Source organism: Hahella sp. CCB-MM4, assembly GCF_002260525.1.
Taxonomy (GTDB): domain Bacteria; phylum Pseudomonadota; class Gammaproteobacteria; order Pseudomonadales; family Oleiphilaceae; genus Hahella.
Genome location: NZ_MRYI01000003.1, coordinates 288,357 through 346,027, shown reverse-complemented (window position 1 = coordinate 346,027; position 57,671 = coordinate 288,357). Strand labels below are relative to the sequence as shown.

Sequence of the window (57,671 nt, the reverse complement as noted above, 5' to 3'; positions counted from 1 at the left end):
TCACCTGTAGCATAGAATCCGAACCGGGCATTGCTGGCTGAGCCATACTGAATGGCGACCACTGATCGAGGGTCGTCGGGAAAGTTGCCCTCACTGTCTGGTAACTCATCAATTGTTTTGACTTCAAGTTCAGCAATGTTCAGGTCAAGGTTGACGGCTGTAATCGATACATCATATACCCGGGTATCGGTGGCATTGATTTCGAAGACTCTTGGGCTGAGAAAAATTTTGCTGGCGATTGTGCTGGTGATGTCTTCAGACTGTGATTTGCCAAATGTTTCTGCTTGCTCCGAAGCCGGCATTTCCTTGACACCGCCATTCAGGCAGGCTGCCTGTCCCAGCTTTTCACAGATGTAGTTTATGAAGAGGTTTTCCTGGTTGTCGGGGAGGTCTTCACTGCCGAAGTTCCCGACATCCTGGTCAAATATAATGGGGGAGCTGAAACTGTAAGCCTTTGCAGCGGCCCGCACATCACCCGAAATATAAATGAGGGCAATGTCATCTGAATCTTTGTCTTCAGGGGGATCGGTAATAGCAAACAGAAGGCGTGTCATGTTGACAATGTTCTGCTCTTTGGATGCCGCTTCCACCAGCTCGGTGTGATCGGTCATACCCCTGACCTGGCTGCCTTCATCTATCTGATCTACCACATCCTGATCGAAGTCGATCACGGTGAGGTAGGGTTTGGTTGGAATATCCTGGGCAAAGACAATGTCGCCCAAATAGAAGGAGATGGTTTCGCCCTCGAGGTAATGGAAGCGGCCCAACTCATCTGTGACGCCGGACTGACTGGCCGTACGATAGGGGAGTCCTGCAATTCCATCAAAGGTCAGATAACCGGTTTTGGTTCCATTTGATCCGCCACTGTCCTCACTGCCTCCGCAACCAACCAGGAAGAGTGCCAGAATCACTGCAAGCGTTTGTTTCATACAGGAATACAGTCCTTTACGTAAAGATGCATTTTTTATACTGAAATTAACCGGATTATATCGACTCGCAGGTTCATAAAAAGGAAACCGATCCCAGTTTCTGAAAAACGGACTATCGGTCCTGTGCTGCGAAGGAATAACCCGGGTTGGGGATTGAAATTCGGGGTGGTAGCCTCAATTTTAGAAGAGCTGAGCTCACAACTAATGGATAATCATGTCTACTGCACTGGCAATAGAGTCGTTGCGCAAGGTATATGGCAACGGTTTTGAAGCATTAAAAGGTATCAATCTGGACGTGGAGGAAGGTGATTTCTTTGCCTTGCTCGGGCCCAACGGTGCTGGCAAGTCGACCACCTTGGGTATCGTTTCTTCACTGGTGAATAAAACCTCCGGCAAGGTGCGTGTATTTGGTCACGACATCGACACCGATCTGGTCAAGGCTAAGTTGAATCTAGGGGTGGTTCCTCAGGAGTTTAACTTTAACCAGTTCGAAAAGGTGTTTGACATCGTTGTCACCCAGGCCGGGTACTATGGTATTCCCGCCAAGGTCGCCCGGAGCAATGCTGAAAAGTACCTCACGGAATTGGGGTTGTGGGAGAAGCACGACCAGCCCGCCCGAATGCTCTCTGGAGGTATGAAAAGACGACTGATGATTGCCAGGGCGTTGGTTCATGACCCTAAACTGATCATCCTGGATGAACCTACCGCCGGGGTGGATATCGAGCTTCGGCGTTCGATGTGGACCTTCCTGACTAATGTAAACCGCGAAGGTCGTACCATCATACTGACGACTCATTACCTTGAAGAAGCGGAAGCGCTTTGCCGCAATATTGCCATTATTGATCAGGGTGAAATCCTGGAGCATGCCAATAAGCGGGATTTGCTGCGTAAACTGCATAACGAAACCTTTGTACTGGATATCGCTGGTAACCTTGATCAAGCGCCCATGCTGCAAGGATATCCGGCCAGATTGACGGGAGACGGCCAGCTGGAAATAGATGTCGCCAGTGATCTGAGTCTGAATGATGCCTTCCGTCAGTTAGATTCTCTTGGGGTAAAAGTAAATAGCATGCGGACCAAAACCAATCGCCTGGAGGAGTTGTTTATTCGCCTGGTCAGTGAGGAAAAGAAAGCGAATAAGCGGCAGGAGGATATGGCTGATGCTTAGTGCTAACTGGGTCGCCTTTCAGACGATTGTGATCAAAGAGGTTCGCCGGTTTACCCGGATCTGGCCGCAGACCATTCTTCCCCCTGCCATTACCATGACGCTGTACTTCGTGATTTTTGGCAATCTTATCGGTCCTCGCATTGGTGAGATGGGTGGTTACGCCTATATGGATTTTATAGTGCCCGGGCTGATCATGATGTCGGTTATTACCAATGCATACGCGAATGTGGTGTCGTCATTTTTCGGGATGAAATTTCAGCATTGCATTGAAGAGCTGCTGGTCGCGCCGGTTCCCAACTACATCATTTTATTGGGCTATGTGGGAGGAGGTGTTGCCCGCGGCCTGGCCGTTGGTTTTATCGTAACACTTGTCTCTCTGTGGTTTACCGATCTGCAGATCCACCATCTGGGAGTGGTTATCAGTGTGGTGGTGTTGACGGCGGTCCTGTTTTCGCTGGGTGGATTCATCAATGCGGTATATGCCAACAAGTTTGACGATATTTCCATCGTGCCGACCTTTGTGTTGACCCCCTTAACCTATCTGGGCGGAGTGTTTTACTCGATCAGCCTGTTGCCGTCATTTTGGCAGGATGTTTCTCTGGTGAATCCGATTCTCTACATGGTCAATGCCTTTCGCTATGGCTTGTTGGGAGTCAGTGATATCAATATTGGTGTGGCATACGGCATGATCCTGTTGTTTATAGCAATACTCTTTACTTTTAGTCTGTCTCTGCTGAATCGTGGTGTAGGCATTCGAAACTGATGCTATGAGGGCCTGCCCTCATTAATTACGGCCGGACATTTCAAGGCTGGATCTAACTTTGACAAATATGCAGGTGAACTGTGGATCTGAAGCAAACCACTAAGCTGGGGCAGGCAACTGAATACCCTGAACATTATGATGCTGCGTTGCTGACGCCTATTCCTCGCTCGCCGAACCGCGAAAAGCTGGCCATCTCAGGAGAGTTGCCCTTTGTTGGTGAGGACTTGTGGAATGCCTATGAATTGTCCTGGCTGAATACGAAGGGAAAGCCGGTCGTGGCGATCGGGGTGTTCAGGATTCCGGCAGACAGTGCGAACATTGTCGAATCCAAGTCATTCAAGCTCTATCTGAACTCGTTCAATCAAACGGTTTTTGCTGATCAGGAAGAAGTCCGTTCAGTGATGGAAGTGGATCTGTCGCGGGCTGTTGAGGGGACCGTCAAGGTTGAGATTCTGGCTCCCGGTCGTTGGGAAGACGAAAAATCAGACTGGGAGCAGTCGACGTGTCTGGATGATCTCGATGTTACCTGCACGGACTATACGCCGGATATTAATCTTCTTGTGTTGGCTGGTCATGATGAGGGCGAGACTGACGAACGCAGCGAAACCGTGTCAGAGACGCTTTGCTCGCATTTGCTGAAATCCAATTGTCCGGTAACCGGTCAGCCTGACTGGGCGACGGTCTACATCCGCTATAAGGGAAAAGCTATCGATCATCAGGGACTGTTGCAATATATCGTTTCAATGAGAGGCCATCAGGATTTCCATGAGCACTGTGTGGAATCCATTTACATGGCTTTGATGGAGCGTTGTCAGCCGGAAAAATTGGCGGTCTATGCCCGTTATACCCGGCGTGGAGGGCTGGATATTAATCCTCTGCGATCGAACTATCCGGAAACGGCTGCTAACTTCAAGCTGGCCAGGCAATAAAGCCTGGCCCTAGCTGTTTCTGAGTTTCTCTGCGGCAGACTCCAGCGCTTTAAGTACCTTATCCCGGGACTCGACGTTGACTTTTCCCGCATCCAGATACATGGCGAATCCCTCGCTTTCGTGCTCAATAAAGCTTTGGTGGACACCGATATCCCGTCGGAAATCGACGACGGAATAAATGGGTACGGGCCGGGCAAATCCTTTCACCAAAATCTCTCCTTTATCTCTTACCATGATGGTGTCTTTGATGAGAGAGAAAGTGGCATAGGAAACCAACACTTCTCCGGGAGCTGCCAGAGTTTCCAGGCGGCTGGCGAGGTTTACCTCTTTGCCGATGATGGTGTAGTCCATACGATTTTCTGCGCCGAAGTTACCTACGGTGCAGAATCCGGTGCTGATTCCCATGCGGATTTCAAGGGGAGTTCTAATGCCCTGGCTGGTCCATTTCTGGCGCAGAATCTTCATATGTTTGCGCATTTCAATGGCCATCGCGACGCAGGCAACCGTATCTTCCTTAGAACCTCGGCTGGTCGGGTCACCGAAGAAAATCATGATGCTGTCGCCGACAAATTTATCGATGGTGCCGCCATATTTGAGAGCAATCTGCGACATCTCGTTGAAGTAATTGTTTAAAAGCTCTGTCAGGCTCTCGGGTTCCATTTCCTCAGCAAGTTCTGTGAAACCTTTGATGTCAGAGAAGAATACTGCCAGCTTCTTGCGTTGTGTTTCCAGGCGGACATCGCGCTCGCCGGTAAATATGGATTGCCAGACCTGAGGGGACAGGTATTTTGCCAGTTTGTGCGATAGGGTAATGGATTGCTCTCGTTGGAACTGGATCTGGGACTTGGCGCTGACCAGTGCGCGTGCTTGTTGGTGTGTATAGTAGGCCGTCACCGAAACGAAAATAGAGCAACTAAAGCCCGCCACAATACTCACGCTGATGGGGGTTGGTGGTGCGATGTTGATTCCGAAATAAAGGGAGGCGAGGGTAAAGCCTCCAAGAAACGCGACATTTCCCAGCCCCCAGCTGCGCACTCCGCCAACAATAATCAGGCTGAAATTGAGCATCAATAACAGAAACAGGGTGGGGGTCAGGCTGAGGTCTATCAATACTAATAAAATGCCGCCCAGTGTGCAGTCAAAAAGCAGCATGCTCTGACGCACTTTGATATTCTTTTCCTGTCCCAGGTAACGCAAGGCAAAGTAAAGAATATGAGGCCATAGCATGGCGGCGGGTACAAGCCAGATCAGGTTTTCATTAAAATGCTTTTCCAGAATGCCTGAGACAACAATGGCTGCCAGAGCAAGATATCCTAATACCCGGGCGTTGTAGTCCGGCATCGGAGGGATGGTAACCGGTGACACAGACTGTCCGGTTCTGACGACCGGCGCATTGGTCAACGGTTGGTTCATAACGACCTCGTCCATGGTGCTTGGCGGCAATTGTGATTTCTGTTTGTTAGAGTCTTTTTTATAGGCATTTCAATACGGTATGTTACTTCGCTCGTGTGTGTTATCGGCATTCAGGCGGGGCTTGAGTTATCAGGCCTGAGTGGCAGGTATTTTTGTCTGCTGTTTTGGACTGAGTCTGCCAGACCGATAATTCAGGTAAACTCCGATGTGCCTTGTTTAATAAGTATAATGCAGAAAATTCGGCGTTATGCGTTAAATTTGAAAACAGGGGCGGCCGCAAGCGCCCTCAGGGTATCAGTAAAAACGATATAGTCCAAGCCAAAAAGTCTATACGTCTTTGGTATTATTCCCTGTAGTCCTGTCCTACGAATCATCAATGTGACAAATTTAAAAAGTGTCAAAGCTAAAAAGCGACAAAGCAAATTAAAAGGAATCTCTATGGATATGCTCAGCATATTGTCAGCACGCTACTCCTCACCATTGCTGGAATCTCCCGCTCCTTCGAAACAAGAGCTTGAATCCGTATATGACGCAATGATGCGGGCTCCTGATCACGCAAGACTTCGGCCGCTTAGGCTGCAGGTATGGCAGGGGGATGGTCTGGGCAAGTTGGGGCAGGTGTTTGTTGATTACACTTTGAGGAAGGATTCTCAGGCAACTCCGGAGGCTGTTGAGCGTGCCAGGGGACGTCCGTTGAGGGCGCCGATGGTGATATCTGTTATTGCCCGAATTGAAGAGCATCCCAAAGTGCCGGAAGTTGAGCAGATCGTCAGTGCCGGTTGCAGTGCCTATATATTGCTGCTGGGGCTCGATGCGCTCGGGTATGGCGGAATGTGGCGGACCGGTGATATCGCCTACGATCCTCAGGCCTGCAAGGATATGGGGCTGGCAGATAATGAAAAGCTTGTCGGTTTTGTCTATGTGGGAACTCCGGTGGAGCGTCAGGTGAAAACCGTTGATGCGCCGGCGTTTGATGAGCGAGTGCAATTTATTACCGAATAATTGGTGTTGATGGGGTGCCGGAGAAAAGACTTCGGCAGCCTCAATCCTGACAATAGGGTGTATGCCGCCCTCGGGTTCCTCTGTTTCATTATCCTTTCTTTCGTTTTGCTATCCCTTTTTCCGCTTCTCTGTCCTTTCTTCGGCTTTGACTGATCAGGCATGCACTGTCTGTTCTATTTCCCCGTTCTCCCATCGTTTCAATTAAGCGGAAATACTATCGGCAAGCAGCGGTAGCAAATTGCCGCATTTTATTTGTGCAAAAATCTTAACTAACTGAAAAATAGAAAGAAAATATTGATGGCATCGGTCTTGCTGTATCAAGAGGAAATGAATGATGAGGTAAGCGAATGGCCATTTCATTTGATAAAGCTCTAGGGATTCATGAGCAGGCATTGAAGCTGCGAACCCAAAGAGCCGAGGTTTTGGCGAACAATCTGGCGAATGCAGATACCCCTGGTTTTAAGGCTCGGGATATTGATTTCAAGGCTGTATTGCAAAAGCAGCTTGGTCAGCAGCAAAGCCAGTTGGAAGTCGCAACCACTGATGAAGGGCATATGTCTCTCTCTGCCAGTGGCGCAAACGGAGAGATGATGTACCGGAATCCTTCGCAGCCTTCTATCGATGGAAATACTGTGGAATCTCAGACAGAAATCGTTGAATACACCAAGAATGCTCTCGACTTTCAGGCCAGTTTTATGCTTTTGAATAACCGGATGAAAGGCTTGGTGAACGCGATTAGAGGGGAGTAATCATGGCTATTAACAGCATATTTGATATCGCGGGCTCGGCCCTTTCTGCGCAGTCTGTAAGGCTGAATACCACCGCCAGTAATCTGGCAAATGCTGAGTCAGCCAGTTCCAGTATTGATGAAACCTATCGCGCCAGAAAACCTGTGTTCGCCGCTATTCAGCAGGATGCGCTGGCAGATGCTGTTCGTGGTGATATCAATCAGGAGGCTTCCCGTGGAGTGGAAGTGTTGGGAATTGTGGAGAGTCAGGATCCGTTGCAGCGCCGGTACGAGCCGGATCATCCGATGGCGGATGAGCAGGGATATGTGTTCTACCCGAATGTTAATGTGGTGGAAGAGATGGCTGACATGATGTCCGCTACACGCAGTTTTCAGATCAATACCGAAGTGCTGAACAGCGCCAAAACCATGATGCAGCGTCTTTTGACGTTAGGGCAATAGAAACCGGCCAGGCGAGGAATAGTTAAATGAGCAATGTCAGTTCAGTAAATTCCAGCGATGTGCTGAGTAATTACACTCTCAAATCTGAGGAAAAAGAGAAAAGTAACGAACTCGGTCAAAATGAGTTCCTGGAATTAATGATTGCCCAGATGAATAACCAGAGTCCTCTGGATCCTCAGGACAATGCAGAGTTTGTGGCCCAATTGGCGCAGTTCAGTTCGGTCGAAGGTATTGAGAAGTTGAATGGTACCGTTGATACCATGGCTTCCCAATATCGCAGTACCCAGGCCTTGCAGGCTTCTGCCATGGTTGGCAGGGATGTGCTGGTATCGGCGGATTATGCAGTCAAAACGGCCGCCGGGGGCGTGAATGGTGTTGCTGAGCTTCCAGGGTCCACCTCGGGTCTGACGGTCAGTGTGTATAACCTGTCTGGTGAGTTGGTTAAGAAGATGGATATGGGGCAACAAGTTGCCGGTGACGTACCGTTCTCATGGGATGGAACCAACAGCAAGGGCGAAACCTTGCCGGCCGGTAAGTATGAAATTGTGGCTGAAGCCCGTTATGGGGGAGAGACCGAAGAAGTGGCCTCTTATCTGGCAGCCAATGTGGACAGCGTTTCCATCGGCACGACCGGGAGTGTTGTTCTGAACCTGGCTGACATGGGATCTGTCGGCATAAATGATGTGAAACAGATTTTTTAATGATCCGGGGAATGATGGATGCTGAAGCTTTCGCCGACGTGCCGTCAGACAGTGATTAAGCGATACAGTTGATTCAAAGCGAGGTGTGATATGCCGTTCAATGTCGCCTTAACAGGTATTCGAGCAGCATCTGTGGATCTGGAAGTTACAGGGAATAACATTGCCAATGCCAGTACGACGGGATACAAAAAGTCGCGCACGGAGTTTGGTGATCTTTATGCCAACAGCTTTCTGAGCCTGGGAACAAATCCTGTCGGTGACGGGGTTCGGGTGCTGAGTGTCAGTCAGACTTTCGCTCAAGGGAATATTTCATTCACCGATAATGGCCTGGATCTGGCGATAAACGGTGAGGGGTTCTTTGTCCTGGATAATGACGGTGAAAGGCGTTATGGCCGGTCCGGTCAGTTTGGTGTCGATAAGGATGGCTATGTCGTCAATAACAACGGCATGCGCTTGCAGGGATTCCTGGCTAACGACAACGGACAGATTGGCGGTGTGCTTGATGATCTGTTGATTGATATCACCAGTATTCCACCGACCAGGACAACACTGATCAATGCGGAGCTGAATCTTGATGCCTCGGAAGAGGTGTTGGTGGAGAGGGGGTTCACCATTGGCTCGGACGGTACCGATATTGGAGTGGCGGTTGCGGGCACCACCAACGGCTATACCTCTCAGACGCTGACCATTACCCAGGCGGATGGAACCACTTCGACGGTCACTATACCGGCAGACAGTACCGCCGGAGCTATTGCAGCACTGCTTAACAATGTGGACAACGTCGAAGCGGCGGCCACTACTACTGCAACGATTACCAGTGCCGGATTCAACAATGCCTCTGGAAACATGGTGGTGACGATTGATGGTGTCTCCTTTGACGGCTACACAGATTTGACCAGTCTGGGTAATGCCATTAATGCCTCGCCTTCGCTGGTTGGGGTCAGTGCCGTGCTGAATGGAACTGATCTGGTGGTCATTGACAGTCGCGGCGGAGATCTCAGTTTTAATTTCAGCGGCGACCCTGGTGATAGTTTTGTGGTGAACGGTAGCGATGCAGGTGCAAGTACGCAGACGCTGAATACCGGTAATACTCAGGTGGTTGTCGGTGGTTCCGTCACCATGACCATCGACGAGAATGTGACGGTTGCCAGTGGTACGACGGATTTGTTTGCGACCTTTACCGGAACGCCGTTCGTTAACAACGCTTTCGATCCGACCGATGAGAATACTTATAACCATGCCACCTCCACAACCATTTATGACAGCCTTGGTAATGCTCATGTCATGACCTCTTATTTTGTTAAAGAGGATTTGACATCAACGGGAGTGGATAACCTCTGGACCATGTATGTGCAGATTGACGGGGAAGACGTGGGCGATCCTCTTGTCAGTGGTGGTACGCCGAACCAGGCATCATACAGTTTGGTGTTTAATGAGGATGGCACCCTGAATTCAACCCTGTCGGATGATATTTTGATATCAAACTGGGTGCCTTCGGATGCCGATGGTAATCCCAATGGGGCGGATGGTCCTTTGAACGTGGTTGATGGGGGCATACTGCCGATTCCGGATCCCCCCACCAGTTCCAACTTTGAAATCGATATCTCTCAAATGACTCAGTTCGGCAGTGACTTCTCTGTCAATGACCTGCAGCAGAACGGGTATACGACGGGTCGATTGGCCGGATTGGAAGTGGATGACTCAGGTATTATCTACGCCAGATTCACCAATAGTGAATCCTTGGTGTTGGGTCAGGTGGCATTAGCAAATTTCAATGATGTTAATGGCTTGGCTCCCGTAGGGGAGACGACCTGGGTGGAAACCTTTGAATCGGGTGATCCGATCATTGGTGCTCCGGGTACCGCCTCGCTTGGTTCCATACAGGCCAGTTCGCTGGAAGAGTCCAATGTGGATCTGTCAGACGAATTGGTGAATCTGATAATTGCCCAGCGCAACTATCAGGCCAATGCGAAAACCATTGAGACGGCCAATACGATCACTCAGACCATTATCAATCTGAGGTAACCGCTGAGGTATTAGTCTATGGATAAAGCGTTGTACATTGCGATGACCGGTGCTGCGCAGAATATGCTGTCGCAGCGTGGTCACGCCAACAACCTGGCCAACGTCAATACCACTGGGTTCAAGTCCGACTGGATGCAGGCTCGGGCCATGCCGGTGTTTGGTGATTATTATCCCAGCCGCGCATATGCCATGACTGAGCGTCCGGCCACGGACTTTGAGCAGGGGTCGTTAATTCAGACCGGGCGCGACCTGGACGTAGCCATCGCCGGTGAAGGATGGATTGCCGTGCAAGCGCCGGATGGCACTGAGGCCTATACCCGAGAGGGGGAGCTGCAGATTGATGTGAACGGCATTCTGCGCACCGGCTCCGGATTGCCGGTGCTCGGCAATGGCGGTCCCGTAGCCATTCCGCCTGCTGCCAAAGTGCAGATCGGTGGTGACGGAACGATTTCTGTTGTGGCTCTTGGTGAAACGGCCCAGGGAATCGCAGAAATCGACCGGATTAAACTTGTCAATCCGGCTGCAGATCAGCTTGCCAAAGGTGAAGATGGTCTGGTTAGGATTCGGCCTGATGCCCAGAATGCCGGGCAGCCTGTGCCGGCTGACGCTTTCGTCAGTCTTGAGCCGGGCTACCTGGAAGCTTCCAATGTTAATGCCGTCGAAGAAATGACGGAAATCCTTTCTCTCTCCCGCCAATTCGAGCTGCAAGTGAAGGTAATGCGTGCAGCTGATCAAAATACCGAAGCTGCGGCACGCTTATTGCAGATCTCCTGATATAGACGTTATGGCGGCAATTTTCCGCCATACGTTCAGGTTCACAAACCTTTGTGATGTGTTTGAAAAGGTGAGTTCGGGTGCGAATAGCCGGCAGTCTGAAGACTCCGGATATTGCCTGACCTGAATAGGAGACATTTTATGCACGGTGCTTTGTGGGTAAGCAAAACGGGACTGGCGGCGCAAGATACGGCGCTGAAGACCATTTCCAATAATCTGGCTAACGTTAACACTAACGGGTTTAAACGTGATCGGGCGGTGTTTCAGGATCTTCTTTATCAGATCAAGACACAGCCGGGCGGCCAGTCATCCCAGAACACAGAAATACCCAGTGGTTTACAGCTCGGGACCGGTGTGCGTGTGGTAGGAACACAAAAGGTGTTCACCGAAGGCAATCTGGAAGTCACCGAACAGCCGCTGGATGTGGCAATCAATGGGCGTGGATTCTTTCAGATCCTGATGCCTGACGGCACGATCAGCTATACCCGTGACGGTCAGTTTCACATGGATTCTGAAGGCAATATCGTCACGGCGAATGGTTATCCGCTCGAGCCCTCGATTACCGTTCCTGATAACGCTACCAATATTACGATCAGTACCGACGGAATTGTCAGTGTCACAGTGCCCGGCACTGCCACTCCTACTCAGATAGGTACCATTTCCCTCGCTGATTTTGTCAATCCCGCCGGCCTGGAAGCAACGGGCAATAACCTGTTTGTGCAGACTGGCTCCAGCGGCGATCCGCAGGAGGGTACCCCCGGGCTTGACGGCCTGGGAAGTACTGAGCAGGGCATGATCGAAACCTCCAACGTGGAAATCGTCGAGGAAATGGTCGATATGATCACGACTCAGCGTGCTTATGAGATGAATGCCAAGGTGGTTACGACTGCAGATCAAATGCTGCAATACGTAACGCAAAATCTATAAGTCGTGAGTTCAGTGCGGGTGCATAGTCGCCGGTTAAACTGAGCGGGAGCTGAAAGTTATGAATTCGTTGGTTGTTAAGTTGTGCAAATTGGCTGTGGTCGGTGCCGTTGTGGTAACGACGGCCTGTGCACCCCTGACCAGAGAGCGGCCTTTGCCTGGTGATCCGATGTTTGCCCCGGTACCGCCTAACTCACTGGTGCCGCCAGCGCCGGTAGATGGTTCGATCTATTCCAGTAGCCCGGGTTTTTCCCTCTATGGCGATCGAACGGCGCATCAGGTGGGCGACATTCTGACCATCGTGCTGCAGGAGCGTACACAGTCTTCCAAAAGTGCTGCCACAAACATGACCAAGGATTCTGAGGCGACCATCGATGAGCCCACGATTTTGGGAACATCGGTGTCGGCAGCCAACCTGAGTCTTGCCACCAACCCGAAATTTGAGCGGGACTTTTCCGGATCTTCCGGGGCTGACCAGAGTAACAGTCTGACAGGCAATATCAGTGTGACGGTTTCTGAAGTGCTTCCCAACGGCTTGCTTAGAATACGTGGGGAAAAATGGCTGACACTGACCGAAAGTGATGAGTATGTCCGGGTGAGTGGGTTGGTCAGGCCTCAGGATATTGGTATCGATAATACTATTCTGTCCACCAAAATTGCCGATGCACGTTTTTCATATAGTGGTACCGGAGATTTGGCGGACGTGAATCGTCAGGGGTGGCTGTCCCGCTTCTTTAACAGCGAATGGTTTCCTCTCTAGAGGACTTGGGTGAAGTATATGTATCCCGAAATCAGAAACAAAATCATTGCTCTCCTGATGGGAGTCTTGATGATGGGGGCGGCTATGGAGGTCATGGCTGACAGGATTAAGGATATTGCCTCTGTTGCCGGCGTACGTAGTAACCAGATTGTGGGTTACGGTCTGGTGGTTGGTCTGGATGGAACCGGAGACAAGGCTCCCTATACCGATCAGACCTTTCGCAACATGATGAACCGTTTTGGTATTTCCATACCTACAGGCACGAATCTCAGTCTTAAGAATGTGGCGGCGGTTTCGGTTCATGCGGAGTTGCCACCGTTTTCCAAGCCGGGTCAGGAAATTGATATCACGGTTTCATCCATCGGCAATGCCAAAAGCCTTCGCGGAGGAAGTCTGCTGCTTACCACTTTGAAAGGTGCTGATGGAAACGTTTATGCCATGGCGCAGGGGAATCTGGTGGTTGGAGGCTTTGGTGCTTCAGGCGCAGATGGTTCCAGCATTACGGTTAACGTTCCCAGTGTGGGGCGGATACCTAATGGGGCAACCGTTGAGCGCACTGTTCCCAATGCGTTTGGTCATGGCGACACCTTGACTCTGAATCTTAACTCTCCGGACTTTACCACGGCAAAACGGGTTCAGGATCGTATCAACAACCTGTTAGGGCCGCAGTCGGCAGAAGCCCTCGATGCGACCAGTATCCGGGTGTTGGCGCCCCGGAATCCGTCCCAGCGGGTTAACTTTTTATCGATTCTCGAAAACCTGGAGGTTGAGCCAGGTATTGAAGCAGCCAGGGTGGTGATTAACTCCCGCACAGGAACCATTGTGGTCGGTCAGAACGTTAAGGTGCTGCCGGCGGCGGTTACGCATGGGAATCTTACTGTCACTATCGCTGAGAATACCGGCGTCAGTCAGCCTAATCCTTTGTCCGATGGGCAAACCGTTGTGGTTCCGCAAAGTGATGTGAATGTGGAGAGTGAACCGGCCCATATGTTCAAGTTCGGGCCGGCAGCGACATTGAATGATATCGTGCGCGCGGTCAACCAGGTAGGGGCGGCCCCGGGCGATGTGATGGCGGTGCTTGAGGCGCTTAAACAGGCCGGCGCACTGAAAGCTGATCTGATTGTGATCTAACGTTATGAAAACCTCTACTCCCTTAGATCAGGCACATGTCTACACCGACCTGACCGCTCTGCAAAAGCTGAAGGGGCCGGGGATCGATCGTTCCCAAGCTATAGAGGGCGTAGCCAGGCAGTTTGAGTCAATGATGGTCAATCTGATGCTGAAATCCATGCGTCAGGCAAACTCGGTATTTGCCGAGGGGAATATGTTTCATGAGCCGGCGACAGAGGTATACCAGGATATGCTGGATCATCAGTTGAGTCTGACCATGACCCGGGATAAGGGAATGGGGTTGGCCGATATGCTGGTGAAGCAGCTGACGCGCCGTGAATCGGGCGAAAGTGTTCCTGCTTTGTATAAATCACTTGCTGATTATCCTCGTTCCCAGGCAGTGATGCCGAAGCTTCTGCCGTCAGTCGATCAGGGGGAGGAGTCTTCTGAACTGGGCAGCCTGACAGAGGAAGAAGTTGAAACACTGGAGCAGGTTGCTTATTACGCTGAGCAGTTAGGGGGAAGTAATGAGGTGGCAGAAGCGGCCTCAGATAATGTCAGCGATGAAGGTGGTTTAGTCTCTCCGCAATCTGAAGGCTTTGAATCACCGCAGGATTTTATTGCCACACTGATGCCGATAGCACAGAAAGTGGCAAAAGAAATGGGAGTGGATCCCAGGGTTCTACTTGCACAGTCAGCCTTGGAAACCGGCTGGGGTCAACACATGATCCAGGATGGGGAGCAGGCCAGTTTTAACCTGTTCGGTATCAAGGCTGATCAGCGTTGGGATGGCAATGTCGTCTGGACCAATACAACGGAATACCGTGATGGTGTTGCGATGAAGGAGCGGGCAGGGTTTCGTGCCTACAACAGTTACGAGGAAAGTTTTACTGATTACCTGCGCTTTTTGAAAGGTAATCCCCGGTATGAGGAGGCGTTAAAGCTGGCTGAGAGCCCGGAAATGTATACAGAGGCTCTGCAAAAGGCCGGTTACGCCACAGATCCTCAGTATGCGGACAAGATCAATCGAATCATCCGCAGTGGCTGGTTTGAAACAGTGAAGCCGGTGAAGCAGTCGGAGTCAGCGAGCGGAAAAGGATTGCCGGCCGTTGATATTGAGGCCCTGATAAAGGATGTCTCAGGTGCCAGTGAGCAGATATAAGGAGGGAGGAGATGAGTAGCGGTCTTATCAATATTGGTCTGACAGGGCTAAAAGCTAATCAGACAGCGCTTTCCACAACTGGTAACAATGTCACCAATGCCAATACGGAAGGCTATACCCGTCAACGGGTGGACTTTGAAACGACACCTTCTCAGTACACTGGCGCTGGATATATGGGAACTGGGGTTAATGTTGCCAGTATTACCCGTATGACTAATGAGTTTTTGATCGCTCAGGTCAGAAGTGACTCTTCCCTTTATAACCAGATAGAGAAACTCCGTTCCAATGTTAGTCAGATAGACAGTCTGCTGGCAGATTCGGCCACCGGGCTGTCGCCTGGATTGAGTGATTTTTTTGAATCACTGCAGAGTTCTTCCGACGATCCTTCGTCAATTCCTGAGCGGCAGCTGGTGTTGACTCAGGCAGACGGTCTGATCAACCGGTTTAATGTCTTGTACGGACGGTTGGATGCGTTGTCCGGCAGCATCAATCAGGACATGCGGGCGCAGGTTACGGATCTGAATGCGTTAGCTGAGGAAATCGCCCAGGTTAATAAGGCGATAATCTCCTCTACGGGGCGGGCTTCAGGTGTGGAGCCGAACGATTTGCTCGACAAAAGGGATCAATTGATCAGGGAGTTGTCCGAAATCGTTTCGGTAACCGTGGTTGAGCAGACGGATGGGCAGTACAACATTCTGATTGGTAATGGTCAGTCGCTGGTGATCGGATCTACTGCCAACAGTCTAGAGGTGGCGGCCAGCGATGAAGATCCAACGAAGATGGATATTGTGATGATTACCGGGGGTAAGAGTAATGCGATTACCTCCGAGATCGATGGTGGTCAGTTGGGCGGTATTCTGGAGTTTCGGGATGGCATTCTGCAGGATTCCTATAACTCTATGGGGCGTATTGCCTGGACATTGGCCGACACCATCAATGAACAGCATCAGCTGGGGATGGATCTGGAAAATAATCTTGGCGGATTGTTCTTTGAGGATATTAACTCCGAAGACAATATGTTCAACCGGGTCATCGCCAATGACAATAATGCAACTCCGGATGACCGGGTTATCTATGCCAAGATTGTAGATACCGGGGATTTGACGACACTCGATTATGAGTTGGAATTCACCGGACCGACTGACAACGATATTCTGGTCACCAACGCTGCCACCGGAGAAGTGATAACCCGTGGGCAGTTAACCGGATTCTTCCCCTCAACCTTTGAGTTTGATGGTGTGGAAATCACCTTTGAATCCGGTAGCTTTCAAGCGGGAGACAGTTTTATTGTCGCGCCGACCCGGTTTGGCGCGAGAGATATCGACCTGTCTATCAGTCGGGTGGAGGAGATCGCTTTCGCTTCACCGATCCGTACTGAGGCTGATCTTGGTAATGTGGGAAATGCAGTAATCAGCCCTGGTGAAATGTTGGCGGTTAATCAAACTTCCACTGATAGTCTGCTGCCGACATTTGAGGTAGAGGGGGAGTTGAGTCCTCCAATTCTGATTCATTTTCTGACTGATAACTATTACGAAATCCTGGACAATTCCGATCCGGCCAATCCCGTTCCGCTGGATCCGCCGATGAATAACGAGCTCTATATTCCGGGAATCAAAAATTACATTTTTACTGCGGATTCCGGGCAAACAAGTGTCAGTGCCGAAGGGACTGATATTGCACAAATCCCTGCCACTTCCGCTTCCCCCGGTCCTTTTGTTAACGGGTACAGCGCCCAGACCCTGACGATCCAGAGTCGTGATCTGGAAACGGGGGTCGTGACCACTCAGTCTGCGCTGAATATTGCGGCCAACTCTTCGGCTGAGGATATCGCGGCAGCGCTGTCAAGTCGCAATGGTGTATCAGTCAGTGCTTATACCATCGTGGAAGTGGACAACTTTGTTGATGATGGTGCGGGTATCTCGCCCACACTCACCATCAATGGTGAGACTCTGACGATTCCAGCGGGAGGAAGTTTCGGTCCCGATGATATGGCGGACTTGATTAACGCCAACTCTACCTTGTCCGATGATGACATCATCGCCTTCAGTGATGGATCGACGCTGACAATCAGGTCGTTAACCGGTAAGGATATTGTTGTGGAAGTGGTGGGGGACGCCACTGATTCGGTAGATATCAATACAGCCAATGCGGGGGCTCCGGTCACGATTGCTGGGGGGCAGGGGACCGCTGTTGGAGGGTTTGTTGATGTCCGGCTGGACGAAGGGGTAAGAATTACAGCGAACAACAACACGTTGTTTGAGCAGGCCCCGGTGGCGGAATCCACTTTCAAGGGGTATCAGTCATTCATTACGGGAACTCCTCAGCAGGGCGATAGCTTTACCATTGAATATAACGAGGGAGGGATCTCCGATAACCGTAACGTCCTCGCAATGGCAGAGCTCGAAGTAACGGGTACCATTGGGGGCGGGGTCAGTACCTATAGTGAGTCATATTCTCAGCTGGTTGAGGTGGTTGGATCCACGGCCAGTCAGGCGACCCTGGATTCGGAAACTTCAAAAGCTTTATTGACGCAATCTGAAAACAGGTGGCTGGAACAGGCCGGGGTGAACCTGGACGAAGAGGCCGGGAGGCTTATTCAATTTCAGGCGGCGTACAATGCATCCGCTCAGGTGGTTTCGGTGGCCCGCCAGTTGTTTGACACTTTGTTGGGGACTTTTAGTTAGGCGCTGATAGCTGGAAACGGCAGGTAAGAGCCAAGAGGTATATAAGATGCGCATATCAACCCATCAGCTTTTTAATCGCGGTCTGGACAACATTCTCGATGTGAATGCGCAGCTGCAGAAAACTCAGTTGCAGATTTCCAGTGGTAAGAGGGTGCTAACGCCATCAGACGACCCTGTAGCGTCTACGCGAATCCTGCAGATAAATCAGGAATTGGCGTTGCTTGGGCAATACCAGAGCAATATCAATCTGGCGCAAAACCGTTTGGAGCTGGAGGATGGGCTGCTGGGTAGCGTGAGTGATGTCATACAGCGACTCAAGGAGCTGACGATCCAGGCGGGTGATGGGTCGCAAAATGCTGACGATAAAAAGTTTATTGCTGAGGAAGTTCAGCAGCGTCTGGGTCAGCTGGTTGGAATCATGAACTCCAAAGATCCCAGTGGGGAGTATATCTTTGGGGGGTATCAGGGTAAGCAGGAGCCGTTTCAGCTTAATGAGGCTGGCGCCTATGTTTATGTGGGGGATGAAGGTCAGCGTCTGGTGCAGATTGATGCTGCCGTGACGGTGGCTGCCAGTGATAACGGCAAGGATATTTTTGTTAACGTCGCGAGTGAGAACAATACTTTCTACACCCAGGCCAGTCCGCGTAATACCTCTGAGCCTCCTGCGGTTATCACCCAGGGGCAGATGATTGATCAGGAGCTCTATGACGAGTTCTATCCTGAAGACATGGTGATTGTTTTCAATGATGAAACCGATGTAACCCCGGCGCGTCCGAATTACAGCATCGTGCAAAAGTCCGACGGTAAACCGGTATTAAGTAATCAGGTGTATACCAGTGGTGATCCTATCTCGGCGAACGGTATTCAGGTTGAAATCATCGGTTCGCCGCAGCCGGGGGATGTGTTCTTTGTTCAGTCCTCTGAAAAGCAGGGGCTGTTGACGACGGTAGAACGTCTGGCGGCCGGTTTGGAGGATTATCAGGATACTCCTGAAGGGCGTCAGATATTGACGGATCTGATCGATTCCACGCTGGCCAATCTAACCAATGCAGAAACCAAGCTGTTGGAAAAAAGGTCAGAGCTGGGAGCCCGTTTAAATACGATCGAAAGCATTGATGCGTTACAGGGAGATGTTGAGGTTCATACCAAAGAAGTGCTGTCCGAGCTGCAGGATGTTGATATGGCGGAAGCTGTCAGTCGTCTGAGTTTTCAGAACCTGATCCTTCAGGCTGCGCAGCAATCCTATACCCAGGTAACGAACCTGTCTCTCTTTGATTTGCTGTAGCACGCCATTACGACGTGATATCAGCTCAGTAAAAGTATTATTGGGCTGATTAACGCCTATTGGAGAAATGTTGTTAATTTGTCTGAGGGCCGCTGGTTAGCCAGAGACTTATTGCTAGAAAGAAAGTCGATTGAGAGTCTGGAAAAAACTTTAGAAGAAAGAAAAGTGGTGCCGGAGGGGAGAATCGAACTCCCACTCCCGGAGGAACACGAGTTTGAGTCGTGCGCGTCTACCAGTTCCGCCACTCCGGCACTTTGTAATACCCGGGAAGATGCCCCAAGTGATTACAGGCCCGCGATTATACTGCTTTTGTTACATCGGTCAACTCTTTTATCAATTGAATGGTAATTTGTGAGTCTCCAGGTTATTGATATGTCTGGTGAAAAAATAGCCGGAGGCAGCTATTTGTGCATGGGTGTTTTGTGAATTCAGTACCTGTTTTATCCTTGATAATACCCTGAAAAGTCCCGCTCTATATGGCTTTGAGCCTCAAATTCGGCTAAGCTATGCGGCCTTTTTTTGACCTAAGCCAGCCTTAATGCGTGTAGACGATTTCGACTTTGATTTACCCGAATCCCTGATTGCCAAGTATCCATTATCCAAAAGAAGCTCCAGTCGTCTTCTATGTATGGATAAAAGCTCCGGGAAAGTAGAACACCGACAGTTCCAGGATATTGAAGATTACCTTAATCCGGGTGATCTGCTGGTGTTTAATGATACTCGGGTGATCCCCGCCAGAATGTTCGGGCAAAAAGCCACTGGCGGAAAAGTGGAAGTATTGATCGAGCGGGTCATCAGTAGCCATGAAGCCATGGCGCATATTCGTTCCAGTAAAGCCCCGAAGCCCGGCGCTCAGATTCATATAGGTGACAATGTACTGGAAGTCACTGGCCGGGATGATGCGCTTTTCTTTGTCCGTTCATTGGGAGCCGCCTCTATTTCAGACATATTGGAGTCTCATGGCCATATGCCACTGCCTCCTTATATAGATAGAGAAGATGAAGTCTCGGACAGAGAACGCTATCAGACGGTATACAATCGAAATCCCGGCGCCGTTGCGGCACCCACTGCGGGATTGCATTTCGATGAAGAGTTATTGGCTCGTTTGTCTGCCAAAGGGGTTGAATTTGCATACGTTACCCTCCATGTAGGAGCGGGTACCTTTCAGCCTGTGCGTGTGGAGTCGATAAATGACCACAAGATGCACAAGGAATATCTTGAGGTTAACAGAGAATGTGTTGACCGGATTGTGAAAGCCCGGGGCAACGGAAATAAAGTGATAGCGGTTGGAACCACCGCGGTGCGGTCGCTGGAGACGGCTGCAGCTTCGGGGGGAATAAAGCCCTATGTAGGGGATACCCAGATCTTTATTTATCCCGGCTACCAGTTTCAGGTGGTGGATGCTTTGATCACCAACTTTCACCTGCCTAAGTCGACTCTGCTGATGTTGGTATCGGCATTTGCCGGCAGGGAAAATATATTGGCGGCGTATCAGGACGCCATAGCCCGCGAGTATCGTTTTTTCAGTTACGGCGATGCCATGTTGCTGCACCCCTGATACCGGATTGTCCTATTGCTTTAAAAATGGTCTGTCCGGATAAAGAGCTACCGGCGGGCACAGGAGATTAGATTTGTCACGTACATGTTTCATGAAATTTGATGTATCCACAACTGACGGCAAGGCCCGGCGTGGACGGCTTACCTTTCCGCGTGGAGTTGTGGAGACGCCCGCATTTATGCCGGTAGGCACCTACGGGACGGTGAAAGGAATGACGCCGCGGGATATCAAGGAGATCGGTGCCCATATAATTCTTGGTAACACCTTTCATCTATGGTTGCGTCCTGGGACTGAAATCATGCGGGAGCATGGTGATCTGCATGATTTTATGCAGTGGCAAGGGCCAATTTTGACCGATTCAGGCGGCTTTCAGGTATTCAGTCTTGGAGATATCCGTAAGATCACCGAAGAAGGGGTGAAGTTCAAATCGCCAATCGATGGATCGACCATTTTTATGGATCCGGAAAAGTCCATGGAAGTGCAGCGCGCGCTGGGATCGGACATTGTTATGATCTTTGATGAGTGTACGCCGTTTCCTGCGACAGAAACCGAAGCCGCGCAGTCCATGCGTTTGTCGCTGCGGTGGGCAAAAAGAAGTAAAGACGCTCATGGTGATAGTCCGTCCGCCCTGTTTGGGATTGTTCAGGGGGGGATGTATGAGAATTTGCGCTATGAGTCGCTCGATGGTCTTCAGAAAATCGGGTTTGACGGGTATGCCATTGGTGGTCTGTCTGTAGGTGAGCCTAAAGAGGAAATGATTAAGGTTCTGGATTACCTGCCGGAGAAAATGCCCGCAGATAAGCCACGTTACCTGATGGGGGTTGGAAAGCCGGAAGATCTGGTAGAAGGTGTTTTGCGCGGTGTCGATATGTTTGACTGCGTAATGCCGACCAGGAATGCCCGCAATGGTCATTTGTTCACCAGTCATGGTGTGGTGAAGATTCGCAATAGCCGATACAAGAATGATACTCGTCCTCTGGACCCGGAGTGCGATTGTTATACATGTCAAACCTTTACCAGGGGCTACTTGTATCACCTTGATAAATGCGGGGAAATGCTTGGGGCTCATTTAAATACCATACATAACCTGCGTTACTACCAAAACCTCATGTCTGGTTTGCGTCAGGCGATTGAAGAGGGTAAATTGTCGGCCTTTGTAGAACAGTTTTACCAAAAGCAGGAAGCGGGTATTCCTGCTTAATTCAATAGGTTATAGGGCTTCTGCCATGATCCGGAAAGCGTTCCGGAGGAGTGCAGGGCTATATCAGAGAGCTCTGCCCACAATGGGAATTAATTGAATTTCTGTTGAAAAACTTAACTTTAACTGGAGTTGAAATCACATGTTACACAAGCGTATTTTCGCTGCCATTTTTGCAATGCTGCTGCCTACTTTCGCTATGGCTGAAGATGCTGTGCCACAGGGTCCCAGCGCGATCATGCAAATTCTTTTCCTGGGTGGTTTCGTACTGATTTTCTATTTCCTGGTATGGCGTCCTCAAAGCAAGCGTGCCAAAGAGCACCGTGAGTTGGTTGGCGGTCTTGGCAAGGGCGATGAGGTGCTGATCAATGGCGGTGTAGCCGGCAGAATCGTGCGGGTGAAGGATGACTTCATCGTGGTCGAAATTGCTGACAATGTTGAGATCAAAGTCCAGAAGGCTGCCGTGACAACAGCACTGCCTAAGGGAACTCTGAAAGATATTTAATTTGAAGAACTGTGGCCTGATAAACGACGATCAGGCCTCAGTTTTATCCGATTGTCATAATTTGGCGGAATTATCCTTACATTCTAGATAATCGTCTGTGGTTGGACTTTCTAATATTTCATTTGACTGGTTCCTGTGCACTTGATGATCAGCAAAGTGAAATATTAGGAAGTTTGTTTCAAATAGAAGGTCGTTTCAGACAATAGTACGGAGCCGTTACCGGCATGCTCAATAAAAACCCATTGTGGAAAAACCTGCTCATATTAGCCGTATTGGTGCTGGGCTTTATCTATGCTCTTCCCAATCTTTATCCGGATGATTATGCCTTGCAGATCAGCGGAGCCAGAGGATCCACTCTGGTGGACGAAGATGTACTTCAGAGAACTCGTAAAGCGTTGGATGATGCGGATATTTCATTCAAGTCTGCTGCGATAGAAAACTCTGTGTTAACGGTAAGGTTTTCCGACAATGACAACCAGCTGAAAGCGCAACCCCGGGTGCAACAAGCGCTCGGCGACCGTTATGTGGTGGCCTTGAACCTGGTGCCTACAACTCCTGAGTGGCTGGCCAATATGGGGGCGTCCCCAATGAAGTTGGGGTTGGATTTGCGAGGTGGTGTTCACTTCCTGATGGAGGTTGATCTGGAGAAAGCCATTGAGCAGACCATGGAGGTATCTCTTGGAGAGATAAAAACGGATCTGCGGGAAGAAAAGCTACGCTACCGTTCCGTTGAGCAGACCGGTGACCGCGAAATCAGTGTTCTGTTTCCAAAGGAAGAAGATCGGGATAACGCGCTTAATTTGAGTCGTCGTCAGTTGACGGATTTTCTGGCTGAAGGCGTTGAAAAAGATGGAATGTTCGGCGTGCGTCTGACGCTGTTGGAATCCCGCGCCAAAGAGATTGAGGATTATGCGGTTTCCCAGAACCTCAGTACGCTCCGTAATCGGGTTAATGAGCTGGGGGTGGCGGAACCTTTGGTGCAGCGTCAGGGGCGTGGTCGTATCGTGGTCGAGCTGCCTGGTGTGCAGGATACTGCTCTTGCCAAGCGTATTCTTGGTGCCACGGCGAATCTTGAGTTCCGGCTTGAGGCGAAGCCTGATGCAAGTTCAGCTTCCACTGAGCGTTATGAGTTCCGTTCACGTCCGGATACGGCACTTCTTGAGAAAGATATTATTATCACGGGTAGCAGTGTCGCCAGCGCGGCCCAGAACTTTGACCAGAACGGTAGGCCGCAGGTCAATATCAAGCTGGATTCTGCCGGTGGTAAGAAAATGTATCGGGTGACGGTGGATGCGATTCATCGCAAGATGGCGGTGCTTTTCGTCGAGCATAAAGAGCGTACTCGATATGTGCAGGTCAACGGTGAGCCCGTTGAAAAGAAAGATCGTTATGTGGAAAAGAAAATTATCAGTCTTGCGACGATTCAGTCTGCGCTCGGTACTGATTTCCGTATTACAGGGTTGGACTCAGCGGCGGAAGCAGGTGAGTTGGCTCTGTTGCTTCGCTCAGGAGCATTGGCTGCGCCAATCTATTTTGTTGAGGAGCGCACTGTAGGGCCTAGTCTGGGGCAAAAGAATATAGAGGCGGGGACTTTGTCTGTCGTTCTCGGTTTTGCGCTGGTATTGGTCTTTATGATTTTCTATTACCGTTTCTTTGGTCTCGTGGCGAATATTGCTCTGGCGGCCAACGTATTCATCCTGATTGCAGTAATGTCCCTATTATCGGCAACCCTGACACTGCCGGGGATCGCGGGTATCGTCCTGACCGTTGGTATGGCTGTCGATGCGAACGTTCTGATATATGAGCGTATTCGAGAGGAGTTGCGAAACGGAATGACGCCGCAATCCGCCATTCATGCAGGTTACGATCGCGCCTTCGTGTCGATCTTTGATGCCAACATTACTACGTTGATTGCCGCATTGATTCTGTTCGCGGTTGGTACGGGTCCTGTCAAAGGTTTTGCGGTAACGCTCTCGATCGGGATTATCACTTCAATGTTTACTGCGATCGTGGTGACCAGGGCGGTTGTAAATCTTGCATACGGCGGTCGTCGAATCGACAAGCTGTCAATTGGTAGTGCCAAGTCTGTTGCGGTAACGGGAGCATAATCATGGCTGATGAAAAAATTTATAACTTCATGGGGATTTCTAAAGCCGCGCTCGGTCTTTCGTTGGCGTTGATTATTATATCAATCGTGGCAATAGCCTACCGGGGATTGTCTTTAGGTCTGGATTTTACTGGTGGGACGCTGGTTGAGGTTCAATATGAACAGGCTCCCAGTGTGCCGCAGATCAAACAGCTGCTAGAGCAGGGTGGATACCAGAATTTTGTGGTGCAGAAATTCGGAGCCGACACCAGTATTCTGGTGCGGTTGCAGCAGGGATATAGTGATGAGATCGGCCAAGAAGTGCTGACCACTCTGCGTGGTGGCGGGCAGGCGGTGGATCTTGTTCGTTCAGAGTTTGTCGGTGCGCAGGTAGGTGAAGAATTGCGTGAACAGGGCGGCCTGGGCTTGCTGCTGGCGCTTGGAATGATCATGATCTACATCTCTTTCCGCTTTCAGTTCAAGTTTGCTGTTGGGGCGGTTGGTGCGTTGATTCATGATGTCATCATCACCGTTGGTTGCTTTTCCGTGCTGCAGTGGGATTTTGATTTGAATGTCCTGGCGGCTGTGCTGGCGGTAATCGGTTACTCCCTGAACGACACCATTGTTGTCAGTGACCGGATTCGGGAGAACTTTCGCCGGGTCAGGAAGGAGTCGCCAACAGAGATTATCAACATTTCTCTGACTCAGACGCTGTCGCGTACCATTGTAACCGGGTTGACTACACTATTGGTTCTGGTCGCGCTGTACATGTTTGGTGGAGAGGCGCTGGAAGGTTTTTCCAAAGCCCTGATCATCGGTATTGTAGTGGGTACTTATTCGTCTATATATGTGGCTAGTAGCTCATTGTTGATGATGGGTATCAGTAAAGAAGATCTGATGATTCCTGTGAAGGAAGGTGTTGAAGCCGACGATATGCCATAGTTGGCAGATGTTTTAAAGGGTCGCTCTCCGGGCGACCTGCATTAAAAAAGCCAGCGATTAAGCTGGCTTTTTTTGTGGTCTGTAACCCGTCCTAATATAAGTTAGCTTCGAGTTATTCTGGCTTGGCGATAAACTCTTTTGCTTTAGGGGTGATCACTTTTAGCAGTTTAGGATTGCAGCAAACCAGAGTGCTGGTCCGGTCGGTCAGCGGGTTACCGTTAAAATCTGCTGACAGTGCTCCGGCTTCCTTTGCGATCATCAGGCCGGCGACCGTCTCTGTCGGTGTGATGTTCTGTAAAATGATGGCGTCAATTTTGCCTGCTGCAATCCAGCTTAGTTGCTCAGGGATGCAGTTCGCTCCTCTGATGCCAAAGCAATTGCGCTCCAGGTTGGCATAGGTGGACAGGATAGGAGACGGGTTCTCTTTGCTGCCGACCCCATCAAGAATATTGGTTGCGATCAGGGTTAGTTCCAGATCCTTGGTCTTGGAGACTCTCAGGCGTTTTCCGTTTAGTGATGCTCCGGCGCCTTTGCTTGCCGTATATTCGTCGCCATTTTGCGGGAAAATGATCAAGGCATGCTCAATCTGATCGTTTTTCTTACAAACTACAGAAAAACACCAGTCAGGTAGACCTCTGATAAGGCTGGCAGGGTTGTGCAATGGGAGTATATGCCAGCTGATACCTTTAGGGTTGCCTTTCAGGTCGCCTTTTTTAGCGATCTGATGGGTGGGATAAGCTCTTTGCAGGGCGCGTGAAAGGTTGTCGTAGAATGTGGAGTCTACTCGGGATATAACACGCTTGATTGCATCCGGGTCATTGAAGGAGAGTTCTTCACGCTCGATAACCAGATTGATTTGCTCGTTAGTTGAGCGAATGGCCCTGAGGGCAATGTTGATCATTGGTTGCATTGTCGCATCCCTAACTAAGAAGTTGTTAAAAAGCAAAGACTCTGACAGTTCGTTTGCCCTTTTCCTCTGCGAATCCGTTTGATGGCAAAAAATAGCCATGGCCAGCTTCGCAGCGGAGAATTCCTGGCTGCCGGTATTGGCGATCAAAATCGGAAGTTTAAAGAACTGGGAAAAAAGGTGCGACATCATACCAGTATCTTTTTATTATCTCATCACCAATTACGTTAAAAAGAGTCACATGCGGGAAACTGCTTATGCTTGGCGCTCGTAGCTTATTTTCCTTAAAAGGGGCGCATACTCTTCTCAAGAGGGGCGCTTATATTCGCAAGATATGGGGGCTTTAGATATGTGAGTAGCTATGTTGGATTGGGGGTGGGGCTGGTGGAAAGTTTTCACCGGCATTGGTTCGGCTCTTATAATTCTGATAAATAGGTTCGGCTCGTATAATTCTGATAACATGTGCGGCCCATTCAGTTAATTGAGTCCAGTGGGGCTGTTGGTCAGGGACTTTTCGTATGCTCGATCGTATCCGCATAGTATTGGTAAATACTTCCCACCCCGGGAATATTGGGGCGGTGGCTCGCGCCATGAAAAATATGTGTATGAGTCAGTTGGTGTTGATTCAGCCGCAGGACTTTCCCAGTGAGGAGGCTCTCAGGCGGTCTTCCGGAGCGGATGATTTGTTGGGCGCTGCGCGCGTGGTTGATTCTCTGGATGAAGCTCTCGATGGGTGCGTGTGGGTGGTTGGTGCCAGCGCCAGGATGCGTAATCTTCCCTGGCCGGTGGCTGCGCCAAGGGAAGTAGCAGGTCTGGTCAGTGAAAAGGCCGAGCAGGGGGATGTTGCCATACTATTTGGTCGAGAACACAGTGGCCTGACCAATGAAGAGCTGCAGCGATGCAACTTTCATGTCCATATTCCATCAAATCCCGAGTATTCCTCATTGAATATAGCCATGGCAGTGCAGGTGATATGTTATGAGCTTTATCTGCAGTCATTGCTTGAAAATGAAGAGAGCGATACCAATATCGGAACTTTATCAGGGCCAATGCAGTCCCAATGGGATGAGCCGCCGGCAACAGCAACGGATGTGGAAGGATTGATTCAGCATCTGGAGGAAGCCTTGATCGATATTCGTTTTCATGATCCTGAGCGACCGAGGCAGTTGATGCCCCGTCTGAGAAGGCTTTTTCAGAGGGCGAATCTGGATAAAATGGAAGTTAATATTTTGCGTGGAATGTTGAAGTCCGTGCAGAAAGTGGCGGGAACATGGAATGCTGAGGAGCAGAACAGTCCCCGTCGATAAAACTCCTCTGTTGTCGCCAGGTTGGTGGCAATGGTGGGTATTGAAGGCTGAGCCAAGACGTTCAGGAACTGGAATTAAAAATAGAGGCAAAGCATGTTTTCCCAAATCAAAGAAGACATAAGAAGTGTATTTCACCGAGATCCGGCGGCGCGTAATGCGTTTGAGGTATTGACGTGTTATCCCGGACTTCATGCCTTGCTAATTCATCGGTTCAGCCATTGGATGTGGACAAAAGATCTCAAGTGGCTTGCTCGCTTCCTGTCGACACTCAGCCGCTGGTTTACGGGCATTGAGATTCATCCTGGAGCCAGAATCGGTCGACGTTTCTTTATCGATCATGGTATGGGGGTGGTCATTGGTGAAACGGCTGAAATTGGTGATGACGTTACTTTGTATCAGGGAGTGACACTGGGAGGGACCAGTTGGAATAAAGGTAAGCGTCATCCTACGCTTCGAAACGGGGTGGTAGTGGGGGCTGGAGCCAAGATTTTAGGGCCGTTTGAAGTTGGAGAGAATGCCAAGGTGGGGTCCAATGCGGTGGTCACCAAGGAGGTTCCGGCTGACGCAACGGTTGTCGGCATTCCTGGTCGGGTTGTTGTCCGGCATCCGAAGGATGAAGCTGAAGGGCGCCGCAAAGCGATGGAAGAGAAAATGGGCTTCGATGCTTATGGTATGAGCGAAGAAATGCCCGATCCGATTGCTCGTTCTATTCGTTCGATTCTTGATCATATGCATGCGGTGGATGATCGTCTTGAATCGATGTGCAGATCTCTGCATAAACTGGATAAGGATTATCGTAACGGAGACTTGCCCCCGCTCAAGAACGAAGATTTTGAGTGCGTCAGCGAAGAGAAATAATGTCGGAGCATTAAAAATTGAAGAGCCCGGTGATTTCCGGGCTTTTTTGTTTGTGGGTTGATGTATATCAGGGGGCTGTCTTCAGGAATAGTTGATCAAACTGTGTGGTTATTTCATAATGCCGCAAAAAGTTGAAGGGTAAGCGAATGAGGTTGACCACAAAGGGGCGGTATGCCGTAACAGCAATGCTGGATCTTGCTTTGAATTCCAAGGCAGGCCCCGTAAGTTTGGCTGATATTTCTGCCCGCCAGGGAATTTCCCTTTCCTATCTTGAGCAGTTGTTTGCGCGGCTCAGGAGAAGTGACCTCGTGACAAGTGTTCGTGGCCCGGGAGGTGGCTATCTTCTTGCCAAGCCTCTGGAAAAGGTGGCTGTATCCAACATCATTGATTCGGTGAATGAGTCGATTGATGCAACCCGATGTGAAAATCGGGGAGATTGTCAGGGGGGAGAAATTTGCCTGACGCACCATCTCTGGAGTGAGTTAAGTGTAAAAATTCATGATTTCCTCAGCGGGATCAGTCTGCAGGATCTGGTGAATAATCCTCGTGTTATTGAGATTTCCGAAAGGCAGGGCCTGCGCCGGGATGGCAAAGGGGATTCAGAATTGACGCTGGTTTCAACCGGTTGACAAGAGTAAGTTCAGGTCGCTGTTAGTGGGCTGTACGGAGAATTCTGTCAATGAGAAGTTCCCGGCTTCCTATCCCCGAAAATTTCAGTATCAAAGCTGCGTTTATTCAAAGTAAAGCTACGTTTATTCAATAAAGAGAGACATTGTACCGTCATGAAGCCTGTCTACCTCGATTACTCCGCCACCACTCCTGTTGATCCGGCTGTCGCTGAAGTTATGGGTGGTTGTCTGACTATGGATGGTATTTTTGCCAATCCTGCCTCCCGTTCCCATATGTATGGTTGGCGAGCTGAGGAGATGGTGGAGAAGGCGCGTCGGCAGGTGGCAGATCTTCTGGGGGCGGATCCCAGAGAGATTGTCTGGACATCGGGAGCAACAGAATCCAATAATCTCGCCATCAAAGGGGTGGCAAGCAGATATGCCGAGCGCGGGCGTCACATTATTACCTCGGCAATAGAGCATAAAGCGGTGTTGGACCCATGTGGTTATCTGGAAGAGCAGGGTTTCGAGATTACCTATCTCAAGCCGGATGCGGATGGATTGATAACCCCTGAGGCTGTTGCCAAGGCGTTGCGGGAAGACACGATTTTGGTGTCGGTGATGCATGCTAACAATGAGCTTGGGGTGGTCAACGATATCGAAGGTATCGCTGAAGTGGTGTCGGATCATCAGGCTTTCTATCATGTGGATGCAGCACAAAGCGTGGGCAAGCTTCCGATTAATCTGTCGGTATCTAAAATAGATCTGTTGTCCTGTTGCGCTCATAAAATTTACGGGCCTAAAGGGGTTGGTGCGCTTTATGTCCGTAAGAATCCTTTTGTAGGGGTTGATGCCCAGATGCATGGTGGTGGTCATGAGCGCGGAATGAGATCCGGAACGCTTCCAACCCATCAGATTGCCGGAATGGGGGCTGCTTTTGCTCTTGCCGGAGAGGTTATGGAGGAAGAGCAGGACCGGCTCAAGAAGTTGCGTGAGCAGCTATGGGAAGGAATTCAGGGACTGGGTGAAATCTATATAAACGGGCATCGAACTCAGCGACTTTCCGGAGTTCTGAATATTGCAGTCGGCTATGTTGATGGTGAATCCTTGTTGATGTCTATGCGAGATATTGCTGTATCATCCGGCTCTGCCTGTACCTCTGCCTCATTAGAACCTTCCTATGTTTTGAAGGCTCTCGGACTGGATGATGTGTTGGCACATAGCTCGATAAGAATTTCTATTGGAAGATATACAACTGAGCAGGATGTTCAGCGGGCAATTGATTGTATTTGCAAGAGTGTTGGCAAATTACGAGAGCTGTCACCCGCCTGGAAAGCCAAATTCGCTGGTTAGAAAAACTTAACATTCCTGAAGGGAAGTCTGGAGTGTAACTTTAGTCTGAACATGCGTATAATCGCGTGTTCAGAATTTATCCATATCAATTTATTCGGAGAATACATCGATGGCTGTTGAGCGTACGCTTTCAATTATCAAGCCAGATGCTGTGGCGAAGAACGTCATTGGCGAAATCTACTCTCGTTTCGAGAAAGCCGGTCTGCGTATTGTAGCCGCTAAAATGCTGCACCTGTCCCAGGAGCAGGCGGAAGGTTTCTATGCCGAGCACAAAGAACGCCCATTCTTTCCGGATCTGGTTGCATTCATGACTTCCGGTCCTGTTGTGGTTCAGGTGTTGGAAGGTGAAGGAGCAATCGGTCTGAATCGTCAACTGATGGGGGCTACCAACCCTAAAGAAGCTGAGGCCGGTACCATTCGTGCAGACTTCGCTGATTCCATCGATGCCAACGCTGTTCACGGTTCTGACTCTGCAGCATCCGCAGAGCGTGAAGTGGCATACTTCTTTAGCGAAAACGAAATTTGTCCACGGGGTTGATAGGCCCAGTCCTTTGTTTTGTTTCAGCGAAGGATAATAAAGTGCAGGACTGATGTCCTGCACTTTGCGTTATAGATGGCGTGTTGCCATAGAGGTAGAAATGACAGACAACCAAGTCAATCAATCGCAGGATAGTTCTGTACGTCATTCAGATCCCGCAGAGGCTAAAACCAATCTGCTGGGAATGAGTCGCGTTCAACTGGAGGTTTTTTTCGAAGCCCTCGGTGAAAAGAAGTTCCGTGCCGCACAGCTGATGAAATGGATTCATCAACTGGGTGTGACTGACTTTGATCAGATGACCAATATGAGCAAGGTGCTGCGCGAAATGCTCAAGTCGATCGCTGAAATCGTTGTCCCTGAGATTATTTACGAAGACCATTCGGCGGACGGGACCCGGAAATGGGTCATGCGCATGTCGGGCGGTAGCAGCATTGAAACCGTCTATATTCCTGATGGCGGACGGGGGACTCTTTGTGTTTCCTCTCAGATCGGCTGTTCACTTGACTGTAGTTTCTGTTCAACAGGTAAGCAGGGATTTAACCGTAACCTGACCAGTGCAGAAATTATCGGGCAGTTGTGGATCGCTGCAAGGTCATTTGGAAATGGAGATGTTTCGAAGGAGCGCTCTGTTACCAACGTGGTGTTTATGGGGATGGGGGAGCCATTGTTAAATTTTGACAATGTTGTTCCGGCCTGTGACATCATGATGGAAGACTTTGCCTATGGTATCTCCAAAAGAAGATTGACGGTCAGCACCTCGGGGCTGGTGCCTATGATTGATAAGCTTGGAGAGGTCACGGATGTGTCTCTGGCTATATCATTGCACGCACCTAATGACCCGTTGCGCGATGTTCTCGTGCCGGTCAATAAAAAATATCCGATTAAGGATCTCATTGCCGCCTGTCAGCGTTATTTGAATAACCTGCCTGACAAGCGCCGTATAACGATTGAATACACACTGATTGAAGGTGTGAATGATCAGGTGGAGCATGCCAAAGAGCTGGTAGCGTTGCTTAGACCGCTTCCCTGTAAAATTAATCTGATTCCTTTTAATCCGTTTCCCAACAACGACTATAAGAGACCTTCCAGGAATGCTGTCATGCGGTTCCAGAAAGTGTTGAATGAAGCGGGTTATGTCGCCACGATTCGTACCACTCGTGGCGATGACATTGACGCGGCTTGTGGGCAGTTGGTTGGCCGCGTGGAAGATCGAACGCGTAGAAGTCAGAAGTATATTCCTGTGGCTGATGTGACGCCGGCAGTTCAGGTTACCCGTTAGTTTTGCAGATTGGGTAATTAGGTAGGGATACAGCCTGGTACTCAACGTTGTGGCAGAATAAGTATAGAATACATAGACGTATATTATCCGGAAGCATTGAACCGACTATGGTTGGCAAGAAAATAAGCTCACAGAAATTCGAGATGATCAGACTGGTGAAAGCTGTTGGCCTGCGTTGGCCTGGCCTGCTTTCATTCATTTTAGTAACCACCCTCTCGGGATGTGTTACTACCGTTGAGGGGCCTTATACTGCCAAGGCCTCTAAGAGCAAGGCTGTGGAGCAGTATGTACAGCTTGGCCTTGCCTATTTTCAAAATCAGGAATTTGAACTGGCGACGGAAAAACTGTCCCGTGCACTGGAGATTGAGCCTTCTAACTCGATGGCTCATGCTGCACTGGGGTTGGTTTATCAGGCTCAAACAGAGCCCGAGCATGCTGAGCGCGAGTTTACAACCGCATTAAAGCATGATCCAGGTTATACCCGCGGACGAACCTATTACGCCGCTTTTTTATTTCAAGAAGGGCGACTTAAGGAATCTTTAGAACAGTTTAAACTAGCCTCACAAGACATCCGTTATGAAGCGCGACCTCAGGTCTTCAGTAATCTGGGGTTGATTCATGTGAAGCTAGGCCAGCTAGATGAAGCCATTGAGGCCTATGAAAAAGCCCTGACATTGCGCAGGGATCAACCGAGCGTATACCTCTCTCTGGCGACACTGCAGTACCAAGTGCATAATTTGAAGAAAGCTGATCGATACTATCAGACATATTGGAATCATGTGCGCTCAGGCACTGCCAGGCACACTCCCCAGAGCCTAGCGCTAGGAATCAATATCGCTCGGGATAAGAAAGATCTTAATGAAGAAGCTTCATTGACTTTACTTTTGAAGAACATGTATCCGGACTCTACGGAATATCAGAAAATTAAGGAATCTTCCTGATGTCTTCTGAAAATGCAGTACCACAGAAAACCAATAACCGACCCGGAAGCCGACTGAAGCGGGCCCGAGAAGACCGGGGATGGAGTATTCCAGAGACCGCGGAGAAGTTGCACGTAATTCCACGTTATGTTCGCGCTATCGAAGACGGTGACTATGGGCAATTGCCCGGGTTGGTTTTTCTTAAAGGATATGTACGCTCATACGCGCGTCTGGTCAGCCTGTCAGAAGATCGCCTCATTGAGGACCTTGAACAGGAACTGCTGATGTCCAGCGATCCGATGATTGAGCCCAGTGGTGCTGCGACTTCACCTGCGGGATTCAGCGAAAGTGCTGATAAAGGCGGACGGAAATGGGCTGTATTGCTTATTCTGGTTGTTCTTGCAGGTATTGGATATTTTGGTTGGCAGAACTTCAATGAAAGCTTAAAAGGGGAGACCGATGCGCCCCTTGCCACAGAAACAACAGGTTCTTCGGATGGCTCAGCATTTGAGTCAGATGCAGAAATCAAACCGGAGCCCGAAACTGCGCCCTCTGACCAGTCAGCTCTCAATATACCCCCGGAAGAAGCGACCATCGAAAGTGAAGGGAAGGTGCAACCTGAGGCTGAGGTTGCAGGAGATAGCGAGGTTGCTGTTGACGAAACCGACCTTACCTCAAATACCGGCGTTACTTCAAATAGTGCTGAAATCGAGAGCCAGCCAGCGGTAGTTGAAGAGCAATCTCCTGCTATTTCTGAAGCTGATTTTACAGAGAGCCGGGTAAGCTCTGCTGCGGATGATAGTGTTACTGATCCTGCTCGAGTTGCCATCAAGGCCGTGTTTTCCGGTGATTGCTGGTTCGATTTGCGAGACCGGGATAACAGCCGTACGGTCGGGCTATATCGTTCCGGCGATGTCGTTGATTTTACAGGGTTCTATCCTTTGAGATTCGTGGTAGGTGCGGTAAATGCCGTGTCTATTGACGTCAATGGTGAGCCCTTGGATTTTTCCCGGTATAAAGTGCGTAACAACCGGGTCGAGTTAGTTTTGGAGCAGTAGGCAAAATGTCCATGTTTCATGAATCTCCTATAAAGAGGCGCAAGTCACGCCAGATTATGGTCGGCAATGTACCGGTCGGCGGAGACGCCCCGATTGCCGTCCAATCCATGACGAATACCAATACCTGTGATATCGATGCAACTGTTGCACAGATCAAAAGGCTTCAGGATGCTGGTGCCGATATTGTGAGGGTTTCTGTACCGACGATGGAGGCCGCGGAAGCTTTTGCCGGCATTCGACAGCAGGTCAGCTTGCCCTTGGTGGCAGACATTCACTTTGATTACAAAATTGCCTTAAGAGTTGCAGAGGTCGGCGTTGATTGTTTGCGTATCAATCCCGGCAATATCGGTAGGGAAGATCGCGTTCAGGCCGTGATCAGTGCCGCAAAGGATAAAGGAATACCCATCCGTATCGGGGTCAATGCCGGGTCTCTGGAAAAAGATCTGCAGAAAAAATACGGTGAGCCGACGCCGGCTGCTCTTGTCGAGTCTGCCATGCGACACATTGACATTCTCGATCGCCATGATTTTTCAAACTACAAAATCAGCCTGAAAGCTTCCGATGTTTTTATGACGGTTGCCGCCTATAGATTGATTGCTGATCAGATAGAGCAGCCTCTGCATTTAGGGATAACAGAAGCCGGTGGTTTCAGGTCAGGGGCAGTGAAGTCCGCTATTGGTCTTGGCATGCTGTTGATGGACGGTATTGGTGACACCATCAGGGTCTCCCTGGCAGCCGATCCAGTGGAGGAAATCAAGGTCGGGTACGATATACTTAAAAGCCTCCATCTGCGCTCGAAAGGCATAAATTTCATTGCATGCCCGAGTTGTTCCCGCCAGAACTTTGATGTCATCAAGACCATGAATGAGCTGGAAAGTCGTTTGGAGGATATCTCAACGCCGATCGATGTGGCGGTGATCGGTTGTGTTGTTAACGGTCCTGGAGAAGCCAAGGAAGCGGATATTGGCTTGACGGGAGGTAGTCCCAGCAACTTGATCTATGTGGGCGGTAAGCCAGATCACAAACTGGCTAATGACGAACTGGTTGATCGTTTTGAAGCTCTGATCAGGGAGAAGGCGACTGCCAGGCAGAAAGAGTTGGATGATCTGATTGTTAAAGCCTGATCATCGCAGAAAAAGCCCTTATCGATTTGCTCTCCAGATCTCTGATTGAGTGGGCGATACAGCGAAGTGGATGCAGCTTGGGAGGACTTCCCGTGTTGTTTCCAAAATCCAGTTTGAATAAACCTTCTGCCGCCTGCTCCATTTGGGCCGTCGGCAGTGCGATATGTAACTAGATTATTGAGGTGAAACTTGGCACGCATTCAAGCCATTCGTGGTATGAATGATGTCCTACCGGAGCAGACGCCTGTATGGCGTTACCTGGAGGACACAGCACGAACGCTGTTTGAACAATATGGCGTTGAAGAAATCAGAATGCCGATTGTGGAACAGACTGAGCTTTTCAAGCGTTCCATTGGTGAAGTCACCGATATCGTTGAAAAGGAAATGTACACTTTCGACGATCGCAATGGCGATAGCTTGACGTTACGTCCTGAGGGGACTGCTGGCTGTGTTCGCGCGGGTGAAGAGCATGGTCTTTTATTCAATCAGGTCCGACGGCTGTGGTACACCGGCCCAATGTTTCGGCATGAGCGTCCCCAGAAGGGGCGTTACCGCCAGTTCCATCAAATCGGTGTGGAATGCTTTGGTTTTGTCGGTCCTGATATTGATGCGGAACTCATTATCCTGACTGCCAGATTGTGGCAAAAGCTTGGTCTGGCCGAGCATGTGGAGCTACAGCTGAACTCCATCGGCAGTGCTGATGCAAGGCAAACTTACAAGACCGCGCTGGTAGAGTATCTGAGTCAATATAAAGATCAGCTGGATGAAGATAGCCAGCGGCGCCTGGATACCAATCCACTGCGTATCCTGGACAGTAAAGATCCTAAGACCCAGAACATTTTGGTCGAAGCTCCAGAATTTGCAGATTATCTGGATGACGAGTCCAAACAACACTTTGCCGGACTCTGTGCTTATCTCGATAAGGCGGGAATCGCTTATGTGGTGAATCCTCGTCTGGTTAGAGGGCTGGATTACTATGGAAAAACAGTCTTCGAATGGGTGACTTCGAGCCTTGGTGCTCAAGGAACAGTCTGTGCGGGCGGTCGATATGATGGCCTTGTAGAACAACTCGGTGGACGTTCAACGCCTGCAGTGGGCTTTGCCATGGGCGTGGAGCGTCTGATTCTGATGCTGGAAACGCTTGATCTGGTACCGGCAAGCCTGCATGACCGGGCAGACTTTTACATTTGTGCTTTGGGAGAGGGTGCGAGTCTGTATGCCTTTGAGGTTGCAGAGTTGCTCCGGGATCTGCCGCAGGATGTCCGTGTTGTAACCCATTGCGGAGGGGGCGGATTTAAGGCTCAGATGAAGAAAGCGGACAAGAGCACGGCGACTTTCGCGTTGTTGCTGGGCGAAGATGAGTTACAGCAGCGTACGATCACCATCAAGCCATTACGCTCTGATCTGCCGCAAAAGAGTCTGTCGTTAGAGGATTTCATTAAATCTGTTCCACAGATGCTTTGAAAATTGGACGTTTGCGTCGCTGAAAGGTATAAAACAGCGGGGAGTCCGGTGGATAGGCCTGCCTCAGCTGGGTTTTAGACAATAACAATTGATGATGTTAATCGGTTAGGAGATATAAAGAGTGGACTACTTACGCTCTGAAGACGAACAGGTAGCGGTACTGAAGCGCTGGTGGAAGGAAAATGGCAACTCGCTGTTGATTGGAGTTGGCTTGGCATTGGCCGCTATATTTGGCTGGAAAGCCTATCAGCAGCATATTAAAGATCAAAAAGAGCAGGCCTCTGCATTGTATGATCAGTTGGCTCAAGCTGTTGTCGCGGACCAGAGTGCTGAAGCTGACAGTGCCGAAGGAAATGTCGAGTTCCTGGCCGGTGAGTTGAAGGAAAAGTTTCCTGACAGCATTTACGCTCTTTATGCCAGCTTATTCGAAGCGAAGAAACTGGTTGAGGAGAAAAAATACTCTGAAGCGGAGTCGCTGCTAACTGAAGTGAAAACAAAGAGTGATGACTCTGCCCTTAGTGGGGTGGTAAACACCCGTTTGGCGCGAGTGAAAGCCGCTCAGGAAGACTATGACAGCGCTGTCGGTTATCTGAATACCGGCAAGGACGACCCGTTTTATGTCACCTATGAGGAGCTCAAGGGTGATATCCTGAAGATGAAAGGGAGCAGGGCTGAAGCCAAAGCGGCCTATCAGAATGCTCTGGATCAGGCCAAGGCCCTGAATCAACCAACCCAGATTCTGGAAATTAAAATCGACGACCTGGCTGACGCTTGATAGTGCAGCCGGTTTATCGAACTGGCACGCCGACTGAGTTATTTAAATAGATAAGGCAACCATGAAGTTTAATGCTGACAGGCGCTCGTTCTGGGCGCTTTTTTTCGTTGTAAGCCTGCTGGTGGGGTGTGGTAGTGATGATGTTCGGCCACCTCCCGCAGAACTGAAACCGTTCAAACCGCAAATCGAGTTAAAGCGGGTCTGGAAAAATTCAGCGGGAGATGGTCAGGATGAGCACTTCCTTCAGTTTTCGCCTCTGTTGGCTGGAGGTGCACTGTTTGACCTCGAATACGATGGCGAAGTGTACGCAATGGACCTGGAATCGGGGGATGATCAGTGGGACATTGACCTTGATGAGCCTTTGGTCGGTGGCGTGGGAGGCGATGCACAACAGTTGTTCGTCACCACACTTGACGGTGATCTGGTGGCGTTGGATGCAACCAGTGGCGAAGAGCAGTGGAGGCGATCTATTGCCGCAGAGGTCATGGCTCCTGCCAAGTTGTTCGATGACACCGTGATTGTGCAGACCGTTGATGGAAAACTGGCGGGATACGATCGAACTAAGGGTGATCCGAAGTGGGAATACCGTAGTTCAGAACCGGCGCTGACTCTGCGTGGAACCAGCCAGCCCATTATTATCCAGGATGCGGTAATCACAGGTATGTCCAATGGCTCAGTGGTGGCTGTTAGCGCTCGGGACGGTCAGTTGTTCTGGGAGCAGCGAATTGCGGTGCCGAAAGGTAAAACCGAACTGGAAAGATTGGTTGATGTTGATGGTGTGGTTTTGTTGACCCAGGATGCACTCTACGCAGTGTCCTATCAGGGGCAGCTGGCCCGATTGAATCTCTTCAACGGCAAACCCGAATGGTCGTTGCCGATATCCAGTCGGACGGCGCCGACCAGCGGCTTCACCAATATTTATGTTTCCACTACTGAAGGCGATGTTGTGGCCTTCGACCGTGACACTCAGGCAGAAGTATGGAGGCAGTCGGATCTGTCTTATCGCGAGCTTACTAGTCCCGTCGTATGGGGCAATTACCTGGCGGTGGGAGACCTTGAGGGCTATGTTCATATTCTGTCCCAAGTGGATGGTTCCTTTGTTGCCAGGATTCAGCCTGCTTCAGAGTATATTGCCGTCGCGCCGATAGTTTATGATAACAAGCTGATTGTTACCGGCAGTGATGGTTCCATCAGTGCCTGGGACATTCGTTAGGTCAGTCTATCCTGGTGCAGTGGCTGTACCTTTTGAGACCTTTGTCTCCTGAGGTACAAAAATATTTATCATGTGGTTTTTTATGCCTCGGGGCTGTTTGTCATGAAACCTGTAATCGCGTTGGTCGGGCGTCCAAATGTAGGGAAGTCGACTCTATTTAACCGTATGACGAGAACCAAGGATGCCATTGTGGCTGACTTACCGGGTTTGACCCGGGATCGTCAATATGGGGAAGGAAAGCTCGAAGGGAAGAGCTTTATTGTCGTGGATACCGGCGGTATCACGGGTGGTGAGCAGGGTATAGATGCCGCCATGGCAGGACAGTCTTATACCGCAATCAGTGAAGCTGATGTCGTACTCTTTGTTGTAGATGCCCAGGCAGGCGTGACCCCTACTGATGAGGAGATTGCACGGGACTTGCGAACCCGCGGAAAGCCAACTTTGCTGGTCATCAACAAGGTGGATGGGCTGCAGCCGGAGATAGCGGCGGCTGACTTCTACAGTCTTGGTTTCACTGAGCATGCCTTTACGGTGGCTTCCCATAACCGGGGCATATTAGGTCTTCTTGAGCGGGTGTTGGCTGACATTCCCGAAGAAGAGGAGCCTAAGGACGAAGAGACAGGGATTCGGATCGGTGTTATCGGACGCCCTAATGTGGGCAAATCCACGCTGGTTAACCGATTGCTGGGCGAAGATCGCGTCGTTGTTTTTGATCAGCCTGGGACGACACGGGATTCCATCTATATTCCCTATGAGCGACAAGGGGATCTATACACCCTGATCGATACCGCGGGTGTCAGGCGCCGTAAAAACGTCAGCGAGGCCGTGGAAAAGTTTTCCATTGTGAAAACTCTGCAGGCAATCAAAGACTCCCATGTCGTCATTCTGGTCATGGATGCCCGTGAAGGGATTGTCGACCAGGATCTGCACCTGTTGGGCTTTGCTATCGAGGCCGGTCGTGCTCTGGTGATTGCCATCAATAAATGGGATGGCATGTCACAAGATGAAAAGGACAAGGTCCGTCGTGATATTGACCGACGTCTCGGATTTGTTGACTACGCACAGATTCAGTTTATCTCTGCGCTGCATGGTACCGGTGTGGGGCATCTGTATGATGCCGTTCATGAGGGCTATAGGAGTGCGATGTCAAAATGGTCGACAAACCAATTAACGACGTTGCTCGAAGATGCGGTCAATCAGCATCCACCTCCCATGGTCAGTGGTCGTCGTATCAAGCTGCGTTATGCTCACCAGGGAGGTTCAAATCCTCCTCTTGTGATCGTGCACGGTAATCAGACAGATGCTCTCCCGAACAGCTACAGGCGCTTTTTGGAGAATACATTCCGTCGAGTGTTAAATATCGTTGGTACGCCCATCAGGTTTGAGTTCAGAAGTGGCGATAATCCTTTTGCCGGAAGAGCCAACAAGTTGACGCCACGGCAGCAGAAGAAAAAAGAACGCTTGATGAAGCATGTGAAGAAACTCAAGCACAAGAAAAAGAACAAGCGTTAGGAATAAAAAACGGTGGACTGGGTCCACCGTTTTTTTTACTGGATTTTGTGGCTAAAGAACCTCTGTGTTTTGGGTAGCCTGCACTGCCGTCAAGGCAATAGTGAATACGATGTCGTCGACCAGGGCACCTCTTGAAAGGTCGTTGACCGGCTTTTTCAGGCCCTGCAGCATGGGGCCTACACTGATCACATTGGCGCTTCTCTGGACTGCTTTATAGGTCGTATTCCCGGTATTAAGATCGGGAAAAACAAACACCGTTGCTTGCCCTGCCACTTTGCTGTTAGGGGCTTTGCTGCGGGCGACTTCTTCAATGGCGGCAGCATCATATTGGAGGGGGCCGTCCAGTAGCAGGGACGGGCGTTGTTCTTTGGCTAGTCTGGTCGCTTCTTTGACCTTATCAACGTCGCTGCCTGAACCTGATGTGCCGGTACTGTAACTGAGCATGGCTACTTTGGGCTCGATGCCAAACAGGGTGGCGGAGTCAGCGCATTGAAGGGCAATGTCTGCCAGTTCTTCCGCATTGGGGTCCGGATTAATAGCGCAATCGCCATAAACTACAACCTGTTCCGGAAGGCACATAAAGAAAACCGAAGAGACGATCCGGCAATCCGGTCTTGCCTTGATCAACTGAAAGGCCGGACGAACCGTGTTGGCAGTGGTATGAATCGCGCCGGATACCAGGCCATCCACCTCTCCCATTGCCAGCATCATCGTGCCAAGAACCACGTTATCCTCAAGCTGGGCTTCCGCCATCTGTGGCGTTAGGCCCTTGTGCTTACGCAGCTCAACCATGGGATCGATGTACTTTTCCCGAACATCTTCAGGATCAATGATTCCTATGGATTCGGGTAGCTGAATGCCCTGAGCCTCAGCAACTGAGAGGATTTCTGATTCCCTGCCCAGCAGGATGCATCTGGCAATGCCCCGCTCACTACAGATAGCGGCTGCCTGGACGGTTCGAGGTTCTGCTCCCTCCGGAAGCACAATGGTTTTATCGGCTTCTCTGGCTCTCTTGGTGAGTTGGTAGCGGAAGGCTGCCGGTGACATGCGTGGTTGGCGAGAGGTTTTGACCTTTTCTGCCAGCCACTCGATATCTACCTGATTGGCAACGCTGGCAACCACCATCTCAAAACGGTCTTTATCGTCTACCGGGACTTCCGTATCCAGATTGGCCAATTGGTTGGCGGTGGTAAAGGTATCCTCTGGAGTGGTAATTACCGGCAATCCCGTATCCATTGCCGGCAGGCAAAGCTTGAGTGTTCTCGGGTCGGGTTCCAGTCCGCCGGTTAACAGCAGGCCGGCCAGGGGGACACCCGTCAGAGCGGCGAGGCAACAGGCGACAATTATGTCTTCCCGGTCGCCGGGTACCACTACCATGGTACCGGGCTTGAGACGATTGACCATGTTGGGAAGCGTTCTGGCGACGACTGACAATTGGGTCACGCGGCGTTGTTCGCTGTCCCCATAGTTAATCACCCTGGCATTCAATGCTTTGGTGACGTCGGACGTGCGCGGTGCGACCAGATCTGCTCGCCAGGGGATTTGTGCAATGAGATGGAAATTCTCAGGATTGAACAGAGTGCTTTGCTTGCGATAGTCGATGCCGGTATCGCGTTTTGTCTCAGCCATCAAAGCAGATCTGCTGTAGTGATGGCTTTTAGGGTTCCCTGTCTTGTTGAGTATGCAGCCTACAATGTCTGGATCTTTGGGAGAGGAAAACAGTCGCGCGGCCAGGTTGATATGCTCTTCCAGGTCTTCGGTTTCTCTCTCTTCGGGACAGGCCACCAGAATGACTTCTGCGTCAAGATTACGGGCCACTTCGACGTTAATCGAAGAGGAATAGTCATCTCCCTGAGATGGCACCAGGCCTTCAACAATGACCACATCCGCATCTGCTTCAGCGGTATGAAAAAGCTGAAGCACCTGTTCCATGAGAAAACTGGATTGTTTTTGGCTCATCAGCGCATGTCCATGTTTAATGGACATCGGTGCTGGAACTTTGAGCCCCATCATTTCCCGGGCAAATATGACAGATCTGTCGGTGGGAGAGGGGGCGTCGTGATTGGAATCGAATGACTGGGCAAAAGGCTTGAAGAAGCCCACCCGAAGCCCGGCACTATCGAGTGCGCGCAGCAGCCCCAGACACACCGAAGTTAAGCCGACCCCTGCGGATGCCGGGGCAATGAAGAAAACTTTAGCCACGTTTACTCCTGTTATACCACTGTCCTCCTTTTAAGCCGGGGACAATGTGTGAAAGTACATGAAATGATCATTATTTGTTCTGGCTGATGATATCCAGAGTGTCCCGAGCGATCATGAGTTCTTCGTTGGTCGGAATGACCAATACGGGAACACTATCTTCAGTGGATATCACGCCATCTGTGTTACGACCATTGAGGTCGTTATTTTTATTTTCAATTCTGATGCCCAGGTAGTTCAGCTGTGAACATACCCGTGATCGGATCGGGGCAGCGTTTTCACCGATGCCGCCGGTAAAGATCACGCCATGGACGGGATTAGCTGCCACCCACAATCCTGAAATTGCCTTGGCCAGACGATAGCAAAAGACCTCAATCGCCAGTTTTGCGCGTTCGTTTCCGGAGGAAGCCTGATCCATCAGTGTGCGCATATCATTGCTGATCCCGGATAGTCCAAGCAGGCCGCTCTGTTTGTTGAGCATATGACTGAGCTGTTCGTTGTCATATCCCAGGCTGCTGCTCAAATGCAGTAATAACCCCGGGTCCACATCTCCGCTTCTGGTACCCATGACCAGTCCTTCCAAAGGTGTCATACCCATGGTGGTGTCTACCGATCTGCCTGCCTGGATCGCTGTTGCGCTGCAGCCGTTGCCGAGATGTACCGTGACCAGGTTCAGATCATCGGGCTTCTGGTTCAATCGTTCAGCGGCTTGTGCCGCCACGTAGCGATGACTGGTGCCGTGGAAACCATATCGCCGTAATCCATGTTCCCGATAAAGGTCATAGGGAAGGGCATACAGAAATGCTGATTCCGGGAGTGTTTGATGGAAGGCCGTGTCAAAGACTGCAACCTGGGGAATATTGGGAAGCTGCTCGGCAATTGCCCTGATTCCCTGAACATTGGCCGGGTTGTGCAAAGGCGCCAAAGGGTTACAGGCTTCGATTTTTGCAATAACGGAGCCATCAATTCTAACCGACGAGGTAAACGCCTCTCCTCCATGAACGACCCGATGTCCAACGCCGGTGATTTGTTCCGTACCGGCTTCATCCCCAGCAATCAGGTCCAAAACCTGTCGGATGGCGGTTTGATGGGTTGCTCCCGGTATGGATATCACAGTTTTTCCATGGTCCCCTTGCCAGGTGAATTTGATCACCGCGTCGGGCTTGCCCAGATTTTCGGCGAGTCCGGACAAAATAGGGGGCTCGGATTCCGGGTCCATTATGGCAAACTTTAGAGACGAGCTTCCGCTGTTCAGGACAAGTATACGATCCTTGACTGTCATGAGATGATTATCGGTATTTCCTGGTTAATGGTTTGATATCTGTTCGGGTGGTGCTCAAGCATTATGTTATAGGAATCAGGCTGTTGCATGAATCAAGCTGTTACATGAATCAAGAGACCACGGCATGCTTGTGTGTCTGAATCCACTCCAGGAACTCCTGCTCCGGAACTGGCCGGTTATAAAAGAAACCCTGGGCATAGTCACAGCCTTTCTTGCGCAAAAAGGCCAGTTGTTCAGCCGTTTCCACGCCTTCTCCGATGACTTTCAGGCCCAGACTGTGGGCCATGGTGATAATCGCGCTGACCAGTGCGGCATCTTCAGTCTCAGTAATCACATCCTTGACGAAAGAGCGGTCTATTTTAAGCGAATCAAAAGGATAACTCTTGAGGTAGCTCAAAGCTGAGTAACCTGTTCCAAAGTCATCAACGGATAGTTTCACTCCCATCTGATCAAGCTGATTCAGGATTTCGTAGGTTTCTATGGAGTCATCTAGCAGAAGTCGTTCTGTGATCTCCAGCTCCAGGTATTCTCCGCCCAAATCATTGGACAGCAGAGCGTGGCGCACAGATTCGACAAACTTGATGTCCCGGAACTGTCGGGGGGAAACGTTCACGGCAATGGTCAGTTTCCAGCCCGTTTCCTGATGCCACCGTTTGGCATCTTCACAGGCTTTATGGATGACCCACTCGCCGATCGAGGTGATCAGGCCGGTTTCTTCCGCCAGGGGAATAAATTTGTCCGGTGCTACCAGTCCCAACAAAGGATTATCCCAGCGAATCAATGCCTCGGCGCCCTCCAGCTTACCTGTAGCCGTTTCAATAATCGGCTGGTAGTAAAGGAGTAGTTCGTTTTGCTCCAGGGCTTTACGAAGCTGGGTTTCCAGTTTCAGGCGTTCTCTGGACTGCTGATTGAGGTCCGGTGTAAACCGATGGAAAGCGCTTTTGCCTTTGTTTTTGGCCTGATACATGGCGGCATCCGCCTGTTGCAGCAAGGTGCTGGAGCTTTCACTGTCCGTCGGGTAGATGGTGATACCGATACTGGTGCTGATAAATACTTCCTGATTGTTCAGCATGTAAGGTACCGCGAATGCTTCCAGAATGCGCTGGGCGACCACTTCTGAGTCTTCCGGCTCCTCCAGTGATGGCAGAATGATCAGAAATTCGTCGCCTCCCAGTCGTGCAACGGTGCTGTTTCCGCGCAGAGCAGAGGCTATACGCCGGGAAGCTTCGATTAACAGGCTGTCACCGGCATCATGACCCATGGTGTCATTGATATGCTTGAAATTGTCCAGATCCAGGAACATCAGGCCGACTTTGGAATTGTCCCGGCGGGACTGTGCCAGGGCCAGCTTAAGACGATCCAGGGCCAGCATGCGGTTAGGCAGGCCGGTCAGAAGATCGTAGTTTGCCTGTCTAAGCAGCTGTTGTTCGTAACGTTTGCGAACACTGATATCTTCGCCAAGGATCAGGAATTGCGTAGGGTTGCCTTCATTGTCCCGAATCGGGGTGATTACCACCTGTTCCCAGAACTTCTCGCCTCCATGGCGGGTGCTGTGCATCTCACCCTGCCAGATCCCGGCGCGCTCCACCTGGATTTCAATATTGTTCCAAAGCTGCTCATTCTGGGTCTCGTCAGGGCTGATGTGCGTCAGCTCTTTGGGATGTTTGCCCAGGATGTTCTTCAGGCTGTGTCCGGTCATCTGCCCAAACTTATGGTTGGCATAGGTGATGCGCCAACGGTGGTCGCAGATGAGCACCGATGAAGGGCTCTGCTCAATGGCCATTGACAGTCGCCGGATCTCGGCGGCATCGTTTTTCTGCTTTTCCACGTCATTTAGCAGCGTCACCCGCATTTCATTGATGGCGTCGGTGACCCTTTGCAGTTCATCCGGGGGTTGTCCGGAGTGGGTTTTCCGCTCAAGAGTAAGTTCTGTGCCCAGCTCGTTGATATTGAGGCTGCGGGCGTAGTTTGCCATGCGTGACAGATGCCGTGTGACCAGATACTGAAAAATCCAAAGGATCAGTACAGAGATAAAAAATGTTTTGAAGGCCTGGGTTGTCAGAATCAGAAAAATTCTCTGACGGAGGAGTTTGTATATCTCCTCTAGGCTGGCGGTAATCGTCAACTCTCCGAGATCGTAAACATCATCCGAAGAGTGTTGCAGCATGATTTTGTGTTCAATTGTCGGTATTTCCGGTGGGATTTCCCCCATGGAAATTTCCGAGTCAGGATAGATGCGTAAGTGAAGGTGTACGATGTCCGGCAGGTTAAGAATTCCCTGCATCTGTACTTTAAGCAGCTTCTGGTCCAGCGACCACAGGCTTCTGGCGAGAGATGACTGGTAACTGGTTTCGATCAGCTTCATGCGTTGATCTACCAGCGAAACATCTTTGCGATAGTCGATATATACCTGAAAGCCGGTGGCAAACAGTGTAAATAACGAGCTGCACACAAGTATGTAGCCCAGCATGCGAAATGAAAGTGGAGACGTTTCGCGAAGATGCCAGAGCTTACTGAAAGGGTTACTCATAGTCTATGGATACTCAATTCGGTTACTTGCTATCCCACTGCCTCGACCGATCCCTCAAGTTGGCTGATGCCAAGTGTCATGACTGTTGCTCCGTGTCTGATCATGAAAAATTAAGCAGCATTGGCTGCACCTTGGCGTAATTAACCGGGCTATTGTCACAAACAGGGCCTTAATATCCAAATGTTATGATAAATTTGCTGCTTATTTATCAGCAGGACTGCTTTCAGGCCTACATGACACCTTTTTAATAGCAGCCCGTTGGATATCCGCAGAGAATAGCTCCCGCAATACCGTATCGATAGCTCCTTAAATGCTTCTCAAAAAAGGTATTATTTAAACTTAGCTTAGGATACAACACCATGCAATTAGCGCTTGGCTTATAGTGGTCTGGATATCGGCTGGACGAGCTTGGATATTTGGAAGGAAAACCAGTGCCTTGGAAGGGGATTGGTCTGAAAACTTAAGTGGCAGTTTTACAACCGTATTTAATATGTTGTGTTTAAAAAATAGGCAGCCTGTGCCATACTTTTGTCTCGGAGGTACAGTCTATGCCCGATAATACTATAGGCGGCCCCGCCTCCGCGACGCTCCAGCAATTGGAGGTCAGTCGGCAGCGGGAACGTGAACAGGCTCAGAATGAGACCAATAGCAATACTGCCCAGGTTCAACCTCAGCAGAATGCGAGTGTTGATGTGGAAGTGGAGTTATCTCAGGAGGCCCGAGAACTCAGTCTATCTACCGTGCAGCAGCTAGGTGCGCCAACCCAGACTGCGGAGACTCAGGCGGCACAGACGGAAAACCCGGGACAGACTCTGGAAGAGGATAATGAGCGGGAAGATACCAGGCCTCCTCCCAGAGAAAATGAATCCCAGGTCACCCGTCAGTTCGACCGGTCAGCCAATGAATCTCTGGGAACGGTGATCGATATACGATCCTGATGCGCATGAATCTGAACTAAACCCGGCCATGAGCCGGGTTTTTTGCGTCTGCTATTTCTTGAGGAAGGTAAAAATACCTGAGGTCCGAAAAGGGTTAGGCGTCCTGAACGGCAGGAAGGGCAAAGAGTTCTTGCGCATTTCCCGTTGTCACGGCAATCACTTCTTCCAGGGAAAGATTCTTGAGTTCAGCAACTTTGCGGGCAACTTCACTGACAAACCAAGGTTGATTGCGGCCACTTTTGGGTTTTGGCCGCAATGTGCGAGGAATCAGGTAGGGGCTGTCGGTTTCGATCAATAATCGTTCCAGTGGCAGGTAGGGGATGGCCTCGACCAGATCGCTTCCTCGGCGTTCATCGCAGACCCATCCGGTAATGCCGATGCAGAATCCCATATCAAGGTATTGCCGCAGACTGTCTTTATCGCCGGTGAAACAATGAACCACGCCGGAATCGAAACAATTTCGGTGTGCTCTCAATATCTCCAGTTGTCTTTGCAAGGCATCGCGCTCATGCAGATAGAGAGGTTTACGCTGATGCTGATTGATATCCAGTTGAAATTCGAAAACCTCCTCCTGAACCGGTGGAGGGGAAAAGTTTCGATTGAAGTCCAGGCCCATTTCGCCAACAGCAACCACTTCCGGGGCGGTGATCAGTGAAGTGAGGGCCTTTCTTCCCGCTTCATCCAGGTCCTTGGCATCATGGGGATGTATGCCGGCAGTGGCGTGGATAAAACCCGGATGTAGCCGGGCATATTCGATGGCCTGGATGCTTTGTTTGAGGCTGGTGCCGATGGCAATGAGGCCAGTCATCCCCTGGTCTTTGCAGGTGTCCACGAGTTGTTGAAGGGAGTCGAATGTGGACAGTCCCTGTTTGTTCTGGAGCAGTTTGGAGCTGAGATTAACGCCAATATCGATCATGTGAAGACTATGAATAGCAATTAGTATATGGATAACAATTAGTTCGTGAATGACAAATAGTATGTAAATGACAAATAGTACGTGAATGACACAGCTAGTAAAGGGTGGATTCCTTGGCCCAGGCGATGCTTTCTTTGTAGATATCGCCGACCATTTTCTGGCTCACTTTCATCTTTTCAAGAATTCCCCAATGAATCGAGTCCAGCTTGCAACGTTCATACTGCAAGGCTGTGTTTAGGGCCAGCCCCGGTCGGCCTTTGAATCTGATCAATGCATCGCAGACCCGTTCATCGAGGGGGAGCTTCTCAAGTATTTCACTGAATGGCTGGTCGAAAAACGCTTCCAGGCAAGAGAACAGGCCCACTGTGAAATAGACTTCTCTGGCATTGGGCTCGATTTTTTCTGCAAGAAGTTCGCAAACCTTAGCCCGTATGAGTGCCAGGGTAATCAGCGCAACCGGTTTGTCATCAATATTGGACAATGCCAGCAGGGTTGCCCATGACTTAATGCGTCCCAAACCAAGGATCATCACTGCCATATGAATGGAGCCTACTTTGTCCGGTCGGCGGAACGCCGGTGAGTTCACGAGCTGAAGAAGTTTTACGCTGAGTGATGGATCGCGGGTGATGATCTGGGTAATGTCATGAACTGACATGGTGGGCTGATTTACCTTGCTGATCAGTTCCATGATCGCCACCCGGTTTTGTGGCATTTTGCGACCTTTGACCAGCTCCGGTTTGCTAAAGAAATATCCCTGGAACAGATCGCATCCCAGTGATTTGCAGCGGTGGAAGTCTTCATGGGTTTCGATCTTTTCAGCCAGAAGAGTTACCCGGTGACGTTTCAGGGTGCGGATCGTGTCTTCCAGCTGTTCTGGAGGGATTGCCGGGATCTCCAGTTTGACGATTTCGATGTAAGGTAACAGCTCATCGTAAATCGTGCCGGGCACATAGTCATCCAGCGCCATGCTGAATCCATCACGGTGCAAGCGTTTGATCGCTTCACGCACTTCGGGAGTCAATTCCACATTCTCAAGGATTTCCACCACCAGCTTCTCTTTTCCAAATGGAGGAGGGCTGATCAATAGGCGGTCGGTGAAATTAACAAAAGCTCTCCCATCAGCTACTACGGCGTCGATTTCTCCTTCAGTAAAAGCATTGAGCAAAACCTGGGAGGTCGCCAGGTTGCCGTCGATTGAAGATATCGGGGCATTTGATCTGAACAGAAGTTCATAGCCCACGATAGACTTACTTCCATTAACAATGGGTTGCCGGGCGAATAAAATTTGATCCACAGTAAAAACACATCTTTAAAAACAACTTGTTGGAGGCCTATATAAGGCTTATTTGGAGCATTGGCAATAACTATATCTGAACGTTATCGGATGTCTTGTTATAACGTAAGTGTAGACGGAGGCTTAAAAAATAACCGTACTTTCCTTGTTAAAAAGTTTTTCGAAATTACTGTTTGACAGCCCCCTAAACCTTCAATAGAATACGCGCCTCTTCACCGAGTTGGTGTTTCCGTCCCCTTCGTCTAGAGGCCTAGGACACCGCCCTTTCACGGCGGTAACAGGGGTTCGAATCCCCTAGGGGACGCCAAATTCGTAAAAGCCCGTACCTAACCCGTACGGGCTTTTTTTATGCTCGGAGTCCAGGGGGATTCGAACGAGAATCGCCTAGGGGACTCAACCGTCAGGTTGAGCGACAGCTGCCTCATAAAAGCTTTTACCTATCCCACAAGTGCCCGCTCATACCCCATAAGGGGAGTACAGGCTTTCTTATGCCTTTCGTATACTCACCCAAAGTCCGATTGTTCTGCTTTTGGACATAGGGCTAATATCGATCTGTCACTTCAATAGCGGAAGCATATCAATGCCAGAGATCCAGGAGCTGCTGAATCGTAACCGTCAATGGGCGAAGGAACAGACCAACAGGGATCCGGAGTTCTTCACGCGACTCAGCAAGCAGCAAAAACCGGAGTATCTATGGATAGGATGTTCGGACTCACGGGTTCCGGCGAATGAAATCGTCGGCATGGCGCCAGGTGAGTTGTTTGTTCACCGGAATATTGCCAACGTGGTGAATCATACGGATTTCAACTGTCTTTCTGTCATGCAGTTTGCGGTGGAGGTGTTGCAGGTCAAACATATTATTGTCTGCGGACATTATGGTTGCGGCGGGGTGAGAGCAGCGCTATCCCACGATGAGTTCGGTTTTGTTGATAATTGGCTGCGTGCCATCAAGGAAATATATATCAAATACCAGGGGGATCTGGATCAACTGGATGAGAAAAGCCGGGTTCGCCGATTATGTGAGCTCAATGTGATGGAGCAGACTATCAATCTGGCAAAAACCAAGTGTGTTCAGAGGGCCTGGGATCATGGTCAGGATTTGAAAATTCACGGCTGGATATATGATATTGCGGACGGAATCATCCATGACTTGTGTGTGGATATGCACTGCCGCGATACGGTGCCGGAAATATTTCACATCCTGGGCAAGCGGATTGTCAGGTAGGAAGGTGAATTCAGGGAATAAGAAGCCGGAAAATCGGGAATAGAACGGCGGAAAACCGGAAATAAAAAAGGGCGGTATGATGACCGCCCTTTTTTATTTCCGACTATATGTATGTCCGACTACATGGTCGACCTGTTATATGGTCTACATGTGGTCGAAAATGTCTTCAAGCTTCAGATGGCTGAGTTTCTGAATCTGGCTGATCAGGTACCATAATGCGCCCATCAATACCAGAGTGCTGGGAACGGCGATAACGGGAAAACTCAATGCGGTCATTTTCCCCAATTCCTCAGTAAAAGCCGTTGTACCTGGCTGGCTGACCAGAACGACCTTTGCCAGGATATAATTCAGGACCGAGGACAAAAAGAAGGATGCGGCGACCATATAGGACGCATTGACCAGCTTCTGTTCAAATGCCTTGTGATTACCGTTTGCCTCAAGCGCTTCATTGACTTTCTGAACCTGCATGACCTGCTCATTGAAGAGGAACGTTCTGACCAGGGGGTAGCGGGTTTTCAGGGATATCATGGTGGCGATGCCGAACATCGCAGGAACTGCGGCTTCCTTGATGGCAATGTATTGGGGATCCAGTTGCATCAGGCTCATTCCGCCTGTCAGGATGACATTGACGACCCCAAAAATGGAAAAGAAATTAGGTTTGTGGCTGGTCATGAAGTCACGAATACCGTAGGCAATCGGGAAGCTCAGGGCAGCAACGATGCTGTACATGGGGCCCAGGTATTCATCCGAACTGAATTTACTCAGTATTACGGTGGGAATCACAATATTAAACAGCAGATTGAACAGGAGTCCGCCTTTCTGCTGATTGGTATTGGTTTTACTTTCTATTGTCTTTTGTTCAGCCGTCACTGATTCATGCCTGTACGTCAAGTCCGGGATTCAAAGGCTACCATAAAGAATATTAAGATTTCTTTTATTTCTTGTTAATCCAGCCCCATTTCGCGACCGGATGGTGAACGGCTGCCTTTGCCAAAGTACGTTTCAATATCGGGATTTGTCCTGCATTGCCAAGGTGTAATGGGAGAGCTGTTCAAGTTATAGTGATGTTTTTATTAAAATTGCTCCGAAATGAACGAATACCGGGTTAACCCATGAGAATCAAAACAGGCATCTATCAGCACTATAAAGGTGGTCGCTATCAGGTATATGGTGTTGCCAGGCATAGTGAGACGGAAGAGCCACTGGTTGTCTATCGTCCCCTGTATGGAGAGCGGGCGCTATGGGCGAGACCTCTTTCCATGTTTTCTGAAACGGTGGAAATAGACGGTATACCGACCCCCAGGTTTGAGTTGATAGAGCCCAATGATCACTCTGTGCCGGATAATGGATAGACCTATGTTACAGGTTCTTCTATTCACCGGAATGCAGCCCTCAATCGCTCGCAAGATAATTGGTGCCGTTATGCTCATCCTGCCGGTCTCTGGTTGGGCGGGTGAGGTTGAAGTGGTCAAGGTGGATGTCCGCTGTGAAGCCACTCGGATCTGTGACTTTGATGTGACGTTGAAGCATGCAGATGAGGGCTGGGAACATTATGCCAATCAATGGCGGCTCGAGACTCCGTCAGGGGAGGTCGTCGGTGTCAGGGAGTTGCTTCATCCTCATGTCAATGAACAGCCATTTACCCGCAGCCTGACCGGCGTCACTGTCCCGGAGGGGGTGCAGACGTTGATCGTTTGTGCCAGCGATTCGGTTCATGGCCGGAGCTCTCAGTGCCCGTCAGTTTCGTTACCTCTTTAGGGCTTTATTCCAAAGTCCGTTTTTTAGATAAAGGATAATAAGCGCTTTCATGGAAAGTCTGTTTGGCTTGATTTGTCGCTGGAAGCTTCCCGGTCACCGAGTGCTTTCCGGGGTTATTTTGATACTTCTGGCATTAGGAAAGGCCCAGTGGGTCAGTGCCATCGAGATTCCATTCCTGAACAATCGGATTCCCTACGAAATTGATTTGCAGGGAAATGACGAACTAAAGGACAAAATCACTGAGGATCTGGAAGGGCAGCGAAGTGATAATCTGATGCTCAAGAATTACAAGGATCCGCGAAAAGTCGCCCGTTATGAACAGGATATTATCGAGCGAACCTTACGCTCCCAGGGATATTACGCTGCAACTGTGACAGTCGTATTGGAAAAAGATGGCGACGAGCAGACTGCAGAGCGTCAAGGAGCTCAGGCGGAAAGTGAATCCCAGGTTTCCGGAATAATATACCAGGTGGATCCAGGGACCCGTTTTGTTATTGATGAGGTTAAATTCGACCTGCCGAAGGATATCGATATTGACCGGCTTAGAACGGTCACGGTACGTCAGGGTCAGCCCTTTGTGGCCGCCCGCGTGCTTGAAAGTGTCGAGGCGATCAAAAAGAACATTCTGGATGAATACTGTTACTTCCAGGTGGACGTGAAATATGAGGCATACATCATTCCTGCGGAAGAAAAAGCAGGGATAACCTTTAAAATGCCTGATAGTCCCCAGGTCAGGGTCGGCAATATTTCCATCTCGGGGCAGGAAACCATCAATGAGGACTACCTGCTCCGAAAATTGGGTTTGAAGGAAGGTCAGTGTTTTAAGCGCCGTCAGGTGGATAAAGCCAAACTGAATCTATTGAGAACCAACCTGGTGGGAACGGCCAACGCCGTTGTCGGCGCACCAGAGAACGGTGTGGTGGATATTGCGTTTGAAGTGCAGGAACGATTTCATCGCACTGTGAAAGCGGGTATTGGTTATGCCACGGATGAAGGCCCCAATATCTCTTTAGGGTGGGAGCATCGGAATATCCTGAATGCCGGTCAGAAGCTGGATATCAGTAGCCGGTTTTCCGAAGTCCGTCAGGATGTGGGAGCAGAACTGGAAGTTCCGGCATTTGCCAGCCCGGATAATCGTCTGATTTTGGAGGCTTCGCTGGGCAAGGAAAACCTGGATAGTTATAAGTCTGAAACCATTCTCGCAGGAATGAGGCTGGAGCATCAATTTTCCGAACGCTGGACCGGTTCCGCAGGCACCCGTTTTAAATACAGCCTGGTGAACGATACAGGAACAACGGATGAGTTCGGCCTGTTATCTTTCCCGTTTCAGTTGAAGTGGGATACGACTGACGATTTATTGAATCCGACTCGCGGGTGGTCTGTGATTGGGAACGTCAGTCCTTATCTGGACATGCTCGACCAGGAAATCAACTTTGTTAAATCCAGCGCCTCCGGGAGCATCTACTTTACTTTTGACACTTTGCTCAGACCCACCCTGGCCATGCGTGCCTCAGCGGGCTCGATTTCCGGGGTGGGGAATCGTGATCTTCCCGCGGACGAGCGCTTCTATGTGGGAGGAGGGGGCTCGGTTCGGGGCTATCCCTACCAGACTCTCAGCACTATAGAAGACGGCGATCCGGTGGGGGGAAGCTCCTTCCAGGAAGTGTCGGTGGAAACCCGGTTCCGTATCGGCGAAAGCTGGGGATTGGTGACATTTGTTGATGGAGGATACGCGTTTGAGGATGCCTCCCAGGATGTGAAACAGGAATTGCTGTGGGGGGCCGGTGTCGGTTTCAGGTACTACACCTTGTTTGCGCCTATCAGAGTCGATCTGGGAGTGCCTCTGAATAAAAGAGAGTCCGTCGACGATAGCTTCCAGTTGTATATCAGTATCGGGCAGGCTTTCTGATGGCTGAACAGGAGGTCAAAAATAGGTCTGCAGAGGGCCTTCCCGAGACGGGGACAGAGAATCAGCCGGACGTTGATAAGCGATCCGGGAAGCCGGCTGGAAAGCGTCGATTAAGCTCTGTTCCAGTGAAAGTCGGACGGATTTGGTTGCTTTCGCTGGCCCACCTCAGTGCAGGCCTGATGACTCTGTGCCTGGCTCTGGTTGCGGCTGTGGCCATGGTGCTGGGCAGCGAAGGCGGACGGCTCTGGCTGGTGACTAAAGTCGTTCCCGCAGTGCTTGAAGGTACTGAATATCAGTTGCAGACGGAAAATCCCGCCTCTCCCGGCCTGGGGCATTGGACCTTTGAGCATGTCGTGTTTTCGATTGATCAGGTATCCGTATTCGAAGCCCGTGATCTGGAATTGGTATTTCGCTGGCGCAAGCTGTTCGATAATACGATTGATGTCGTCCGCCTCTCATCAAGCAGCATCGGGGTAACAGTTCCTGAAGGGGATGAAGAGGAAAGCCAACCCCAAGAAGCAGAACCGATAAAGGATCTTTCTGTTGCAGGCCTTCCCGCCATACGAATTCAGGCGCTGGAAATTGACGAACTGAAGGTAAATGCTGCTGCACAGGAGATTCCCGGTTTATCCATTCAAGGGCAATTGATGGCCTTTTGGGGAGAAAACTGGCTGGATTCTTCCATCAAGGTGCACACCCTGACTGAGTTACCGGCAGACATTTCGCTGAATGGACAGCTGTCCAGTGCGACAAACGGCTCGGTGAAATTATCTCTTAGTGAGCCGGCAGGGGGATGGATAGGTCAGCAGATGAAATTGCCGATCCGGGAGCCACTGGATATTCAACTTGAGATGAATGCCAGCCGTCGTGAAAACCATTGGGTAGATGTTGATCTTAAAACCCTTCGGATTCCCTGGCAGTCGCATTTGTTGGAGTCGGATGGCCAGTTCAGCCTGGATACGGAATCCCGTGAAGTCAATTTAACGCGTTTGGTGTTGACTCTGGATGGTGCGCCACAGCAGGTATCAGGAACCCTGACAGAGGAGCAGGCTGACCTTAATCTTAAGCTGGATAATCTGCCTTTGAGTCTTGTGGAGCCGTGGGTGAACGACCTGAAAGGGGGGCAGTTAAGCGGCACGGTAGCACTCAAAGGCGCCTGGACTGAGTTGCAAGGAGAGGGAAGCCTGTCCGGCCAGACCCAATATGCTGGGTACCCGTTGAATGTTGCGGTGAACGGCATGGGCAGTGCGCAACGCATTCATGTGGATTCTGCTGATGCGTCTCTGGGAGCATTGAAAGTGCAAGCAAGGGGTGACGTGGATTTGGTCAAAGGGACACTTGACCTCAAGGTCCAACGGTTTGACGGAGACCTGAGTTATTTATCTCTGTTGGATGTTACGCTGACCGATGACCTGAAGCTCGAATTAAATGTTACCGATGGCCAAGTGAAGGGGCCTTGGGAAGCTCCCAGGTATTCCGGAACATTGCTGGCCTCTGGAAGCTTTCGTGACAGGCCTTTGTCAGTGCAAACCGGGTTTGCAGGGACTATAGAAAACGTTCGACTTAACCGGGCCCAAGTGAATTCCCTTGAAAGTCAGGTCATGGCGGATGGCCTGATTGACTGGGCGAACAGTCGATTGGACCTTCAGGCTCAGGCAAAGAAAGTACCGGTCAGCTTGCTGCAATGGCTGGATATTGAATTGCCGTCTGGTTTGGAAGCCCTGGCTAGTGGGGATGGTCGGGTGAGTGGGAGTTTTGATGCCGTGGGCTTTACAGGGACTGCCGGGGTGGCAGGGAACTGGCGTGGCGCTGAATTTACGGTCAACTCCGGTTTGGAAGCCTCAGCGGCGAGCGTTCGTTTTTCCCAACTGGATACTCGCCTTGATCTGCGCAAGCGGCCGGGGCTGGAAAATACCTCCGTTGCCAGGGTGACGGGGCAGGGGGTGCTTGACGTTGAAAAATTGGCCGTCGAGGCGAACACGAGTATCCGGGACCTGCCGTTTGCTGTCCTGCAGTTAGCGGATGTGGAATATCCGGATGATCTTAAAGGTGTGGTCAATGCGGATCTTGATATAAATGGGGCTTTACCCTTTCCCGTAGTGCAGGGCACCTTGAATAGTGAAGGCATGTTAGGCGGCGAGCCGTTCACGATTAACGTCGGTGGAAAAGGAGAGCAAAACCGACTGGATTTTAACAATACTCGTGTTGAATGGCGGGATAGTGTTCTTGAAATTGCCGGCTATATCGCCCCGGAGAATTACGATCTGTCTTTGAATCTGAAGCAGTTTGATACTACTTATCTGCAGGGGTTTGGGGTTGATCTGTTGCCGGCGACCGTTGACTTCCAGGCTCAAATGAAAGGCACGCCTGAGCAACCGGAAATAACAGGACGTTTGAATGCAATCGCACTCTACACCTTAGGGCCTAAATCAAAAAATAATGAGCCTTCCAGGTTCAACTGGATAATGGATTTTGACCTTCACGATGAAAGGTTGGAAGTTCGCAACAATCTATTTGAAAACTCGAAGAAGCACGGCAATCTGGATCTTTCACTGGGTTGGCGGCCGTACTATAAAAGGTTACGGGATAATCCTGAAGAGTTGCTGAGCCCGGAAACACCCCTGGATATAAGTATTCAGGGCGATGTGGATATGGCGTGGCTGAATGAATTGGTAGATGAGGATATTCAGACGATTCGAGGCAGAGCGAACTTGGATCTAGTGGCCTCCGGCTCGCTTGAGGAACCTTTGTTGAACGGAACCGTGAAAGTCATGGATGGTTACTATGAAAACCAGCTGACCCAGTCAGTGATGGATGACATTGGTATGGAGCTGGCGTTTCGAGGTAATCAGTTTGAAATTGCCAAAGGCACGGCATCGGATACACTTGGCGGACATCTGACGGCCACAGGATATACCCGCTGGAATGACGGCAATCACGGGAAAGTGGATCTGAAGGTGATCGCAGATGGTATGAGCCTATTGCGGCGTGAGGACATGGAGGGAGCGGTATCGGGAGAGCTGGCAGCGACAGGTGATTTGCGCAATATTCTGTTGTCCGGCGATATAGAGGTCTCTCCGTTTCAGTTGTTGCTGGACCTGATCCCCAATTCGGATATTCCTGAGCTGGATGTCACCGTCAGGCAGAAGGATGTTGAGGCTCCCACAATGCAGTCGGAAATACCTCTGCCGAAAATATCTCTGGATATCACACTCAGGGTCGCTCAGCAGGGATTTATCCGTGGACGCGGGTTGGATGCGGAGCTTGAAGGAGAGGTCCGAATCAGTGGTCCTATGGAAGCATCCAACTATAAAGGGGAGTTCAGCGTCGTACGCGGGACTTTCGAGCTGTTTGGAAAAAGATTCAATCTCACCAACGGCAATGTCATCTTTGCCAATGAGAGTATTGCGCTGTTGGTGGAAGGGCATCACGTCGCCTCAGACCTGGAATATATCGCCACACTTTCAGGTACGCTGGATGATCTGGATATCAGCCTGAGAACCATTCCCGATCTCCCTGAAGACGAGGCGCTGTCCAGATTGCTGTTCGGTAAGTCTATTCAGAATATTACGCCGCTGCAGGCAGCCAGACTTGCAT

The 57,671-nt window shown here is 50.2% G+C and carries 48 protein-coding genes and 2 tRNA genes (2 of these 50 cut by a window edge); 40 read left to right on the top strand and 10 right to left on the bottom strand.

From position 1 onward, the window contains the following. On the bottom strand, positions 1-929 hold the 5' portion of the coding sequence (locus BTA51_RS08695; protein ID WP_094707042.1) for a hypothetical protein. 91 nt of this gene lie to the left of the window's left edge; 929 of the gene's 1,020 nt are visible here — the first part of the coding sequence; its start codon is at positions 927-929; the stop codon falls past the left edge of the window. A gap of 214 nt (positions 930-1,143) precedes the next feature. Between BTA51_RS08695 and BTA51_RS08690 the strand changes: the two genes are divergently transcribed. The 3 genes from BTA51_RS08690 (at position 1,144) to queF (ending at position 3,789) form a co-directional block, all read left to right on the top strand. After that, a complete protein-coding gene (locus BTA51_RS08690; protein WP_094707041.1) occupies positions 1,144-2,097 on the top strand; it encodes an ABC transporter ATP-binding protein in 954 nt (317 codons plus the stop codon). Continuing rightward, positions 2,090-2,860: an ABC transporter permease gene (locus BTA51_RS08685; protein WP_210404790.1), complete on the top strand. Its 771-nt coding sequence runs from the start codon at positions 2,090-2,092 to the stop codon at positions 2,858-2,860. The genes BTA51_RS08690 and BTA51_RS08685 overlap by 8 nt, the downstream gene beginning before the upstream one ends. An 80-nt stretch (positions 2,861-2,940) precedes the next feature. Further along, positions 2,941-3,789: an NADPH-dependent 7-cyano-7-deazaguanine reductase QueF gene (gene queF, locus BTA51_RS08680; protein WP_094707040.1), complete on the top strand. Its 849-nt coding sequence runs from the start codon at positions 2,941-2,943 to the stop codon at positions 3,787-3,789. A 9-nt stretch (positions 3,790-3,798) separates the two neighbouring features. On the opposite strand, the gene BTA51_RS08675 is transcribed toward queF, so the two are convergent. Beyond that, the gene (locus tag BTA51_RS08675) at positions 3,799-5,202 is read right to left on the bottom strand and encodes an adenylate/guanylate cyclase domain-containing protein (protein WP_094707039.1); all 1,404 of its coding nucleotides are present in this window, start codon (positions 5,200-5,202) and stop codon (positions 3,799-3,801) included. A gap of 438 nt (positions 5,203-5,640) precedes the next feature. On the opposite strand from BTA51_RS08675, the gene BTA51_RS08670 reads away from it, so the two are divergent. The 12 genes from BTA51_RS08670 (at position 5,641) to flgL (ending at position 18,818) form a co-directional block, all read left to right on the top strand. After that, positions 5,641-6,204: a nitroreductase gene (locus BTA51_RS08670; RefSeq protein ID WP_094707038.1), complete on the top strand. Its 564-nt coding sequence runs from the start codon at positions 5,641-5,643 to the stop codon at positions 6,202-6,204. A 347-nt stretch (positions 6,205-6,551) separates the two neighbouring features. Further along, positions 6,552-6,953, top strand: coding sequence for a flagellar basal body rod protein FlgB (gene flgB, locus BTA51_RS08665; protein WP_094707037.1), 402 nt, complete (start codon positions 6,552-6,554; stop codon positions 6,951-6,953). Positions 6,954-6,955: 2 nt separating this feature from the next. Next, positions 6,956-7,393 carry a flagellar basal body rod protein FlgC gene (gene flgC / locus BTA51_RS08660; RefSeq protein ID WP_094707036.1) on the top strand — a complete coding sequence of 146 codons (438 nt, stop codon included), beginning with the start codon at positions 6,956-6,958 and terminating at the stop codon, positions 7,391-7,393. A gap of 26 nt (positions 7,394-7,419) precedes the next feature. Next, complete coding sequence (locus tag BTA51_RS08655; RefSeq protein WP_094707035.1) at positions 7,420-8,094, top strand: flagellar hook assembly protein FlgD; 675 nt, start codon at positions 7,420-7,422, stop codon at positions 8,092-8,094. A 90-nt stretch (positions 8,095-8,184) separates the two neighbouring features. Next, positions 8,185-10,119: a flagellar hook-basal body complex protein gene (locus BTA51_RS08650; protein WP_094707034.1), complete on the top strand. Its 1,935-nt coding sequence runs from the start codon at positions 8,185-8,187 to the stop codon at positions 10,117-10,119. An 18-nt stretch (positions 10,120-10,137) separates the two neighbouring features. Then, positions 10,138-10,893, top strand: coding sequence for a flagellar basal-body rod protein FlgF (flgF, locus tag BTA51_RS08645; protein WP_094707033.1), 756 nt, complete (start codon positions 10,138-10,140; stop codon positions 10,891-10,893). A 141-nt stretch (positions 10,894-11,034) separates the two neighbouring features. Further along, positions 11,035-11,820 carry a flagellar basal-body rod protein FlgG gene (gene flgG / locus BTA51_RS08640; RefSeq protein ID WP_094707032.1) on the top strand — a complete coding sequence of 262 codons (786 nt, stop codon included), beginning with the start codon at positions 11,035-11,037 and terminating at the stop codon, positions 11,818-11,820. 58 nt (positions 11,821-11,878) lie between these two features. Further along, complete coding sequence (flgH, locus tag BTA51_RS08635; protein ID WP_094707031.1) at positions 11,879-12,577, top strand: flagellar basal body L-ring protein FlgH; 699 nt, start codon at positions 11,879-11,881, stop codon at positions 12,575-12,577. Between the two features lie 57 nt (positions 12,578-12,634). Then, positions 12,635-13,708 (top strand): flagellar basal body P-ring protein FlgI, encoded by a 1,074-nt coding sequence (locus BTA51_RS08630; protein WP_168188118.1) that lies wholly within the window; start codon positions 12,635-12,637, stop codon positions 13,706-13,708. Between the two features lie 4 nt (positions 13,709-13,712). Further along, positions 13,713-14,849, top strand: coding sequence for a flagellar assembly peptidoglycan hydrolase FlgJ (gene flgJ / locus BTA51_RS08625; protein WP_094707029.1), 1,137 nt, complete (start codon positions 13,713-13,715; stop codon positions 14,847-14,849). A gap of 11 nt (positions 14,850-14,860) precedes the next feature. After that, positions 14,861-17,533 (top strand): flagellar hook-associated protein FlgK, encoded by a 2,673-nt coding sequence (gene flgK, locus BTA51_RS08620; RefSeq protein ID WP_094707028.1) that lies wholly within the window; start codon positions 14,861-14,863, stop codon positions 17,531-17,533. Between the two features lie 46 nt (positions 17,534-17,579). After that, positions 17,580-18,818: a flagellar hook-associated protein FlgL gene (gene flgL / locus BTA51_RS08615; RefSeq protein ID WP_094707027.1), complete on the top strand. Its 1,239-nt coding sequence runs from the start codon at positions 17,580-17,582 to the stop codon at positions 18,816-18,818. 166 nt (positions 18,819-18,984) lie between these two features. On the opposite strand, the gene BTA51_RS08610 is transcribed toward flgL, so the two are convergent. Beyond that, a tRNA-Leu gene (locus BTA51_RS08610) sits at positions 18,985-19,069 on the bottom strand. Between the two features lie 287 nt (positions 19,070-19,356). Between BTA51_RS08610 and queA the strand changes: the two genes are divergently transcribed. The 5 genes from queA to secF all read left to right on the top strand — a co-directional run bounded on the left by queA (position 19,357) and on the right by secF (position 25,107). Further along, positions 19,357-20,376 (top strand): tRNA preQ1(34) S-adenosylmethionine ribosyltransferase-isomerase QueA, encoded by a 1,020-nt coding sequence (queA, locus tag BTA51_RS08605; protein WP_094707026.1) that lies wholly within the window; start codon positions 19,357-19,359, stop codon positions 20,374-20,376. A 73-nt stretch (positions 20,377-20,449) separates the two neighbouring features. Further along, positions 20,450-21,577 carry a tRNA guanosine(34) transglycosylase Tgt gene (gene tgt / locus BTA51_RS08600; RefSeq protein WP_094707025.1) on the top strand — a complete coding sequence of 376 codons (1,128 nt, stop codon included), beginning with the start codon at positions 20,450-20,452 and terminating at the stop codon, positions 21,575-21,577. Positions 21,578-21,716: 139 nt separating this feature from the next. Beyond that, a complete protein-coding gene (gene yajC, locus BTA51_RS08595) occupies positions 21,717-22,079 on the top strand; it encodes a preprotein translocase subunit YajC (protein ID WP_094707024.1) in 363 nt (120 codons plus the stop codon). A 224-nt stretch (positions 22,080-22,303) separates the two neighbouring features. Next, positions 22,304-24,187, top strand: coding sequence for a protein translocase subunit SecD (gene secD, locus BTA51_RS08590; protein WP_094707023.1), 1,884 nt, complete (start codon positions 22,304-22,306; stop codon positions 24,185-24,187). Positions 24,188-24,189: 2 nt separating this feature from the next. Continuing rightward, positions 24,190-25,107 (top strand): protein translocase subunit SecF, encoded by a 918-nt coding sequence (gene secF, locus BTA51_RS08585; RefSeq protein WP_094707022.1) that lies wholly within the window; start codon positions 24,190-24,192, stop codon positions 25,105-25,107. Positions 25,108-25,219: 112 nt separating this feature from the next. On the opposite strand, the gene BTA51_RS08580 is transcribed toward secF, so the two are convergent. Further along, positions 25,220-26,206 (bottom strand): inositol monophosphatase family protein, encoded by a 987-nt coding sequence (locus tag BTA51_RS08580; RefSeq protein WP_246840977.1) that lies wholly within the window; start codon positions 26,204-26,206, stop codon positions 25,220-25,222. A 326-nt stretch (positions 26,207-26,532) separates the two neighbouring features. On the opposite strand from BTA51_RS08580, the gene BTA51_RS08575 reads away from it, so the two are divergent. The 13 genes from BTA51_RS08575 (at position 26,533) to der (ending at position 40,023) form a co-directional block, all read left to right on the top strand. Further along, the gene (locus tag BTA51_RS08575) at positions 26,533-27,321 is read left to right on the top strand and encodes an RNA methyltransferase (RefSeq protein WP_094707021.1); all 789 of its coding nucleotides are present in this window, start codon (positions 26,533-26,535) and stop codon (positions 27,319-27,321) included. A gap of 93 nt (positions 27,322-27,414) precedes the next feature. Next, positions 27,415-28,179 (top strand): serine O-acetyltransferase, encoded by a 765-nt coding sequence (gene cysE, locus BTA51_RS08570; protein WP_094707020.1) that lies wholly within the window; start codon positions 27,415-27,417, stop codon positions 28,177-28,179. A 146-nt stretch (positions 28,180-28,325) separates the two neighbouring features. Then, positions 28,326-28,808 carry a Fe-S cluster assembly transcriptional regulator IscR gene (gene iscR / locus BTA51_RS08565; RefSeq protein ID WP_094707019.1) on the top strand — a complete coding sequence of 161 codons (483 nt, stop codon included), beginning with the start codon at positions 28,326-28,328 and terminating at the stop codon, positions 28,806-28,808. A 153-nt stretch (positions 28,809-28,961) separates the two neighbouring features. Further along, entirely contained in the window at positions 28,962-30,140 is a 1,179-nt protein-coding gene (locus BTA51_RS08560) for an IscS subfamily cysteine desulfurase (RefSeq protein WP_094707018.1), read from the top strand. 109 nt (positions 30,141-30,249) lie between these two features. Beyond that, positions 30,250-30,678 carry a nucleoside-diphosphate kinase gene (ndk, locus tag BTA51_RS08555; RefSeq protein WP_094707017.1) on the top strand — a complete coding sequence of 143 codons (429 nt, stop codon included), beginning with the start codon at positions 30,250-30,252 and terminating at the stop codon, positions 30,676-30,678. A gap of 100 nt (positions 30,679-30,778) precedes the next feature. Then, on the top strand, positions 30,779-31,957 hold the full coding sequence (gene rlmN, locus BTA51_RS08550) for a 23S rRNA (adenine(2503)-C(2))-methyltransferase RlmN (protein WP_094707016.1): 1,179 nt from the start codon (positions 30,779-30,781) through the stop codon (positions 31,955-31,957). Between the two features lie 143 nt (positions 31,958-32,100). Continuing rightward, positions 32,101-32,898, top strand: coding sequence for a type IV pilus biogenesis/stability protein PilW (gene pilW, locus BTA51_RS08545; RefSeq protein ID WP_168188107.1), 798 nt, complete (start codon positions 32,101-32,103; stop codon positions 32,896-32,898). Further along, positions 32,898-33,935 carry a RodZ domain-containing protein gene (locus tag BTA51_RS08540; RefSeq protein ID WP_094707014.1) on the top strand — a complete coding sequence of 346 codons (1,038 nt, stop codon included), beginning with the start codon at positions 32,898-32,900 and terminating at the stop codon, positions 33,933-33,935. The genes pilW and BTA51_RS08540 overlap by 1 nt, the downstream gene beginning before the upstream one ends. Before the next feature lie 11 nt (positions 33,936-33,946). After that, complete coding sequence (gene ispG / locus BTA51_RS08535; protein WP_094707265.1) at positions 33,947-35,059, top strand: flavodoxin-dependent (E)-4-hydroxy-3-methylbut-2-enyl-diphosphate synthase; 1,113 nt, start codon at positions 33,947-33,949, stop codon at positions 35,057-35,059. Between the two features lie 216 nt (positions 35,060-35,275). Next, positions 35,276-36,523, top strand: a complete 1,248-nt coding sequence (gene hisS, locus BTA51_RS08530; protein ID WP_371333179.1) for a histidine--tRNA ligase — start codon at positions 35,276-35,278, stop codon at positions 36,521-36,523. 121 nt (positions 36,524-36,644) lie between these two features. Continuing rightward, positions 36,645-37,298 (top strand): tetratricopeptide repeat protein, encoded by a 654-nt coding sequence (locus BTA51_RS08525; RefSeq protein ID WP_094707012.1) that lies wholly within the window; start codon positions 36,645-36,647, stop codon positions 37,296-37,298. Positions 37,299-37,359: 61 nt separating this feature from the next. Then, on the top strand, positions 37,360-38,511 hold the full coding sequence (gene bamB, locus BTA51_RS08520) for an outer membrane protein assembly factor BamB (RefSeq protein WP_094707011.1): 1,152 nt from the start codon (positions 37,360-37,362) through the stop codon (positions 38,509-38,511). A 102-nt stretch (positions 38,512-38,613) separates the two neighbouring features. Next, positions 38,614-40,023 carry a ribosome biogenesis GTPase Der gene (der, locus tag BTA51_RS08515; protein WP_094707264.1) on the top strand — a complete coding sequence of 470 codons (1,410 nt, stop codon included), beginning with the start codon at positions 38,614-38,616 and terminating at the stop codon, positions 40,021-40,023. A 51-nt stretch (positions 40,024-40,074) separates the two neighbouring features. Here the strand turns inward: der and pta are convergent, their stop codons facing one another. The 3 genes from pta to BTA51_RS08500 form a co-directional block, all read right to left on the bottom strand. Next, complete coding sequence (pta, locus tag BTA51_RS08510) at positions 40,075-42,225, bottom strand: phosphate acetyltransferase (RefSeq protein ID WP_094707010.1); 2,151 nt, start codon at positions 42,223-42,225, stop codon at positions 40,075-40,077. 70 nt (positions 42,226-42,295) lie between these two features. Then, on the bottom strand, positions 42,296-43,504 hold the full coding sequence (locus BTA51_RS08505; RefSeq protein WP_094707009.1) for an acetate/propionate family kinase: 1,209 nt from the start codon (positions 43,502-43,504) through the stop codon (positions 42,296-42,298). Between the two features lie 109 nt (positions 43,505-43,613). Beyond that, positions 43,614-46,034 (bottom strand): EAL domain-containing protein, encoded by a 2,421-nt coding sequence (locus BTA51_RS08500; RefSeq protein ID WP_094707008.1) that lies wholly within the window; start codon positions 46,032-46,034, stop codon positions 43,614-43,616. A 548-nt stretch (positions 46,035-46,582) separates the two neighbouring features. Here BTA51_RS08500 and BTA51_RS08495 point away from each other — a divergent pair. Beyond that, positions 46,583-46,972, top strand: a complete 390-nt coding sequence (locus BTA51_RS08495) for a hypothetical protein (protein WP_094707007.1) — start codon at positions 46,583-46,585, stop codon at positions 46,970-46,972. Between the two features lie 94 nt (positions 46,973-47,066). On the opposite strand, the gene BTA51_RS08490 is transcribed toward BTA51_RS08495, so the two are convergent. Continuing rightward, a complete protein-coding gene (locus tag BTA51_RS08490) occupies positions 47,067-47,888 on the bottom strand; it encodes a TatD family hydrolase (RefSeq protein ID WP_094707006.1) in 822 nt (273 codons plus the stop codon). A gap of 94 nt (positions 47,889-47,982) precedes the next feature. Beyond that, positions 47,983-49,182, bottom strand: a complete 1,200-nt coding sequence (locus tag BTA51_RS08485) for an EAL and HDOD domain-containing protein (RefSeq protein WP_094707005.1) — start codon at positions 49,180-49,182, stop codon at positions 47,983-47,985. Between the two features lie 231 nt (positions 49,183-49,413). Between BTA51_RS08485 and BTA51_RS08480 the strand changes: the two genes are divergently transcribed. Next, positions 49,414-49,489 (top strand) — tRNA-Glu (locus BTA51_RS08480). A gap of 273 nt (positions 49,490-49,762) precedes the next feature. Then, positions 49,763-50,407, top strand: a complete 645-nt coding sequence (gene can / locus BTA51_RS08475) for a carbonate dehydratase (protein ID WP_094707004.1) — start codon at positions 49,763-49,765, stop codon at positions 50,405-50,407. A gap of 144 nt (positions 50,408-50,551) precedes the next feature. Here the strand turns inward: can and BTA51_RS08470 are convergent, their stop codons facing one another. Continuing rightward, entirely contained in the window at positions 50,552-51,277 is a 726-nt protein-coding gene (locus BTA51_RS08470) for a VC0807 family protein (protein ID WP_210404789.1), read from the bottom strand. A gap of 242 nt (positions 51,278-51,519) precedes the next feature. On the opposite strand from BTA51_RS08470, the gene BTA51_RS08465 reads away from it, so the two are divergent. The 4 genes in view from BTA51_RS08465 to BTA51_RS08450 are tightly spaced (at most 49 nt apart) and all read left to right on the top strand, a layout consistent with a single transcriptional unit that may run on beyond the window. Then, positions 51,520-51,759 (top strand): DUF1653 domain-containing protein, encoded by a 240-nt coding sequence (locus tag BTA51_RS08465; RefSeq protein WP_094707003.1) that lies wholly within the window; start codon positions 51,520-51,522, stop codon positions 51,757-51,759. Positions 51,760-51,763: 4 nt separating this feature from the next. Beyond that, complete coding sequence (locus tag BTA51_RS08460; RefSeq protein ID WP_210404788.1) at positions 51,764-52,165, top strand: hypothetical protein; 402 nt, start codon at positions 51,764-51,766, stop codon at positions 52,163-52,165. A 49-nt stretch (positions 52,166-52,214) separates the two neighbouring features. Then, positions 52,215-54,074: an autotransporter assembly complex family protein gene (locus BTA51_RS08455; RefSeq protein WP_094707002.1), complete on the top strand. Its 1,860-nt coding sequence runs from the start codon at positions 52,215-52,217 to the stop codon at positions 54,072-54,074. After that, a protein-coding gene (locus BTA51_RS08450) for a translocation/assembly module TamB domain-containing protein (protein WP_094707001.1) crosses the window boundary here: on the top strand, positions 54,074-57,671 show its 5' portion. It continues 305 nt past the right edge of the window; the window shows 3,598 of its 3,903 coding nt (coding positions 1-3,598); the start codon lies at positions 54,074-54,076; its stop codon lies off the right edge, out of view. Before BTA51_RS08455 ends, BTA51_RS08450 begins: the two co-directional genes overlap by 1 nt.

Excerpts from the sequence above, each read along its gene's own strand:
- flgJ (WP_094707029.1), top strand. The coding sequence starts at position 13,713 with ATGAAAACCTCTACTCCCTTAGATCAGGCACATGTCTACACCGACCTG.
- hisS (WP_371333179.1), top strand. The coding sequence starts at position 35,276 with ATGAATGATGTCCTACCGGAGCAGACGCCTGTATGGCGTTACCTGGAG.
- secF (WP_094707022.1), top strand. The coding sequence starts at position 24,190 with ATGGCTGATGAAAAAATTTATAACTTCATGGGGATTTCTAAAGCCGCG.
- BTA51_RS08670 (WP_094707038.1), top strand. The coding sequence starts at position 5,641 with ATGGATATGCTCAGCATATTGTCAGCACGCTACTCCTCACCATTGCTG.
- ndk (WP_094707017.1), top strand. The coding sequence starts at position 30,250 with ATGGCTGTTGAGCGTACGCTTTCAATTATCAAGCCAGATGCTGTGGCG.
- der (WP_094707264.1), top strand. The coding sequence starts at position 38,614 with ATGAAACCTGTAATCGCGTTGGTCGGGCGTCCAAATGTAGGGAAGTCG.
- flgG (WP_094707032.1), top strand. The coding sequence starts at position 11,035 with ATGCACGGTGCTTTGTGGGTAAGCAAAACGGGACTGGCGGCGCAAGAT.
- BTA51_RS08580 (WP_246840977.1), bottom strand. The coding sequence starts at position 26,206 with ATGATGTCGCACCTTTTTTCCCAGTTCTTTAAACTTCCGATTTTGATC.
- can (WP_094707004.1), top strand. The coding sequence starts at position 49,763 with ATGCCAGAGATCCAGGAGCTGCTGAATCGTAACCGTCAATGGGCGAAG.
- BTA51_RS08560 (WP_094707018.1), top strand. The coding sequence starts at position 28,962 with ATGAAGCCTGTCTACCTCGATTACTCCGCCACCACTCCTGTTGATCCG.
- BTA51_RS08630 (WP_168188118.1), top strand. The coding sequence starts at position 12,635 with ATGGGAGTCTTGATGATGGGGGCGGCTATGGAGGTCATGGCTGACAGG.
- BTA51_RS08495 (WP_094707007.1), top strand. The coding sequence starts at position 46,583 with ATGCCCGATAATACTATAGGCGGCCCCGCCTCCGCGACGCTCCAGCAA.
- BTA51_RS08650 (WP_094707034.1), top strand. The coding sequence starts at position 8,185 with ATGCCGTTCAATGTCGCCTTAACAGGTATTCGAGCAGCATCTGTGGAT.
- secD (WP_094707023.1), top strand. The coding sequence starts at position 22,304 with ATGCTCAATAAAAACCCATTGTGGAAAAACCTGCTCATATTAGCCGTA.
- flgK (WP_094707028.1), top strand. The coding sequence starts at position 14,861 with ATGAGTAGCGGTCTTATCAATATTGGTCTGACAGGGCTAAAAGCTAAT.
- BTA51_RS08655 (WP_094707035.1), top strand. The coding sequence starts at position 7,420 with ATGAGCAATGTCAGTTCAGTAAATTCCAGCGATGTGCTGAGTAATTAC.
- flgH (WP_094707031.1), top strand. The coding sequence starts at position 11,879 with ATGAATTCGTTGGTTGTTAAGTTGTGCAAATTGGCTGTGGTCGGTGCC.
- pilW (WP_168188107.1), top strand. The coding sequence starts at position 32,101 with ATGATCAGACTGGTGAAAGCTGTTGGCCTGCGTTGGCCTGGCCTGCTT.
- BTA51_RS08685 (WP_210404790.1), top strand. The coding sequence starts at position 2,090 with ATGCTTAGTGCTAACTGGGTCGCCTTTCAGACGATTGTGATCAAAGAG.
- flgC (WP_094707036.1), top strand. The coding sequence starts at position 6,956 with ATGGCTATTAACAGCATATTTGATATCGCGGGCTCGGCCCTTTCTGCG.
- cysE (WP_094707020.1), top strand. The coding sequence starts at position 27,415 with ATGTTTTCCCAAATCAAAGAAGACATAAGAAGTGTATTTCACCGAGAT.
- flgB (WP_094707037.1), top strand. The coding sequence starts at position 6,552 with ATGGCCATTTCATTTGATAAAGCTCTAGGGATTCATGAGCAGGCATTG.
- BTA51_RS08675 (WP_094707039.1), bottom strand. The coding sequence starts at position 5,202 with ATGAACCAACCGTTGACCAATGCGCCGGTCGTCAGAACCGGACAGTCT.
- BTA51_RS08455 (WP_094707002.1), top strand. The coding sequence starts at position 52,215 with ATGGAAAGTCTGTTTGGCTTGATTTGTCGCTGGAAGCTTCCCGGTCAC.
- flgL (WP_094707027.1), top strand. The coding sequence starts at position 17,580 with ATGCGCATATCAACCCATCAGCTTTTTAATCGCGGTCTGGACAACATT.
- iscR (WP_094707019.1), top strand. The coding sequence starts at position 28,326 with ATGAGGTTGACCACAAAGGGGCGGTATGCCGTAACAGCAATGCTGGAT.
- BTA51_RS08505 (WP_094707009.1), bottom strand. The coding sequence starts at position 43,504 with ATGACAGTCAAGGATCGTATACTTGTCCTGAACAGCGGAAGCTCGTCT.
- BTA51_RS08460 (WP_210404788.1), top strand. The coding sequence starts at position 51,764 with ATGTTACAGGTTCTTCTATTCACCGGAATGCAGCCCTCAATCGCTCGC.
- bamB (WP_094707011.1), top strand. The coding sequence starts at position 37,360 with ATGAAGTTTAATGCTGACAGGCGCTCGTTCTGGGCGCTTTTTTTCGTT.
- BTA51_RS08500 (WP_094707008.1), bottom strand. The coding sequence starts at position 46,034 with ATGAGTAACCCTTTCAGTAAGCTCTGGCATCTTCGCGAAACGTCTCCA.
- BTA51_RS08540 (WP_094707014.1), top strand. The coding sequence starts at position 32,898 with ATGTCTTCTGAAAATGCAGTACCACAGAAAACCAATAACCGACCCGGA.
- BTA51_RS08490 (WP_094707006.1), bottom strand. The coding sequence starts at position 47,888 with ATGATCGATATTGGCGTTAATCTCAGCTCCAAACTGCTCCAGAACAAA.
- yajC (WP_094707024.1), top strand. The coding sequence starts at position 21,717 with ATGTTACACAAGCGTATTTTCGCTGCCATTTTTGCAATGCTGCTGCCT.
- ispG (WP_094707265.1), top strand. The coding sequence starts at position 33,947 with ATGTTTCATGAATCTCCTATAAAGAGGCGCAAGTCACGCCAGATTATG.
- BTA51_RS08575 (WP_094707021.1), top strand. The coding sequence starts at position 26,533 with ATGCTCGATCGTATCCGCATAGTATTGGTAAATACTTCCCACCCCGGG.
- BTA51_RS08465 (WP_094707003.1), top strand. The coding sequence starts at position 51,520 with ATGAGAATCAAAACAGGCATCTATCAGCACTATAAAGGTGGTCGCTAT.
- BTA51_RS08690 (WP_094707041.1), top strand. The coding sequence starts at position 1,144 with ATGTCTACTGCACTGGCAATAGAGTCGTTGCGCAAGGTATATGGCAAC.
- rlmN (WP_094707016.1), top strand. The coding sequence starts at position 30,779 with ATGACAGACAACCAAGTCAATCAATCGCAGGATAGTTCTGTACGTCAT.
- flgF (WP_094707033.1), top strand. The coding sequence starts at position 10,138 with ATGGATAAAGCGTTGTACATTGCGATGACCGGTGCTGCGCAGAATATG.
- queA (WP_094707026.1), top strand. The coding sequence starts at position 19,357 with ATGCGTGTAGACGATTTCGACTTTGATTTACCCGAATCCCTGATTGCC.